Origin of the sequence: Ramlibacter sp., from assembly GCF_036383835.1 — a bacterium.
Classification (GTDB): Bacteria; Pseudomonadota; Gammaproteobacteria; order Burkholderiales; family Burkholderiaceae_C; genus Ramlibacter.
On record NZ_DASVNN010000104.1, the window covers coordinates 1 to 44,898 of the forward strand.

At 68.3% G+C, this 44,898-nt stretch carries 44 protein-coding genes; 22 read left to right on the forward strand and 22 right to left on the reverse strand.

Features of this window, described 5'->3' with window-relative positions; genetic code table 11:
- From VF522_RS16715 to ttcA, 5 genes are all read right to left on the reverse strand, one after another.
- Positions 1-1,745, reverse strand: a 1,745-nt coding sequence (locus VF522_RS16715; RefSeq protein WP_330909426.1) for a lysoplasmalogenase family protein, incomplete at its 3' end; no start/stop codon positions are given.
- Between the two features lie 19 nt (positions 1,746-1,764).
- Positions 1,765-2,943, reverse strand: coding sequence for a DSD1 family PLP-dependent enzyme (locus VF522_RS16720; RefSeq protein WP_330909427.1), 1,179 nt, complete (start codon positions 2,941-2,943; stop codon positions 1,765-1,767).
- Positions 2,927-3,568, reverse strand: a complete 642-nt coding sequence (locus tag VF522_RS16725) for a histidine phosphatase family protein (RefSeq protein WP_330909428.1) — start codon at positions 3,566-3,568, stop codon at positions 2,927-2,929. The genes VF522_RS16720 and VF522_RS16725 overlap by 17 nt, the downstream gene beginning before the upstream one ends.
- A gap of 63 nt (positions 3,569-3,631) precedes the next feature.
- Positions 3,632-4,234 (reverse strand): DUF4136 domain-containing protein, encoded by a 603-nt coding sequence (locus VF522_RS16730; protein ID WP_330909429.1) that lies wholly within the window; start codon positions 4,232-4,234, stop codon positions 3,632-3,634.
- A gap of 31 nt (positions 4,235-4,265) precedes the next feature.
- Entirely contained in the window at positions 4,266-5,189 is a 924-nt protein-coding gene (gene ttcA / locus VF522_RS16735; RefSeq protein WP_330909430.1) for a tRNA 2-thiocytidine(32) synthetase TtcA, read from the reverse strand.
- Between the two features lie 160 nt (positions 5,190-5,349).
- Between ttcA and VF522_RS16740 the strand changes: the two genes are divergently transcribed.
- The gene (locus VF522_RS16740; protein ID WP_330909431.1) at positions 5,350-6,330 is read left to right on the forward strand and encodes a hypothetical protein; all 981 of its coding nucleotides are present in this window, start codon (positions 5,350-5,352) and stop codon (positions 6,328-6,330) included.
- Between the two features lie 6 nt (positions 6,331-6,336).
- Here the strand turns inward: VF522_RS16740 and VF522_RS16745 are convergent, their stop codons facing one another.
- Together VF522_RS16745 and VF522_RS16750 are read right to left on the reverse strand one after the other, a co-directional pair.
- Positions 6,337-6,705 (reverse strand): dihydroneopterin aldolase, encoded by a 369-nt coding sequence (locus VF522_RS16745; protein ID WP_330909432.1) that lies wholly within the window; start codon positions 6,703-6,705, stop codon positions 6,337-6,339.
- Positions 6,702-7,466 (reverse strand): SDR family oxidoreductase, encoded by a 765-nt coding sequence (locus tag VF522_RS16750; protein WP_330909433.1) that lies wholly within the window; start codon positions 7,464-7,466, stop codon positions 6,702-6,704. The genes VF522_RS16745 and VF522_RS16750 overlap by 4 nt, the downstream gene beginning before the upstream one ends.
- A 17-nt stretch (positions 7,467-7,483) precedes the next feature.
- On the opposite strand from VF522_RS16750, the gene VF522_RS16755 reads away from it, so the two are divergent.
- From VF522_RS16755 to VF522_RS16765, 3 genes are read left to right on the forward strand one after another with little or no spacing between them, the layout of a single operon-like run.
- Positions 7,484-8,578 (forward strand): class I SAM-dependent methyltransferase, encoded by a 1,095-nt coding sequence (locus VF522_RS16755; protein WP_330909434.1) that lies wholly within the window; start codon positions 7,484-7,486, stop codon positions 8,576-8,578.
- 27 nt (positions 8,579-8,605) lie between these two features.
- Positions 8,606-8,800 carry a DUF2905 domain-containing protein gene (locus VF522_RS16760; RefSeq protein ID WP_330909435.1) on the forward strand — a complete coding sequence of 65 codons (195 nt, stop codon included), beginning with the start codon at positions 8,606-8,608 and terminating at the stop codon, positions 8,798-8,800.
- A gap of 4 nt (positions 8,801-8,804) precedes the next feature.
- Positions 8,805-9,731, forward strand: coding sequence for an ROK family protein (locus tag VF522_RS16765; RefSeq protein ID WP_330909436.1), 927 nt, complete (start codon positions 8,805-8,807; stop codon positions 9,729-9,731).
- A gap of 92 nt (positions 9,732-9,823) precedes the next feature.
- Here the strand turns inward: VF522_RS16765 and VF522_RS16770 are convergent, their stop codons facing one another.
- The 3 genes from VF522_RS16770 to VF522_RS16780 all read right to left on the reverse strand — a co-directional run bounded on the left by VF522_RS16770 (position 9,824) and on the right by VF522_RS16780 (position 13,976).
- Positions 9,824-11,062: a multifunctional CCA addition/repair protein gene (locus tag VF522_RS16770; RefSeq protein ID WP_330909437.1), complete on the reverse strand. Its 1,239-nt coding sequence runs from the start codon at positions 11,060-11,062 to the stop codon at positions 9,824-9,826.
- 114 nt (positions 11,063-11,176) lie between these two features.
- Complete coding sequence (locus VF522_RS16775) at positions 11,177-11,863, reverse strand: glutathione S-transferase family protein (protein ID WP_330909438.1); 687 nt, start codon at positions 11,861-11,863, stop codon at positions 11,177-11,179.
- 127 nt (positions 11,864-11,990) lie between these two features.
- Entirely contained in the window at positions 11,991-13,976 is a 1,986-nt protein-coding gene (locus VF522_RS16780) for a lytic transglycosylase domain-containing protein (protein WP_330909440.1), read from the reverse strand.
- A 9-nt stretch (positions 13,977-13,985) separates the two neighbouring features.
- On the opposite strand from VF522_RS16780, the gene VF522_RS16785 reads away from it, so the two are divergent.
- The gene (locus tag VF522_RS16785) at positions 13,986-14,585 is read left to right on the forward strand and encodes a 5-formyltetrahydrofolate cyclo-ligase (protein WP_330909441.1); all 600 of its coding nucleotides are present in this window, start codon (positions 13,986-13,988) and stop codon (positions 14,583-14,585) included.
- A gap of 81 nt (positions 14,586-14,666) precedes the next feature.
- Here VF522_RS16785 and VF522_RS16790 read toward each other — a convergent pair whose 3' ends face one another.
- Positions 14,667-15,650 (reverse strand): LysR substrate-binding domain-containing protein, encoded by a 984-nt coding sequence (locus VF522_RS16790; RefSeq protein ID WP_330909442.1) that lies wholly within the window; start codon positions 15,648-15,650, stop codon positions 14,667-14,669.
- 117 nt (positions 15,651-15,767) lie between these two features.
- Between VF522_RS16790 and VF522_RS16795 the strand changes: the two genes are divergently transcribed.
- The 4 genes from VF522_RS16795 (at position 15,768) to VF522_RS16810 (ending at position 18,353) form a co-directional block, all read left to right on the forward strand.
- Positions 15,768-16,259, forward strand: a complete 492-nt coding sequence (locus VF522_RS16795) for a DUF2917 domain-containing protein (RefSeq protein ID WP_330909443.1) — start codon at positions 15,768-15,770, stop codon at positions 16,257-16,259.
- A 40-nt stretch (positions 16,260-16,299) separates the two neighbouring features.
- Positions 16,300-16,830 carry a gluconokinase gene (locus VF522_RS16800; RefSeq protein WP_330909444.1) on the forward strand — a complete coding sequence of 177 codons (531 nt, stop codon included), beginning with the start codon at positions 16,300-16,302 and terminating at the stop codon, positions 16,828-16,830.
- Between the two features lie 31 nt (positions 16,831-16,861).
- Positions 16,862-17,851: an MBL fold metallo-hydrolase gene (locus VF522_RS16805; RefSeq protein ID WP_330909445.1), complete on the forward strand. Its 990-nt coding sequence runs from the start codon at positions 16,862-16,864 to the stop codon at positions 17,849-17,851.
- 202 nt (positions 17,852-18,053) lie between these two features.
- Positions 18,054-18,353 carry a hypothetical protein gene (locus VF522_RS16810; protein ID WP_330909446.1) on the forward strand — a complete coding sequence of 100 codons (300 nt, stop codon included), beginning with the start codon at positions 18,054-18,056 and terminating at the stop codon, positions 18,351-18,353.
- On the opposite strand, the gene VF522_RS16815 is transcribed toward VF522_RS16810, so the two are convergent.
- Together VF522_RS16815 and VF522_RS16820 are read right to left on the reverse strand one after the other, a co-directional pair.
- Complete coding sequence (locus VF522_RS16815) at positions 18,354-19,493, reverse strand: MFS transporter (RefSeq protein WP_330909447.1); 1,140 nt, start codon at positions 19,491-19,493, stop codon at positions 18,354-18,356.
- Positions 19,490-20,374, reverse strand: a complete 885-nt coding sequence (locus VF522_RS16820; RefSeq protein WP_330909448.1) for a DUF6279 family lipoprotein — start codon at positions 20,372-20,374, stop codon at positions 19,490-19,492. The genes VF522_RS16815 and VF522_RS16820 overlap by 4 nt, the downstream gene beginning before the upstream one ends.
- Positions 20,375-20,393: 19 nt before the next feature.
- Here VF522_RS16820 and glmU point away from each other — a divergent pair, with 19 nt between their 5' ends.
- Positions 20,394-21,791, forward strand: coding sequence for a bifunctional UDP-N-acetylglucosamine diphosphorylase/glucosamine-1-phosphate N-acetyltransferase GlmU (glmU, locus tag VF522_RS16825; RefSeq protein ID WP_330909449.1), 1,398 nt, complete (start codon positions 20,394-20,396; stop codon positions 21,789-21,791).
- Between the two features lie 100 nt (positions 21,792-21,891).
- Here the strand turns inward: glmU and VF522_RS16830 are convergent, their stop codons facing one another.
- The gene (locus tag VF522_RS16830) at positions 21,892-22,395 is read right to left on the reverse strand and encodes an Lrp/AsnC family transcriptional regulator (protein ID WP_414709548.1); all 504 of its coding nucleotides are present in this window, start codon (positions 22,393-22,395) and stop codon (positions 21,892-21,894) included.
- A gap of 123 nt (positions 22,396-22,518) precedes the next feature.
- Between VF522_RS16830 and glmS the strand changes: the two genes are divergently transcribed.
- Positions 22,519-24,363, forward strand: a complete 1,845-nt coding sequence (gene glmS, locus VF522_RS16835) for a glutamine--fructose-6-phosphate transaminase (isomerizing) (RefSeq protein WP_330909451.1) — start codon at positions 22,519-22,521, stop codon at positions 24,361-24,363.
- Positions 24,364-24,510: 147 nt separating this feature from the next.
- Here the strand turns inward: glmS and VF522_RS16840 are convergent, their stop codons facing one another.
- A complete protein-coding gene (locus VF522_RS16840) occupies positions 24,511-24,696 on the reverse strand; it encodes a hypothetical protein (RefSeq protein ID WP_330909452.1) in 186 nt (61 codons plus the stop codon).
- A gap of 176 nt (positions 24,697-24,872) precedes the next feature.
- Between VF522_RS16840 and VF522_RS16845 the strand changes: the two genes are divergently transcribed.
- The 5 genes from VF522_RS16845 (at position 24,873) to VF522_RS16865 (ending at position 33,690) form a co-directional block, all read left to right on the forward strand.
- Positions 24,873-27,278 carry a type I restriction-modification system subunit M gene (locus VF522_RS16845; RefSeq protein WP_330909453.1) on the forward strand — a complete coding sequence of 802 codons (2,406 nt, stop codon included), beginning with the start codon at positions 24,873-24,875 and terminating at the stop codon, positions 27,276-27,278.
- 197 nt (positions 27,279-27,475) lie between these two features.
- Positions 27,476-28,546 (forward strand): Fic family protein, encoded by a 1,071-nt coding sequence (locus tag VF522_RS16850; protein WP_330909454.1) that lies wholly within the window; start codon positions 27,476-27,478, stop codon positions 28,544-28,546.
- A gap of 32 nt (positions 28,547-28,578) precedes the next feature.
- The gene (locus tag VF522_RS16855; protein ID WP_330909470.1) at positions 28,579-29,799 is read left to right on the forward strand and encodes a restriction endonuclease subunit S; all 1,221 of its coding nucleotides are present in this window, start codon (positions 28,579-28,581) and stop codon (positions 29,797-29,799) included.
- On the forward strand, positions 29,796-32,972 hold the full coding sequence (locus VF522_RS16860; protein ID WP_330909455.1) for an HsdR family type I site-specific deoxyribonuclease: 3,177 nt from the start codon (positions 29,796-29,798) through the stop codon (positions 32,970-32,972). The genes VF522_RS16855 and VF522_RS16860 overlap by 4 nt, the downstream gene beginning before the upstream one ends.
- Before the next feature lie 10 nt (positions 32,973-32,982).
- Positions 32,983-33,690, forward strand: coding sequence for a SprT family zinc-dependent metalloprotease (locus VF522_RS16865; protein WP_330909456.1), 708 nt, complete (start codon positions 32,983-32,985; stop codon positions 33,688-33,690).
- A gap of 154 nt (positions 33,691-33,844) precedes the next feature.
- Here the strand turns inward: VF522_RS16865 and VF522_RS16870 are convergent, their stop codons facing one another.
- On the reverse strand, positions 33,845-34,843 hold the full coding sequence (locus tag VF522_RS16870; RefSeq protein ID WP_330909457.1) for a tripartite tricarboxylate transporter substrate binding protein: 999 nt from the start codon (positions 34,841-34,843) through the stop codon (positions 33,845-33,847).
- 242 nt (positions 34,844-35,085) lie between these two features.
- Between VF522_RS16870 and VF522_RS16875 the strand changes: the two genes are divergently transcribed.
- The 5 genes from VF522_RS16875 to VF522_RS16895 all read left to right on the forward strand — a co-directional run bounded on the left by VF522_RS16875 (position 35,086) and on the right by VF522_RS16895 (position 39,192).
- A complete protein-coding gene (locus VF522_RS16875; RefSeq protein WP_330909458.1) occupies positions 35,086-35,580 on the forward strand; it encodes a hemerythrin domain-containing protein in 495 nt (164 codons plus the stop codon).
- Positions 35,577-36,728 (forward strand): glutathione-independent formaldehyde dehydrogenase, encoded by a 1,152-nt coding sequence (locus VF522_RS16880; RefSeq protein ID WP_330909459.1) that lies wholly within the window; start codon positions 35,577-35,579, stop codon positions 36,726-36,728. The genes VF522_RS16875 and VF522_RS16880 overlap by 4 nt, the downstream gene beginning before the upstream one ends.
- A 120-nt stretch (positions 36,729-36,848) precedes the next feature.
- Entirely contained in the window at positions 36,849-37,400 is a 552-nt protein-coding gene (locus tag VF522_RS16885; protein ID WP_330909460.1) for an NADPH-dependent FMN reductase, read from the forward strand.
- A gap of 15 nt (positions 37,401-37,415) precedes the next feature.
- A complete protein-coding gene (locus VF522_RS16890) occupies positions 37,416-38,174 on the forward strand; it encodes an alpha/beta hydrolase family protein (protein ID WP_330909461.1) in 759 nt (252 codons plus the stop codon).
- A 142-nt stretch (positions 38,175-38,316) separates the two neighbouring features.
- The gene (locus VF522_RS16895; RefSeq protein ID WP_330909462.1) at positions 38,317-39,192 is read left to right on the forward strand and encodes a pirin family protein; all 876 of its coding nucleotides are present in this window, start codon (positions 38,317-38,319) and stop codon (positions 39,190-39,192) included.
- A 27-nt stretch (positions 39,193-39,219) separates the two neighbouring features.
- On the opposite strand, the gene arsC is transcribed toward VF522_RS16895, so the two are convergent.
- Genes arsC through VF522_RS16920 form a run of 5 tightly spaced genes read right to left on the reverse strand, consistent with a single transcriptional unit; the run spans position 39,220 to position 43,705 of the window.
- A complete protein-coding gene (arsC, locus tag VF522_RS16900; protein WP_330909463.1) occupies positions 39,220-39,645 on the reverse strand; it encodes an arsenate reductase (glutaredoxin) in 426 nt (141 codons plus the stop codon).
- 26 nt (positions 39,646-39,671) lie between these two features.
- Complete coding sequence (locus VF522_RS16905) at positions 39,672-40,640, reverse strand: PDR/VanB family oxidoreductase (RefSeq protein WP_330909464.1); 969 nt, start codon at positions 40,638-40,640, stop codon at positions 39,672-39,674.
- A gap of 8 nt (positions 40,641-40,648) precedes the next feature.
- Positions 40,649-41,428, reverse strand: coding sequence for an SDR family NAD(P)-dependent oxidoreductase (locus VF522_RS16910; RefSeq protein ID WP_330909465.1), 780 nt, complete (start codon positions 41,426-41,428; stop codon positions 40,649-40,651).
- Entirely contained in the window at positions 41,425-42,399 is a 975-nt protein-coding gene (locus VF522_RS16915; RefSeq protein WP_330909466.1) for a tripartite tricarboxylate transporter substrate binding protein, read from the reverse strand. The genes VF522_RS16910 and VF522_RS16915 overlap by 4 nt, the downstream gene beginning before the upstream one ends.
- 25 nt (positions 42,400-42,424) lie before the next feature.
- Positions 42,425-43,705, reverse strand: coding sequence for an aromatic ring-hydroxylating dioxygenase subunit alpha (locus VF522_RS16920; protein WP_330909467.1), 1,281 nt, complete (start codon positions 43,703-43,705; stop codon positions 42,425-42,427).
- A 149-nt stretch (positions 43,706-43,854) separates the two neighbouring features.
- On the opposite strand from VF522_RS16920, the gene VF522_RS16925 reads away from it, so the two are divergent.
- On the forward strand, positions 43,855-44,658 hold the full coding sequence (locus VF522_RS16925) for an IclR family transcriptional regulator (RefSeq protein ID WP_330909468.1): 804 nt from the start codon (positions 43,855-43,857) through the stop codon (positions 44,656-44,658).
- 15 nt (positions 44,659-44,673) lie between these two features.
- Here VF522_RS16925 and VF522_RS16930 read toward each other — a convergent pair.
- Positions 44,674-44,898, reverse strand: a 225-nt coding sequence (locus VF522_RS16930; RefSeq protein WP_330909469.1) for a helix-turn-helix transcriptional regulator, incomplete at its 5' end; no start/stop codon positions are given.

The window sequence follows — 44,898 nt, forward strand, 5'->3', positions numbered from 1 at the left end:
GGCGCACCCCGACCTACGAAAACCGCCGAGGATCCCGGCGCTTCCCGCGCATTGCAGACGATCAGCACCTGCGCCGCATAGTAGGTGGCGAGCACGAGGAACTGCGCCATCGGCAGCGGCTGCGCGAAGCGGTTGATCGCCAGCAGCGTGTCGCTCATCATGAAGAAGACGGATCCCACCGCGACGGCTACCGAGGTCGCATCGCGCAGCACCGTCGCCCGGCCGATCGCCTGGGCCGCCATCAGCGCGATCACCAGCGCATAGGCCGCCACCGCCACCTTGAGCACCGGTCCGACGAAGGGGAACAGCACCGCATACATCCCGGCCGCAGCGACCAGCGTGGCGGCCAGCGCGCGCCGGTCCGGGAACCACGCCACGCCCTGCCGGAACAGCAGGAGGTAGCACAGGTGCGCGGCGAGGAAACTCACCAGCCCCGGGATGAAGTAGCCCTCGAACATCAGGAAGACGTCGCCGGCAAGGCACAGCGCCAGCGCGGCGAGCAGCTTCAGTTCGAAGCCGCGGCCCGAACGCAGTCCGCCGCTGCGCGTCACGACGTACGCGATCGCCAGCGCCATCGCCAGCGGCTTGAACAGGCGGTGCAGTTCGATCCAGCCCTGCGCCGACGTCGCCGTGGCGAGCGCGCCTGCTTCGACCAGCAGCACCGTGATCATCCCGATGCGTCCCTGCATCGCGGCGCCGATCGCCCACAACATCGCCGCCAGCACCGCCAGCCAGACGACGGATTGCTGCAGCGGCATCGGGTCGGCATGCCACAGGAACAGCACCACGCCCACCAGCAGCAGCACGAACTGCACGCCGGAGAACCAGGCCAGCGCCTTCGCCATCGGCGGGTGATAGCGCCGCACCGCGTCCATGCGGAACGCCGGCTTGGGAAAGCGCTCGGCCACGTCCGCCGGCCGCCATCCCGGCGGCTTGAACCAGACGCGCACCTTGTCGGCCCAGGAGCGCGCATGCCAGCTGTCCTTCGCGAGCGTCCAGTACACCTCGAAGTTGGACCACAGCGGATCCCAGCTTTCCAGCGGTGCCCGCGTGCCGTAGACGCACTTCTCGCCTTCCTCGCGGAAGCTGCCGAACATCCGGTCCCACACGATCAGCACGCCGCCGTAGTTGCGATCCAGGTAGGTGTCGTTCACCGCGTGGTGCACGCGGTGGTTGGACGGCGAGCAGAACCAGCGGTCGAACCATCCCAGCTTGCCGACGTGCTCGGTGTGCACCCAGTACTGGTACAGCAGGTCGATGAGCGCCACGACGCCGAACACCAGCGGCGGCACGCCGGCGACCGCCATCGGGACGTAGAAGATCCATCCGAGCAGCGCGCCGGAACTGGTCTGGCGCAGCGCCGTGGACAGGTTGTAGTCCTGGCTCTGGTGATGCACCACGTGCGCCGCCCAGAACACCGCCACCTCGTGGCCCGCGCGGTGCAGCCAGTAGTAGCAGAAGTCGTAGAACACCAGCGCCAGCAGCCAGCCGGGGGGCGACGTCCAGAACGCGTCGCTGTGCCAGACGGAGACGAAGCCGTACACCGCGGTGTAGATGCCGATGCGGAACAGGCGCGTGAGCACCGCGCTCACCTGGCTCAGCATGCCCAGGCTGATGCTGTTGATCGCGTCGCTCAGGCGGTAGGTGTTGCGCCGCTTCCAGGCGCCATAGGCGTATTCCACGGCGATGAGGCCGAGGAAGACCGGTGTGGCGAGGACGATGACCTGGCTGGGGGACAGCTGCATCCCCTCATTCTCACGCGGCTCAGGTCAGCGCGCCCCGGGCATCGACCCGGATGATCTTGTCGACCCGGCCGTTCTGCAGACCGCCCACCACACCGATCAGCACGTTGTGCAGGTTGACCGTGGGATCGCAGTGGCCGGGGATCAGCCACACCGTCTCGTCCAGGCGGGGCAGGCGCTGGTTGCCGTTGGCGGGCTTCAGTACGCCGTGCTCGTCGCTGGCGCCGGCGAATTCCAGCGCGCCGGTCGGCTCCAGCGTGAGCACCTTCGGCAGGCCGGAGTCGATCGCGTGGCTCTTGTGGCCGGCATCGCACACGGCGTGCAGCAGGCCCGCGCTCATGACCTGCGACTTCACGAACAGCGCGTGCTCGAACTGCGGCTGCGCCGGGTCGCGCTCGTTGGCGGCGTAGTCGGCGTCCATGAACAGGAAGGAGCCGGCCTGCAGTTCGCCGTAGAGGCCGCTGGCCGCCTCGCAGACCATGCTGCCGGTGCCCGCGCCGGTGACCAGCCCCACGGTCACGCCTTCGTCCTCGATCAGTTGCCTGGTGAAGCGAACGTCGCGCACCACGGTGGCGATCGCCTCGCGCCGCTCGCGCGGGCTGCGCAGGTGCTGCGCCCGTCCGTGGTAGGCCTGCAGGCCGGCGAAGCGCAGCGGCGGATGCTTGCGGATCTCCAGCGCCAGGTCCACCGCCGACTGGCCCGGCGTCACGCCGCAGCGGCCCTGGCCGACGTCGAGCTCCACGAACACGTCGATCACCGCGCCGTGGCCGCCGCGCCGCCGTTCGTTCATCTCGTGGGCCAGGCGGCGCACGCCCTGCAGGCTGTCCACCGCGATCGCCAGCTGGCCGTGTTCGGCCGCGACCTGGTGGGCGAGTTCGGCCACGCGGGCGAGCTTGGCCGGCGCGATCACCTCGTTGCTGATGTAGACGTTGTAGACGCCGCCGGCGACCATCGCCTCCGCCTCGGACGTCTTCTGCACGCACACGCCCACCGCGCCGGCCTGCATCTGCAGCTTGGCGAGCGCCGAGCTCTTGTGCATCTTGGCGTGCGGCCGCCACTTGATCGCGTGCTTGCGGGAGAACTCCGCCATGCGGCTCAGGTTGCGCTGCATGGCGTCGAGGTCGACGACGAGGGCGGGGGTGTCGATCGCGGCCACCGGCTGGCCGACGAGTTTCTTCAGGTCCTCAAGCGGTGTTTTCATCGTAGGAGGGTTGGTCGAGATGCTGGGTGTCGGACCAGCCGACCAGGGTGAATCCCTCGGGCGTCCACAACAGCCGGTTGATGGCCCCGTTCGGCAGCTGCCAGGTGCGGGGAGAGTTGACTTCCTGGCCGGTGGCCACGCGGTACAGAGCGTCCAGCACGCCGCCGTGCGCCACCACCGCGATCAGCTGTCCGGTGTGGCGCGAGGCGAGGTCGCTCATGGTGCGGGTGACGCGTTCGCGCAGCTGCAGCAGGGACTCGCCGCCTTCGGGGGGCGTCCACTCGGGAATGCGCTTCTTCCAGTTCAGCGCATCCTCGGGCCAGGTCTCGTGGATCTCGTGGAAGGTCTTCCCCTCGAACAGGCCGAAGCGCCGCTCGCGCAGGCCGGAGTGGGCGACCACGGGGATGCCGGCGGCGTGGCTGATGGCGCGCGCCGTCTCGTGGGCGCGCCCGAGGTCGCTGGAGTAGATGGCCGCGAGCTGCTCACCCGAAAGTGCCTCGCCCACGCGGCGGGCTTGCCATCGCCCGGTGTCGTTCAGCTGGATGTCGAGCTGGCCCTGGATCCGCGCGTCCACGTTCCAGGAAGTCTCGCCATGCCGCACGGCAATGATGCGCGTGGCTTCCATACCGGCGCATTGTATGAAGCGGTTCGCGCTGCGCCGAGGAAAACTTTTGGCTGAGCCTGACGCCTAGGAACTGCGGCCGACCTGGATGTCGACCCGCCGGGGGCCGGCGGGCGGGTTGGGGAAGCCCTGCATGGCCGCCTCGAACATCGCCGGCAGCACCGAGCGGTTGTCCAGCCAGGGGCCGTCGTTCACGGCATGGGTTTCGTAGACCACCCGGTTGCTCGCCAGCTCGCGCACGACGACGCTGACTTCCCGATGGAACCAGTAGCTGTCGGTGCGCGGCCACGGACCGCCGAAGCCCAGGCCCCAGTGCCGGCTGCCGAAGCCCAGGCCCCAGCCGCCGCCCCACCGATCCCACGGGTCGCCATAAGGCGACAGGCGCCGCTCGGTGCGCGCCGCGACCTGCACGCTGTAGCGGGGCTGGGCATCGTCGCGGCGCAGGCCGGCCTTGTGCAAGGCGGGATCGGCCAGCGCCTCCAGCGCCTGCTGCGCCGGATCGACCTGCTGCGACAGCGAACGCTCGAAGCGGTAACCGGTTTGCGCCGGCACGCCCTGGAGCTGCGAGAAGGACTGGACCTGGTTGTCCAGAAGGTAAGTGCTCGCGCAGCCGGAAAGCAGCGCCAGCACTGAAGCGGCTGCGAACAGCAGACGGACGGATCGCACCATGAGACCTCCCGACGCGAGGCGCCGGGCGCCTCTAGAGCTTGATGACCTGCAGGGCGGGCAGCGCGCCGGGGACAGGGAGCTCCTCGTGATCGAAGGCCTTGTCGCCGTCTTCGCTGGGCACGCCCGTGGCTTTCAGACCCTTGTAATCGTAGAGCGTTCCGTCGGCCAGGTGGGACGGCACCACGTTCTGCAGTGCGTGCAGCATGTTGTCCAGGCGGCCGGGGTGCTTCCTTTCCCACTCGCGCAGCATCTCGCCCACCTGCTTGCGCTGCAGGTTCTCCTGGCTGCCGCACAGGGTGCAGGGGATGATGGGAAACGCCTGCACTTCGGCCCAGCGCACCAGGTCCTTCTCGGCGACGTAGGCGAGTGGCCGGATCACCATGTGGCGGCCGTCGTCGCTCACCAGCTTGGGCGGCATGCCCTTCAGCTTGCCGCCGAAGAACATGTTGAGGAACAGCGTCTGCAGCATGTCGTCGCGGTGGTGGCCCAGCGCGATCTTGGTCGCCCCCAGTTCGTCGGCCACGCGATAGAGGATGCCGCGGCGCAGCCGGCTGCACAGGCTGCACATCGTCTTGCCCTCGGGGATCTTGTCCTTGACGATGGAGTAGGTGTCCTGCTCCTCGATGTGGAAGGGCACGCCCAGGGACTTCAGGTACCCGGGCAGCACGTGCTCGGGGAAGCCGGGCTGCTTCTGGTCCAGGTTCACCGCCACCAGCTCGAACTCCACCGGCGCGCGCTTCTGCAGCTTCATCAGGACGTCGAGCATGGCGTAGCTGTCCTTGCCGCCCGACAGGCAGACCATCACCTTGTCGCCCGCCTCGATCATGTTGTAGTCGACGATCGCCTGGCCGGCGAGGCGGCACAGCCGCTTCTCGAGCTTGTGGTTCTCGCGCTCGATGCGGCGGTCCGCGGGCGAGGCGGGGACGGGTTCCTGATCGATCCAGACAGCGCTCATGGGCGGCATTTTCGCATTGCGGGAGAGCACCCGCCCAGCGCGGGCGCGGAGTCCCCACGACGCCGCGATGTGGCGCGGCCGCGACGTCAGCCACGCCCAAGGCCGGGATGGGTGCTCGGCAGTACACAATGCGCTTCAGAACGAAAGTACTCCCTCGAGGATGGAACTCCCTGTTTTCAATCTGGGGCTGGTCGGTTTCGGCGTGGCCGAAGAGCGGCAGATCCGCGAACGCGCGGCGCGCTACAAGCAGGCGCACTGGCGCTGCGGGCGGGCCGAAGGCGCCGACGCCTGGTTGATCAACGGCGCGCGGGTCGCCCGCATGACCGATTCGCGCGCGCGGATCATCGGCACCGACGACACCGGCAGCGGCGCGGCGCAGCTGCTCGACGTGGCCACGCGCCCCACCGCCGTGGCCATGCCCGCGCCCCAGCTCCTGCAGCAGATGGTGGGGATCTCGTTCGACTTGCGCCAGCCGGACACCGTGGCCGCCTGCCTGGCAGCCCTCGACGGCAGCCTCGCGCCGGTGCGCAGGCTGTTCGGGGTCGCCGCATTGCTGGTGAAGGGCAGCGCCACGGTCGGCAATGCCGTCTACGAGCTGCGTGCCGGCGCGCAGTTGCTCGCCGTTGCGGACATGAAGGGCCGGGTCTACGTCTCTCCCGACGTCGGCGACGAGCAGCTGCGGCGGGCGGCCTGGAAGCACCGCGCGCGCAACATGGTCGAATTGCCGACGGACTTCGCGGAGCATGGGCTGTCCGAGCTGCTCTGGAGCTACACGACGCGCACCCGCCTCGACCTGCTGCCCGAACGCTACCTGGAATGCCGGATCTTCCTGCGCCGGCCGCCGCGCGTGCGGCCCGAGCTGCTGGACGACCAGCACCTGCGGGTCATCCGCGAGCTGGCGGTCGCGCCGGCCGACTTCACGGAGCTGCTGGATCGCATCGGGATGGATCCGAAGACCCTGCGTCGCGCGCTGGCCGCCCTGTACCGCGTGGGCTCGATCACGTCCAACCCCGACCGCGTGTGGACCACGTCGCTGGAAGGCACCATGTGGTCCACGCGCGCCGCGCTGCTGGACGACGAAGGCGAGACGAACTTCAGCCGGCCGGCGGACGGCCATCCTTCGACGGCGCCGCTGGCGTAGCCTTCCTCACCACTGCCCGGTCTCGGCCCGGATCGCGACCTCGCAGTCGTCGAAGATCTCCAGCTTCACGATCTTCACCCGCACGCCCAGCACGCCCGGCAGCTGCATCAGCCGGTGCGCCAGCTTGCCGATCAGCGACTCCAGCAGGTTCACGTGCTCCGCGGTGCATTCCTCGATGATGATGCGGCGCACCTTGCGGTAGTCCAGCACGTGCGTGATGTCGTCGTCGCGCGGCAAGAGGGGCTGCGTGCCGAGATTCAGTTCGGCGTCGACCTGGATCGGCTGCGGCGCGACCTTCTCGTGGTCGAGGATGCCCAGGTTCGCGTCGAAGCGCAGCCCGGTCAGCGTCAGGATCTGGGTACCGGCTTTGCTCATGGCATCAGGGAGAAGTCGCGGTCGAATTTCATCAGATGCTGGCCGCCGTCGACCAGCAGCGTGGTGCCGGTCAGCGAACGGTTCTCCAGCGCGAAGCGCACCGCGTGCGCCACGTCGTCCGGCGTCGAGGAACGCCCGAGCGGCGACAGCTTGTGCAGCTGCTCGAACTTCTCCTGCGACAGCATGTGGCTGGTGAGCGTGAGCCCGGGCGCGACGCCGACCACGCGCAACTGGGGCGCCATTGCCTGCGCGAGCAGGGTGGTCGCGGCTTCGAGGGCCGCCTTCGACAGCGTGTAGCTGAAGAAGTCCGGATTCGGGTTCCACAGCTTCTGGTCCAGCAGGTTGACCACCACGCCTTCGCCGCCGCGCGCCTTCACGTGTTCGTGCAGCGACTGGGCCAGCACGATGGGCGCGGCGGTGTTCGTGGCGAGGTGGCTGCGCAGCGCCTTGTAGCCGAAGTTGTCGGGGCTGTCGTGCTCGAACACGGAGGCGTTGTTCACCACCGCATCGACGCGGCCGAAGTGCGCGACGACCGAGGGCAGCAGCGACCGCGCTTCCGTCTCGCTCGACAGGTCGGCGCCGAAGACCTCGGCCTTCGCATGCCGCCCGCAGTCGGCGGCGGTCTGCACGGCCTCGGCGCGCGAGCCGCGGTAGTGCACGGCCACCTGCCATCCGGCCGCGGCAAGCTCGAGCGCGATGCTGCGCCCCAGCCGCCGGGCGGCGCCGGTGACCAGCACGGTGCGGACCTGCACAGAGCTCATTCGCGGACAATGCGCCGGTGGAAGAACATGGAACGAGTGTAACGACCGCCGTGCACCGGCTGGTCGCCGAGCAGGTCGCCCGCGCGGGCGGCTGGTTGCCCTTCGATCGCTTCATGGCCCTGGCGCTGTACGCGCCCGGCCTGGGCTACTACGCGAACCTGTCGCGCAAGTTCGGCACCCATCCGGGCACCGGCAGCGATTTCGTGACGGCGCCGGAGATGAGCCCGCTGTTCGGGCGGGCGCTGGCGGCGCAGGTGCGCGAGGCGCTGGACCGCACCGAAACCGACGAAGTCTGGGAGTTCGGCGCCGGCTCCGGCGCGCTCGCTGGCGAGCTGCTGCTGGAACTGGGCAGCCGCGTGCGCCGCTTCACCATCGTCGAACTTTCGGCCAGCCTGCGGGAGCGGCAGCAGGAAGCGCTGGGTCCCTTCGCCGAGCGCGTGCAGTGGGTGAACGAACTGCCGGAGAGCATGCGCGGCGTGGTGATCGGCAACGAGGTGCTCGATGCGATGCCCGTGAAGCTGCTGGCGCGCACGAACTACGTTTGGCACGAGCGCGGCGTGAGCGTCGCCGATGGCCGCCTGGCATGGAAGGACGTGCTGACGCACCTGCGCCCGCCGGTGGAGCCCGCGGGCCAGCACGACTACGTGACCGAGATCCATCACCAGGCCGAAGCCTTCATCCGCACGATCGCCGATCGGCTGAAGGCGGGCGCCGCCTTCTTCATCGACTACGGCTTCCCGGAAGCCGAGTACTACCACGAGCAGCGCAGCACCGGCACGCTGATGTGCCATCACGGGCACATGGCCGACCCGGATCCGCTGGCCGCGCCGGGGCAGAAGGACATCACCTCGCACGTCAATTTCACGAGCATCGCGGTGGCGGCGCAGGAAGCCGGCCTGGCGACGCTGGGCTATGCGACGCAGGGCCGCTTCCTCGTCAACTGCGGCATCGGCCCGTTGATGGAGGCGTCGGGCCTGAAGGAGCAGATCGCCGCGCAGCGCCTCGTCGCCGAACACGAGATGGGCGAACTGTTCAAGGTGATCGCCTTCCACCACGGCCCGTTCTGGGACGCCGTCGGTTTCCGCGAAGGCGACCGCACCTACACCCTCTGAGCCGCGCACGCGGCACACTAGGACGCCATGATCCGCTGGATGATCGTCATCTTCCTCGCGCTGCTGCTGATCAGCTGGTTCTCGCCGGTGCTGCAGAAGCTGGGGTTCGGCCGCCTGCCGGGGGACCTGCGCTTCCGGCTGTTCGGGCGCGACATCTTCCTGCCCTTCACGTCCACGATCCTGCTGAGCCTCGCCGCCGCGGGCATCGCGAAATTCCTCTGACCGCATGAAAGCCTGCATCGACATCGGCGGCACCAAGGTCGCCGTCAGCCTGAACACCGGAGCGGGGCTGGACCTCGTGGGCAAGCGCAGCGAGCCCACCGCCAAGTCGGGGACGAGCGACGCGCTCGCGCAGCAGGTGGTCCGGATGGTCGACGAGGCCGCGCGCGACGCCGGGGTGGAGCCCTCCACGGTGCAGCGCGCCGGCGTGTCCTCGGCAGGGCCTTTCGTGATGAATGCCGGCCTGGTCGAACTGGCCAGCCCGAACATCTGCGGCGGGCTGGCGGGGCCGGCGCGCGGATTGCCCAACGACTGGAAGACGGCGCCGCTGGAGGCGCCGCTGCGCCGCCGCTTCACGCAGGGCGTGCGCGTGGAGAACGACGCCGTGTCCGCCCTGGAGGCGGAGCGGCGGTGGGGCGCGCTGCAGGGCTTCGATCATTGCGCCTACGTGACCTGGAGCACCGGCGTGGGCACGGGCCTGTGCGTCGACGGCCGGGTGCTGCGCGGCAAGAACGGCAATGCCGGCCACGGCGGCCACATGTTCGTGAGCGACAACGACGACGCGCTGTGCGGCTGCGGCAACATCGGCGACCTGGAAGCGCTGGTGGCCGGCAACGCGGTGGCGCGGCGCTTCGGCGCCGATGCGGCCACGCTGCTGCAGCGCGCGCGCGCCGGCGACGCGGCTTCGGTGCAGGTGGTCGACGAGCTGTGCCGCGTGATGGGCCGCGCCCTGTACAACATGACCGTGATCCTGGACCTGCAGCGCATCAGCCTCGGGGGCAGCGTGTTCACCAACAACAAGGAGTACCTGTTGCCGCGGCTGCAGGCGCAGGTGAAAGGCAAGCTGCCGGCGCTGACGGATGGCTGCGAGCTGGTGGCGGCGGGGCTCGGGGATCGCGTGGGGGATTACGCGGCGCTGGCGCTGGTGGTTTGAACCTTCGTGATTCGTAGGGTGGGCAAGCTCTGCTTGCCCACCATGTCCTGCGCGGTGAATGGTGGGCAAGCAAGCTTGCCCACCCTACGGACTTACGGGTCGACGTGCCCACCTGAATGCGCTGCCACCGCCTCCGTCCTCGCCTTCTGGATCTGCGCGCCGATCTGGTCGCCCGCCAGCCCGCGTTCGCGCGCCTGCTCCGCGATCGCCGCGGTGTCCACCGAGCGTGCCGCTCCCAGCGCCGCCAGCAGCCGGTCCTTCTGCGGATAGGGCCGCTCCTCCAGGCCGAGCCGCCCGCGCGCATCGCATTCGCAGGCGAGCAGCACCAGCTCGAAGCGCTGCGGCTTGCGGAAGGCGTCGCAGCGTTCCAGCAGCCGCACCAGCGCGCCGGCGCCGAATTCCTCGCTGCGATGGATGTTGCCGTGCTCGCGCGCGACGACGTCGGCCAGTTCGCGGCATTCGTTGGGCACGCGCAGCCGGTTGCTCACCGTCTTCAGCAGGGCGGCGCTGCGCTGTTCGTGGCCGATGTGTTTCGGCAGGATGTCTTCCGGCGTCGTGCCCTTGCCGAGATCGTGCGTGAGGCAGGCGAAGCGCACCGGCAGCGGCGCCTGCAGGCGCGCGCTCATGTCCAGCACCATCATGTTGTGCACGCCGGTGTCCACCTCGGGGTGGTACTCGGCGCGCTGCGGCACGCCCCAGAGGCGCTCGACCTCCGGCAGGATGCGCTCGAGCGCTCCGCAGGCGCGCAGCATCTCGAACATGCGCGAGGGCTTGTGCTCCATCAAGCCGCGCGCGAGTTCCTGCCAGACGCGTTCCGGCACGAGGTGGTCCGCCTCGCCTTCCTTCACCATCGCGCGCATCAGCTCCAGCGTCTCCGGCGCGAGCGAGAAGTCGCTGAAGCGCGCCGCGAAGCGGGCGACGCGCAGGATGCGCACCGGGTCTTCGCGGAAGGCTTCGGTGACGTGGCGCAGCACCTTCGCCCTCAGGTCCTGCTGGCCGCCGTGGGGATCGATCAGCGCGCCGTCCTCGGCCTGCGCGATGGCGTTGATGGTGAGGTCGCGCCGCGCGAGGTCCTGGTCCAGCGTGACGTCCGGCGCCGCGTGGAAGGCGAAGCCGTGGTAGCCGCGGCCGGTCTTGCGCTCGGTGCGCGCCAGCGCGTATTCCTCGCGCGTGTCGGGATGCAGGAAGACCGGGAAGTCCTTGCCCACCGGCAGGTAGCCGGCATCGATCATCTCGTCGGGCGTCGCGCCCACCACCACCCAGTCCTCGTCGTGGACCGGCAGGCCCAGCAGGGCATCGCGCACGGCGCCGCCGACACGGAAGGTTCGCATGGGGAAAGTGTAATGGGGCGGGCAGACCCTCACCCCAGCCCTCTCCCGCAAGCGGGAGAGGGAGCCGTTCCGTTTTTCTCCCTCTCCCCTTTGGGGAGAGGGTTGGGGTGAGGGCTAGCGGCCTAGCCGGTAAGGCTCCTCGAAATCCAGGAAGTCCCGCTCCTCCAGCGACGCATCCATCCAGGCCTTCACGCCCGGCAGGGCGCAGACGCGGCGGATGTAGTCGGTGACGTGGCCCGGCACCGGCAGCTGGTAGGAGCGGATGCGCATGCACACGGGCGCGTAGTAAGCATCGGCGATGCTGAACTCGCCGAACAGCATGGGGCCCTTGTGCTGGGCGAGCAGGTCGCTCCACATGCCGGCGATGCGCTGCACGTCGCCGCGCACCGCGGGCTGGTCGCGCCAGACCAGCGCGCCGGCCTGCGGCAAGGAGGCTTCGATGTTCATGGGGCAGTGCGTGCGCAGCGCGCCGAAGCCCGAATGCATCTCCGCGCAGATGCTGCGCGCGCGGGCGCGGGCCTGCGGGTCGCGCGGCCACAAGGCCTTGTCCGCGAACTTCTCGGCCAGGTATTCGGCGATCGCGAGGGTGTCCCACACGGCGAAGCCCTCGTCCACCAGCACCGGCACGCGGCCGGCGGGATTGACCTTCAGCACCGCCTTCTTGAAGTCCGAATCCGGATCGTCCATGGGATCGAAGCGGATCTTGCGTTCCTCGAAGGGGATGCCCGCCTGCTTCAGGAGCACCCAGGGGCGCATGGACCAGGACGAGTAGTTCTTGTTGCCGATGTAGAGCGTGAGCATCGCAGTCTCCGGTGGCGGGATGCCGCCGATGCTAGCGGGGCCGTGACGCGGCATTGATGCAAAAACCGGCGCCGATTGATGCTCAGGTGTCCCGGATGGCTGGGAAGACGGCCATCCGGAACATCCATCAGGGAAGGTCGGTGTTCGCGGCGGGCTGCGCGGTGTCGCGCGGGCCGATCATGCCCAGGCGCGCCTTCAGCGACTGCGGCTGGCCGGTGAGCATGGCCGCATAGAAGGTGGTGTTGGACAGCACCTTCTTGACGTAGTCGCGCGTCTCCTGGAAGGGCACGTTCTCCGCCCAGGCCGCGCCCTCGAGCGTCGGGCCGTTGCGCCAGGCGCGCGGCCGGCTCGGGCCGGCGTTGTACGCCGCCGCGGCCATCGGCATCGAGCCGCCGAGGTCGTCCAGCACCAGCTTCAGGTAGCCGGTGCCGATCGCGATGTTGGTGTCCCGTTCGTTCAGCTGGCCGACGTTGAAGCCCTCCATCCCGAGCTTGCGGGCCGTCCAGCGCGCGGTGGCGGGCATCACCTGCATCAGGCCGGAGGCGCCCACGCTGGAGCGCGCATCGGTGACGAAGCGGCTCTCCTGCCGGATCAGGCCGTAGACGTAGGCCGGGTCGAGGTTGATCTCGCGGCTGCGGCGCACCACCGCCTCGCGGAAGGGCGTCGGGAAGCGCTGGTCGACGTCGAATTCGGCGCGGGTGCGCTCGCTGGTGTTGATGCAGCGGTCCCACACCTCGCGGTCGCAGGCGTATTGGGCGGCGGCGAGCAGCTCGCGGTCGTGCATGCCGCCGCGCTGGTGCAGGCTGGTGGTGTAGTTCCACTCGCGCGTGCCTTCCGAACGCAGGCCGATGGCGATCGCGTACAGCGCGCGGTTCAGGCCGGGGTTCTGGCGGGCGGCCTGCTTCTCGGCGTCGGTGAGCGGCACCGGCTTGCCCGGCACGGTGATCTTCTGGCCCAGCTCCTCCAGTGCGAGCTGCTCGTAGAAGCCGCGCGGCGAGGCGATCGCCTGCAGCAGCTTCGCCGCCTCGGCACGCTGCGCCTCGGAGGGGTTGGCGCCGAGCAGGGCGCGCGCCTTCCAATACACCCAGGCGGGGTCGGCCTGGCCTTCCTCGCTCATGCCGTCCACCGCTTCGCGCACGTTGCGCCAGTCGGCGCCCTTGGGCGCGCGCAGCGCCGCGCGCACCTTCCAGCCCAGCAGTTCGTCGCTCAGGTGCTTGTCGCGGTCGACCTTGGCGAAATAGGCGTTGGCCTCGGGCAGCAGGCGCTGCGCGGCCTGCCGGCCGATCACCCCCCAGACCCAGTCGCGCTCCTCGGGGTGCAGCTGCGGCCCCCACTTGTTCTCCAGTTGGGCGGCGGCCTGGTCGAGGTCGGTGGTGGCGAGCTTGATCAGCGCCAGGCCGACCATCTCGCGGCGCGTCTTCGAGGCGGCGAACACCTTGCTGGTGAGGAAGCGCGAGGGGCTGGCATTCAGCTCGTTGAGCAGGGGCAGGGCCTCGGGCTTGACCATCTCCAGCGCGTTGGCGGCGGCGCGCACGCGGTTGGTTTCCACCGACTGGCGCGCCTTGCGCCAGGCGTCCGCCTGCGTCACGCCGCGGGCATCGCCCTTGCCGAGCAGGGCTTCGGCCGCCAGCGTGCAGCCGTCGTCGGCGTCGCGCTGGCCCAGCCACAGCTTGCGCACCTCTTCCGACGCCCCCGCGATGCCGTTCGGCTCGCGCTGCGACTGCACCAGCAGCGCGTAGCAGCGCACCTCGCGGTCGTCGCGCATGCGGTACTTGGGGAATTCCTGGGCGAAGGTGTCCCAGTCCCTGCGCTGGCCCAGCAGTTGCAGCCAGTCGTTGCGCAGGCGGTCTTCCTGGTAGGTGCCGGCGTATTTCGCGAGGAATTGCTGGATCTCGGCCGGCGGCGCCGTGTCGAGGCGCGCGCGCAGTTCCCAGTACGCCGCCCAGGGCTCCAGTACGTGGCCCTGCGCCTGCGGCAGCATCTGGGCGAGCTTGGCCTTGTCGCCGCGACGGAATGCCTCCTGCATCTGCAGCAGCACGTCGTCCTTCGGTTGCGCCTGGGCACATCCCAGCAGAGCGACAGCGAGGGATGCCAGAATCGTTCTCAACTTCATCGGGAAATTATGGACAGGTCGGAAGAAAAAAGGTCTTTGCGCAAGAGGCTGATCGAGCAACGCCTGAACATGCCGGATCGACTACACCGCGCCGAACTTCTCCAGCGCGTGATGCGCATCTGGCTGGTGGGTCGTCCCGATACCGTGATCGGCGCCTACTGGCCGATCAAGGGCGAGTTCGATCCGCTGCCCGCGCTGCACCGGTGGAAGGAAGACGGCGAACTGCTGGACGAACCGCAGCTGCGCCGCATCGGCCTGCCCGTGGTCGACAAGCTCCATCAGACGCTGAAATTCCACGCATGGTTCCCCGGTTGCCCGATGGAGGAAGATGCGTACGGAATCCCGAAACCCAAGGACACCGAGATCGTGGTGCCCACGCTGCTGTTCGTTCCGTGCGTCGGTTACGGCGCGGGCGGCTACCGGCTGGGCTACGGCGGCGGTTTCTACGATCGCACGCTGGCTCAGCTGCAGCCGAAGCCGTCCACGGTCGGACTCGGCTTCGCGCACGGCTTCCTGCCCAACCTGGAGCCGGAGGCGCACGACGTGGCGCTCGATGCGGTGCTGAACGAGCTGGGGGTGGTGTGGCCGCTGCCGGCGGAGGAGGAATGATTCCGTCATTCCCGCGAAGGCGGGAACCCAGGGCTCCCGCTTTCCGAATGCCCTGGATCCCCGCCTGCGCGGGGATGACGACTAATCGAGGTCGTCCACCGTATCCGGATCCGGCACTTCCCCGATCGTCTGCCGCGTCACCTTGCTCTGCCCCAGCAGCCAGGCGCAGAACGCCTTGATCTCCGCCCGTTGCGCGCTGCGGGGACCCACGATCAGCCAGTAGGCCATCGGTGAATCCATGCGCAGCCTGGGCAGCGGCTCGATCAGGTCGCCGTTGGCCAGGTGTTCGGCCACCAGCGGCAGGCGCGCCAGCACCACGCCCTGGCCGGTGAGCGCGGCCTGCACCATCTGGTAGGCGTAGTTGAAATAGAGCCAGCGCTTGGGCTGCAGCTTCTGCAGGCCGTGCTCGTCGAACCAGCGCCGCCACGTGAGCCACTCCAGGTGCGTCTGGTGCGCGTCGCCGGCCTCGATCAGCGCGAACTGCGCCAGGTCCGCCGGCTTCAGCGGGGTGCTGTTCGATTTGAGCAGCCAGGGACTCGCCACCGGTGTGAGCTGCTCGCCGAACAGGCGCACGGCCTGGGGCGGCATGGTGTTCATCGGGCCGTAGCGCAACGCGAGATCGACGTCGGCGATCTCCAGGTCCAGCCGCGCGTCGCTGGCGTCGATGCGGATGTCGATGTCCGGGTGGTCGCGCTGGAACTGCTCCAGCCGCGGGATCAGCCACATCGACGCGAACGAAGCGAAGGTGGTGAGCGCCACGGCGCGGCGGCCGGCGCTCTGGCGGATCTGCCGCACCGCGTTGTCGATGCGCGGCAGCGACTGCGACACCGCCATCAGCAGCTGCGCGCCGGCGCTCGTGAGTTCCACCGCGCGCGTGTGCCGCAGGAACAGGCTCACCCCGACCTCTTCCTCCAGCGACTGGATCTGCCGCGACACGGCCGACTGCGTGAGCGCCATCTCCTCGGCCGCGGCTCGGAAATTGAGGTGGCGGGCCACGGCCTCGAAGGCACGCAGGTGGCCGGCGGAGATCGGGCGGGTGCGCAGGTGGGTCTGCGAATGCAGCATGGCGCTTAGGGCATTGATGCGGTTCGGGAATCAATAGCGTAGCCGGATTTCATTGGACCGCCAAGGGTGCGTGAACGATCATTCCATTCCGAAAAGCCATCACCCAGGAGAACCGCCATGACCGCCCGCTCCGTCGCCCAGCTGCTCCAGTCCGCGCCTGCCACGGCCCTGCCCGGCACGTGGAAACTGGTGCGCGGCCGCGCGATCACGCTGCGGCCGACGAATGACGGCATCCTGCGCGTGGCCCACGGCCGCGTCTGGGCCACCATCGAAGGACCGCACGGCGTCACGCCTTCCGATTCCGGCGACCACGTCCTGGAAGTGGGCCGTTCCATGTATCTGCACGCCGGCCAGTCGGTCGTGATCGAGGCCTGGAACCAGCGCGGCGCTTCCTACTTCGCCTGGGACCCGGTGTTCGTCACCCAGCCCGTGCGGCCGCGCGTCACGGCGACGGCCGTGCTGCAGCCGATGGCGGACCTGCGGGCCGCGCTCGCACTGGCGCTGCGTGCCGCGGGCCAGCTCGCCACCGGACTGACGCGCCTCGCGTGGGACCGCCTTCGCGGCGGCCAGGCTGGCGTGAGCCGCTGCCCGGACGGCGCACTGGGCTGAACCGCCCCGCGCTCGCATGGCGGCGACCATAATCGCCGCCATGCCGTCCGACGATTCGCCCGAGACTCCGCCGCTCCACGTCGTCGTCATGGGCGTGGCCGGCTGCGGCAAGTCGATCGCGGGCGCGGAGCTGGCCTCCCGGCTGGCGCTGCCCCTCATCGAGGGCGACAACTTCCACCCGGACGGCAACATCCGCAAGATGCGCGAGGGCACGCCGCTCACCGACGCCGACCGCGCCGGCTGGCTGCAGCAGCTCGCCGGCGAACTGCGGCTGCAGCCGGGCGGCGCCGTCCTCACCTGCTCGGCGCTGAAGCGGTCGTACCGCGACACGCTGCGCGGTGCCGTGCCGACGCTGCACTTCCTGCATCTCTCGCTCACGCCGCACCAGGCGATGGAGCGGGTCGCCGCGCGCACCGACCATTTCTATCCGCCCAGCCTCGTGGCCAGCCAGTTCGAGACGCTGGAGGACCCGCGCGGCGAGCCGCACGTGCTGGTGGTCGACGCCACGCGCCACGTGGACCGGCTGGTGGAGGACGCCGCCCGCTGGCTCGCGGGTCCGTCCGCTGCCTAGAATCGCGCGGAACCCTCCGCAGGAATCCCCCATGAGCAAAGCCTTCGCGAGCCAGGCCGACCTGGCCGACAAGAAGATCACCTTCGAGCAGCTGTCGCCGCACTGCTGGGCCTACACCGCCGAGGGCGACCCGAACTCCGGCGTGATCATCGGCGAGCAGTTCATCATGGTGAGCGACGCCACCGCCACGCCGGCGATGGCGCGCGACCTGATCGCGCGCATCCGCGCCATCAGCGACAAGCCGATCAAGTACGTGCTGCTCACGCACTACCACGCGGTGCGCGTGCTGGGCGCGAGCGCCTATTTCGGCGAGGGCGCCACCGAGGTGATCGCCAGCCAGGGCACCTACGAGCTGATCGTCGAGCGCGGCCAGCAGGACATGCAGTCGGAGATGGAGCGCTTCCCGCGCCTGTTCCGCAACGCCGAAAGCGTGCCCGGCCTCACCTGGCCGACGATGGTGATCGGCGGCGGCGATCCCACCAAGGGCGAAGTCCCCGGCAAGCTCACGCTGGATCTCGGCGGCGTGAAGGTGCAGGTCTGGTCGCCGGGCTGGGGCCACACTCGCGGCGACACCATCGCCTGGGTGGAGCAGGAAAAGGTGCTGTTCTCCGGCGACCTGGTCGAATTCAATGCCGGCGTCTACACCGGCGATGCGCACCTGGAGGAATGGCCGGCGACGCTGGAGGCGCTGCGCGCGCTCGGCGCGCAGGCACTGGTGCCGGGACGCGGCGAGGCGATGCAGGGCGCGGGCCAGGTGAACCTCGCGCTCGATTACACCAAGCGCTGGGTGGAGACGCTGTTCCGATGCGGCAAGGAAGCGGCGGCCGCCAACATGGACCTCAAGGCCGCAATGGCGCATACGCGCAAGGCGATGGACCCGATGTTCGGGCAGGTGTTCATCTACGAGCATTGCCTGCCCTTCGACGTGAGCCGCGCGTTCGACGAGGCGCGCGGGGTGAAGAATCCGCGCATCTGGACGGCGGAGCGGGACAAGGAGATGTGGGCGGCGCTGCAGGATTGATTGTGGTGGCGCGTGCTGGGGTTCCACCCCAGCCTACGATCGGCCGCGGCGGCCCCTGTAGGCTGGGGTGCAACCCCAGCAAATCTGTAGGCGTCGGCCGACACCCCCGCCCCTCCGCTGACTACAACCCTCCCCCTCGCTCCTTCCTAAGCTGATCCGGCGGTCCCTCCACCGCCGCAGTTCATCCACAGGAGAGCACTTCATGCCAGACGACAAGCCCGTGCCGCGCATCCTGCAGCAGCAGCCGCCACGCGACAGCGATCCGCAGCAGCAGCGCGCCGGCGCCACCGACTTCCAGTCCCGCCCGGAGGGGCAGGGCCAGGTGGAAGGCGAGGGCAGCTATACCGCCACCCGCGAGTACCAGAAGAACCTCAAGGACTACCTGGACAAGGCCGACGTCGAGAAGGATGCCGAGGCTTCGCGTCCGCGCTCGGACGACGAAGCGCGCGACATGGAACAGGCCGAGCGCGAAGGCAAGGCGCATTCGCGCGGCGAGCACTGATCACGCCGGCTGCAAGCGCCGCGCCGCGGTGAGCGCCAGCACGGCGAGCGCGCCCAGCAGCAGCGCCAGGCCCGCCAGGCCCGCGCCCTCCAGCGCCGATCCGCTTGCGACGGGACCGATCGTCCCGCCCCAGGTGTACCCCGAGATCATCGCGGCCGCGCCGCCCGCCGTTGCGCGGCCCGCGAAGGCGTGCGCCACCTGCACCATCGACAGGGTGTAGAGCGCGCCGCCGACGCCGCCCCACACCAGGCCGCATACCCACAGCAGCCACGGCGCGCGATCCGCGAAGGCGATCGCGCTGCTGGTTGCGAGCAGCGCGACGGCGGCGCCGGTGAACACGCGGCGCGTGGAGAAGCGGTCCGCGGCCCAGCCGGCGGGATACTGCAGCAGGAAGCTGCCGACGCCGATCGCACCCGCCACGCTGGCCGCGGCGCGCAGGCTCATGCCGGTGGCCGACGCATGCGCCGCGCCGACCGCGCCCAGTCCCGCCTCGAATACGCCGCCCGCGAAGGCGAGCACCGCCAGCCATGGCACGGTGCGTAGCGCTTCCAGCGTGCCGGTGTGCGCCTGCCTGCGTTCATGCGGTTCGTGCGCCGGCGCGGTGAGCGCGAGCAACAGGCAGCCGGCCACGAGCAGCACCGCGAGCCACAGCACCGGCCGCGCATCCACGCGCAGCAATCCGGGCAGGAACGGGCCGAGGGCGAGGGCGGCGCCGAGCGCGGTCTGGTACAGGCCCATCACGCGGCCGCGCATGTCCGCCGGCGCCTCTTCCGCCAGCAGCGCTTCGGTGGTGTTCCACAGGATCGCGGCGCCGGTGCCGGCGACGATCGAACCGAGCGCCCACCAGGCGACGTGGTCCGCCAGCGCGAAGGAGCCGATGCCGGCGAGTTGCAGCACTGCGCCCGTGCGGTAGCTGCGCAGCGTGCCCCAGCGCGCGATCAGCCGCGGCATCACCGGGATCAGCAGGCCCACCATCAGGAAAGGCAGCATCGAGAAGGCGCCGATGAAGGCCGTGCCGTGGCCGGAGCGCTGCAGCAGCACGGCGAGCACCGGCGCCGTCATGGAGAAGGCCATGACGATCAGCGTGGTGGCCGCGCCCAGGCGCCACACCAGGGCCAGGCCGGGACGGCCGCCGGTCACGGCTGCGCGAGCACCAGGTCCCGCAGGTCGCGCTGGTAGGCGCGCAGGCGCTTGGCCGCTTGCTCGCGCTGCGCCGGCGTGGTGCTGTGGTGCACCAGCGAGAAGGTCATGCAGCCTTCCTGCAGCAGCACCTGCTGGTAGGCGCGGTAGCCCGGGTCGGCCGCTTTCTCGATGCCGTCGTACCAGGCGCGCAGCAGGCCGCGCGCCTCGGCGTCCGAGGTCCCGTGCTGGGCGACGCGGCGCAGCATCTTCAGCAGTTCCTCCTGCCGGCGCTGCCATTCGGCGTGGCTGCGTGCCGCGTCGAAGGCGGATAGCTGGATGCGCTGGCGCAGCACGGCGCGCTGCGGCTCGTCGAGCCGGCCGTAGATGGTCTCCAGCCGTTCCAGCATCTGGTCGAAGCGCTTCTCGTTGCGTTCGGCCGGCGAGAGGTCCAGCCATTCCTTCTGGGAGCGCTCGTTGTTGCGGCGGAACTTGCGCTGCATGTGGCGCAGCTCGCGCGGCGTCATGGACGTGGAGATGGCCGCGATGCGCGGCTCGCCTTCGACGGCCACGGCGCGCATTCGGCCCTGCACTTCGGCGACGATGCTGCAGGCCTGCTGCGGGTTCACCTCGCCCGGCGCGAGCTGCTCCATGCGCGCCAGCAGGTCGACGATCTTCGGCAACTCCTTCTGCCGGTGCCAGGCGTGCAACTGCGCGATGTGCTCGCGCACCACGGGCGCCTGTTCCTCGCTGAAATCGGCATAGCCGTCCAGCCACCAGTAGGCCAGGCCGGGCAGGTTGCTGTAGCCCAGCTTCACGGCGCTGCAGGCGGAGAGCGCCAGCCCGAGGGCGAGCGCAAGGATAATGCCGCCCATACGGGTGGAGTCCAGCGACTTCATCATGAGCATGAAGGGTACGCGAATGAAAGCAGTCGATGTGGTGGTGATGGCGGCCGGCAAGGGCACGCGCATGAAAAGCCGCACGCCCAAGGTCCTCCACCGGCTGGGCGGCCGTCCCCTGATCCAGCACGTGATGGACACGGCGCATGCCTTGCAGGCACGCCGGGTGATCGTCATCACCGGCCATGGGGCGCCGGACGTCGAAGCCTGGGTGGCCGAGGCCGCCCGGTCCGCCGGCGAGACCGCGCCGGATTTCGTGCGCCAGGAGCCGCAACTGGGCACCGGCCACGCGGTGCAGCAGGCCGTGCCGGTGCTGCCCGACGACGGCATCGCGCTGATCCTCAACGGCGACGTGCCGCTGATCCGGCCGGAAACCCTGAAGGCGCTGGTCGACAAGTGCGGCGGCGAGCGGCTGGCGCTGCTCACCATCGAGATGGCCAACCCCACCGGCTACGGACGCATCGTGCGCCAGGGTGACGCCGTGCAGGCGATCGTCGAGCACAAGGACGCGAGCGAGACGCAGCGCGCCATCCGCGAGGTCTACACCGGCTTCATGGCCGTGCCGTCCTCGAAGCTGAAGGGCTGGCTGGCGCGCCTCACCAACGACAACGCCCAGGGTGAGTACTACCTCACCGACATCGTGAAGCTGGCCGTGCAGGACGGCAACGAAGTGGTGGCCTCGCCGGCGCTGGAGCAGGTCGAGGTGGACGGCGTCAACAGCCCGCTGCAGCTCGCCGAACTCGAGCGCGCCTACCAGCTGCGGCAGGCGCGCGCGCTGATGGAAGCCGGCGTGCGCCTGGCCGATCCGGCGCGCTTCGACGTGCGCGGTCGCCTCGCCTGCGGGCAGGACGTCGAGATCGACGTCAACTGCGTGTTCGAAGGCGAAGTGAGCCTGGGCGACAACGTGCGCATCGGCCCGAACTGCGTGATCGCCAACGCCAGGATCGCGTCCGGCGTGGTGATCCAGGCCTATACGCACATCGAAGGCGAGACCGCCGGCGTGCAGATCGGCGAGGGCGCGCTGATCGGTCCGTTCGCGCGGCTGCGTCCGGGCGCGCAACTGGGCCCGGAGGTGCACATCGGCAACTTCGTCGAGGTGAAGAACTCCACGCTGGCGCGCGGCGCCAAGGCCAATCACCTCGCCTACCTGGGCGACGCGGCGGTGGGCGAGCGCGTCAACTACGGCGCGGGCAGCATCACCGCCAACTACGATGGCGCCAACAAGCACAAGACGGTGATCGAGGCCGACGTGCACGTGGGCAGCAACTGCGTGCTGGTGGCGCCGGTGACGGTGGCCAGGGGCGGCACCGTGGGCGCGGGCTCTGTGGTGAACAAGAGCACGGCACCGGGGGCGCTGACGGTGGCGCGGGCGCGGCAGGCGAGCATCGCGAACTGGCAGCGGCCGCAAAAGAAGAAATGACGTCATCCCCGCGGAGGCGGGGAACCAGAGCGTCCAGGGGGCGCGCGCTGCGCGCGTTTCAATGCCCTGGGTCCCCGCCTGCGCGGGGATGACGGGGTGATCAGCCGCGCCGCGGCAACCCGATCCTCGGCCGGAACTTCGCCCGCTTCACCGAGAAGAACGCCTTCACGTTGCGCACGTTCGCATCGCTCGTGAACAGCCGCTGCGCGAGCGCCAGGTAATCCTGCATGTCGCGCGCGAACACGATGAGGATGAAGTCGGGGCCCGGCGACACGCGATAGCACTGCTGCACCGCCTCGTCGGCGATCACGCGCTGTTCGAAGGCTTCCTGCTCCTCGCTGCCCTGCCGGTCCAGCGAGACCTCCACCACCGCTTCCAGTCCGTGTCCCACCGCCGTGGCCAGCCGTCCGGGGCTCAGGATCGCGATCTCCCGCTCGATCAGCCCGGCGTCCCACAGGCGCTTCACGCGGCGCAGGCAGGTGGCGGGCGAGATGTGAACGCGGGCGGCGAGGTCCTGGTTGCTCAGGGAGCTGTCGTCCTGGAGCTGCTCCAGCAGCGCGAGGTCGGTCCCGTCCAAGGTTGAAGATTCCAAAATCGCAGCCATCATGCAATGATATTGCGGCGCAACCATGTGATGCAACTAAATTCCATAGCAAGTCGAATTTAGATGGCATATTGCGCGACCGCGCACCTAAAGTCCTGCCATCCAGTCAGAAAAGGTGCGTCCATGTGCGGCATCGTCGGCGCGGTCTCCAAGCGCAATATCGTCCCCATCCTCGTCCAGGGCCTGCAGCGGCTCGAATACCGCGGCTATGACTCCTGCGGCGTCGCCGTCTACGCGGACGGCCTGAAGCGCGCGCGCAGCACAGCGCGCGTCGCCGAACTGATCGAGCAGGTCGCGGCCGAACACATCGAAGGCGGCACCGGGATTGCGCACACGCGCTGGGCCACGCATGGCGCGCCCGCCGTGCACAACGCGCACCCGCATTTCAGCCACGGCCCCGGCGAGAACGCCGCCAACGGCCCGGGCCGCATCGCGCTGGTGCACAACGGCATCATCGAGAACCACGACGAACTGCGTGCCGCGCTCAAGGCCAAGGGCTACCGCTTCACCAGCCAGACCGACACCGAGGTGATCGCGCACCTGGTGGACAGCCTCTATGAAGGCGACCTGTTCGAGGCCGTGAAGACCGCCATCGCGCAACTGCACGGCGCCTATGCGATCGCGGTGTTCTGCAAGGACGAACCGCACCGCGTCGTCGGCGCGCGCGCCGGCTCGCCGCTGGTGCTGGGCGTGGGCAAGGACGAAAACTTCCTCGCCAGCGACGCGATGGCGCTCGCCGGCGTGACCGACCAGATCGTCTACCTGGAAGAGGGCGACCTCGTGGACCTGCAACTGGGTCGCTACTGGGTGGTCGACAGGAACCACAAGTCCGCCAACCGTCCGGTGAAGACCGTGCAGGCGCACAGCGGGGCCGCGGAGCTGGGCCCGTACCGCCACTACATGCAGAAGGAGATCTTCGAGCAGCCGCGCGCGATCGGCGACACGCTGCAGGGCGTGGAGAGCGTGACGCCGGAACTGTTCGGCGACGGCGCCTTCCGCGTGTTCAAGGAAGTCGACTCGGTGCTGATCCTCGCCTGCGGCACCAGCTACTACAGCGGCTGCACCGCCAAGTACTGGCTGGAAAGCATCGCGAAGATCCCGACGCAGGTCGAGATCGCGAGCGAATACCGCTATCGCGAAAGCGTTCCGAATCCGCGCACGCTGGTGGTCACCATCAGCCAGTCCGGCGAGACCGCCGACACGCTGGCGGCGCTGAAGCACGCGCGCTCGCTGGGCATGGAGCACACGCTGACGGTGTGCAACGTGTCGACCTCGGCGATGGTGCGCGAGTGCAAGCTGGCCTACATCACGCGCGCCGGCGTGGAGATCGGCGTGGCCTCGACCAAGGCCTTCACCACGCAGCTCGCCGGCCTGTTCCTGCTGACGCTTGCGCTGGCGCAGGTGCGCGGCAATCTCGCGGAGGCGGACGAAGCGCAGCACCTGCGCGACATGCGCCACCTGCCCACCGCGCTGCAGGCGGTGCTGGCGCTGGAGCCGCAGGTGATCAGCTGGGCCGAGGACTTCGCCGCCAAGGAGAACGCCCTGTTCCTGGGCCGCGGCATGCACTACCCGATCGCGCTGGAAGGTGCGCTGAAACTCAAGGAGATCAGCTATATCCACGCCGAGGCCTATCCGGCCGGCGAGCTGAAGCACGGGCCGCTCGCGCTGGTGACCAGCGAGATGCCGGTGGTGACGGTGGCGCCGAACGACGCGCTGCTGGAAAAGCTGAAGTCCAACATGCAGGAAGTGCGCGCGCGGGGCGGCGTGCTGTACGTGCTGGCGGATGCGGACTCGAAGATCGAGAGCAGCGAAGGCGTGCACGTGATCCGGATGCCGGAGCACTATGGGAATCTCAGCCCGTTATTGCATGTGGTGCCCTTGCAGTTGCTGGCGTATCACACGGCGTTGGCGCGGGGGACGGATGTGGACAAGCCGCGGAATCTCGCCAAGAGCGTGACGGTGGAGTGAGCTGGGGCTAGGGGCCCACTTTTATGCGCAGGAAGCAGAGCTGCCTATCGAAACGAAGTCGGTAACTGCGCAATACACTTGCACTGGAGTGCGGCAGACATTGAAGCTTCACTGGCGGCGCGAGGCGAACCAACGCCTCGCCCGGGTTCAGGATCCGCCTTCCTTGTCCGACTTCTCACTCGCTGCCGGGGGCTGGTTTCCTTGGCGTGATTGGTCGTACGCGACGTGGTCGGGGTTGAGCTGGTCGCGCCGGTTTTCGACGCTCGCCTGGTGACCTGGGTTGTTCGGATTGCGGTCGTTCGCACTTTGATCTTGCGACTGCTTGCTGGTCATGAAGCGCTCCTTGCTGGTATCGAGACCTCCAGTTTCTGCGTGTCCCGCGCTCTTGGGTCGTCGGGGAAACAGGCTGTTGCCCCGGCCGTTTCTGACGGGTGGCCTCTGATACTGCCGAATCCCGTGTCGGTCCGTCCCGCTACCATCCTTCCTTTTCGTTCCAGCCGTCGCCGTCCATGGCCCTGAAGAAGTCCGAACTCTATTCCTCCCTCTGGAAATCCTGCGACGAGCTGCGCGGCGGCATGGACGCCAGCCAGTACAAGGACTACGTCCTCGTGCTGCTGTTCGTCAAGTACGTCTCGGACAAGTACGCCGGCCACCCTGACGCGCTGCTCGTGGTGCCTCCGGACGGCAGCTTCGCCGACATGGTGAAGCTGAAGAACGACAAGGAGATCGGCGACAAGATCAACAAGCTGATCGGCCGGCTTGCGGACGCCAACGAGAGCCTGAAAGGCGCGATCAACGTCGCCGACTTCAACGACGAGGAGAAGCTGGGCAAGGGCAAGGAGATGGTGGACCGGCTGACCAGGCTGGTGGGCATCTTCGAAGGCCTGGACTTCGGCGGCAACCGTGCCGGCGGCGACGACCTGCTGGGGGACGCCTACGAATACCTGATGCGGCACTTCGCCACGGAGTCGGGCAAGAGCAAGGGGCAGTTCTATACGCCGGCCGAGGTCTCCCGCACGATGGCGCTGGTGCTGGAGATGGGCAAGGCGAGCAACGCGGGCCAGAGCATCTACGACCCGACCTGCGGCTCCGGCTCGCTGCTGCTCAAGGCGCACGACGAAGCGAAGCACCGCACCGGCCTCGACCTGGCCATCTACGGCCAGGAGATGGACAACGCCACGTCCGCGCTGGCGCGCATGAACATGGTGCTGCACGACTGCCCGACGGCGGAGATCTGGCAGGCGAACACGCTGGCCAGTCCGCACTTCACGAACAAGGAGGGTGGGCTGCGCACCTTCGACTTCGTGCTCGCGAACCCGCCGTTCTCGAACAAGGCCTGGACCAGCGGCCTGAATCCGGCGGAGGATTCCTACGGGCGTTTCGAATACGGCATCCCGCCGGCAAAGAACGGCGACTACGCCTTCCTGCTGCACATCCTCAAGAGCCTGAAGAGCACCGGCCGCGCCGCGGTGATCCTGCCGCACGGCGTGCTGTTCCGCGGCGGCGCCGAAGCCGCGATCCGCACGCGGCTGGTGAAGCAGGGGTACCTCAAGGGAATCGTCGGCCTGCCGGCCAACTTGTTCTACGGCACCGGCATCCCGGCCTGCATCATCGTCATGGACAAGGCCGGCGCCGCGGGGCGCAAGGGCATCTTCATGATTGATGCCAGCAAGGTCTTCATCAAGGACGGCAACAAGAACCGGCTGCGCGCGCAGGACATCCACCGCATCGTGGACACCTTCGTGCGGCAGCAGGAGGTGCCCAAGTACGCGCGCATGGTGCCCCTGGCCGAAATCGAGGGCAACGATTTCAATTTGAACTTGCCGCGCTACATCGACGGCAGCGAGCCCGAGGACCTCCAGGACATCGAGGCCCACCTGCTGGGAGGCATTCCCGAGGCCGACGTCGATGGACTGGCGCCCTACTGGCAGGTGCTGCCGGGCGTGCGCGCGGAACTCTTCGCGGCGGCGAACCGGGTCGGCTACTGGCAGACCAGGGTGGACGCCGCGCAGGTGAAGCCGGCGATCTTCGGTCACGCGGAGTTCAGGGCCTTTCAGGCGAGCGTGACGGCGCTGTTCGACCACTGGCGGGAATGGGCCGCACCGGTGCTGACCGGCCTGCAGCAGGGGCTGCATCCGAACGCCCTGATCGAAGACCTGTCGGAGCGGCTGCTGGCAACCTTCCGCTCCGACGCAGCCGTGGCTTCCCTCGTGGATCCCTACGGTGTTTACCAGTACCTCATGGACTACTGGGACGAGACGCTGCACGACGACGCCTGGATGATCTCCGCCGACGGCTGGCAGGCGCTGCAGGACGGCAAGCCGAACGTGGACCTGATTCCGCCGGACCTCGTGGTGGCGCGCTACTTCGCGGCCGACCGCAAGGCCATCGACGAACTGGAGGCGCAGCGCGAAGCGCTCGCGCGCCAGCTGGAGGAACTTGAAGAGGAGCACGGTGGCGAGGGCGGCCTGCTGTTCGAGGCGCAGACGGACAAGGGCAAGCTGACCCGCGGCAGCGTCAAGGCCAGGCTGGCGGCGACGCAGGAGGGCGGCGCCGATGTGGCCGTGCCCGGCGAGATCGACATGCTGCGGCAGTACCTCGAGCTGATCGAGCAGGAAGCTGCGGCGGCACGCAAGGTGAAAGACGCCGGCAAGGCGCTGGACGCCAGGGTGGCGGCGCGCTACAAGCAGCTGGCGCCCGCGGACATCCAGCAACTCGTGGTCCACGACAAGTGGCTCGCCGCGCTGCGTACGCGGGTGGACGGCGAGCTGGATCGCGTGAGCCAGGCGCTGGCGGGGCGCGTGAAGCAACTGGCCGAGCGCTACGCCAGGCCGTTGCCGCAGCTGGCGGAAGAGGTTGCGGCGCTCTCGGCCAAGGTCGACGAGCACCTGCGCAAGATGGGATTCGCCTGGTAGGCCGTCAGCCGTTGAGTCAGGCGGCTTATTAAAGTAAAGTCAGCCTGTGTTGAATAGCTTCTTTTCTTATTCAAGCCTCGCCGGCACCGTCCCCCATGCGCCGTGAGGCCTCGGGTCGCCACGCCAGCAGCGTGGTCGGCGGTGAAACCGTCCGGGCCTTCGTGCCCTTTCCGCTGCCGCCCGCGCCGCCGCTGCAAATGACTGGTGAGCGTCAGGGCCTGCTGGAGCGGGCCACGCTGGCCCTCGGCCGGTTGGACAGCATCGCGCTGCTGCTGCCGGATCCGCAGCTGTTCCTGTACGCCTACGTGCGGCGTGAGGCCGTGCTGTCGTCGCAGATCGAGGGCACCCAATCGTCGCTGTCGGACCTGCTGCTGTTCGAGTTGGACGAGCAGCCCGGCGTGCCCTTCGACGACGTGGTGGAAGTCTCCAACTATGTCGCGGCGCTGGAGCACGGCATGGCGCGGCTGCGCGAGGGCTTTCCTCTGTGCAACCGGCTGCTGCGCGAGATGCACGCCCGCCTGATGGAGCGTGGCCGCGGCAGCGACAAGCTGCCGGGCGAGTTCCGCCGCAGCCAGAACTGGATCGGCGGCACGCGGCCGGGCAACGCGCACTTCGTGCCGCCGCCGCCGGGCGAGGCGGAAGCCTGCATGGCGGCCTTGGAAGGCTTTATCCACGGAGGCCAGGACGGTGGCGCGCTGCCCGTGCTGCTGAAGGCGGCGCTGGCGCACGTCCAGTTCGAGACGATCCACCCTTTTCTCGACGGCAACGGCCGCCTCGGGCGCCTGCTGATCTCGCTGCTGCTGCATGACGGCGGCGTGCTGCGGCAGCCGCTGCTCTATCTGAGTCTCTACTTCAAGCAGCACCGCGCGGTGTACTACGAGCGGCTGGACGGGGTGCGCGCCAGCGGCGACTGGGAGGCGTGGGTCGACTTCTTCCTGGAAGGCGTGGAGCAGACGGCGCAGGGCGCGGTGGAAACGGCGCGGCGGCTGGTGGCCCTGTTCCAGGCCGACACGCAGCGGGTGCAGGAGGCGGGTGGCCGCAATGCGGCGAACGTGTTGCGCGTGCTGGATGCGCTGCGGCACCGGCCGATGTGCAGCTTGCGGCAGATCGGCGCTAGCACGGGGATCACGTTCCCGACTGCGAGCAAGGCGATGCTGGCGCTGGTGGATATCGGGATTGCGCGGGAGTTGACGGGGCAGAGGAGGAATAGGGTGTTTGTGTATGACGCGTATTTGCAGGTGTTGAACGAAGGTGGGGAGGCGGTGTGAACCCAGCGGCCGTCGAGCACGGAGAGAAGAGCGTGCGATGTGAGAACCGGCAAGTCCGAAAGCTCGGTGAGCTCGCCTCATTTCGCACCGGGCCCTTCGGAAGCGCACTTCATAAGTCGGATTACATCATCGACGGTGTGCCTGTGATCAATCCGATGCACATAGTCGACGGCCGTCTTGTTCCAACGCCCGACATGACCGTCACCGATTCAGCGGCCAGAAGTCTTCAGGACTTCAGGTTAGCGGCAGGCGACGTGGTCATCGGGCGGCGAGGTGACATGGGGCGATGCGCTTTAGTACGACAGCAGCACGCTGGCTGGTTATGCGGAACTGGTTCGATGATCGTGCGGCCACAACGCGGCCTCGAATCAGCGTACTGTCAGTTAGTTCTTTCTAGTCCAGTTGTCGTTGCGGCTATCGAGAATTCCTCTGTCGGATCGACGATGATCAATCTGAATCAGAGGACGCTGGCTGGCCTGTGTATTGATCTTCCACCTCCTGCAGAGCAACATGCAATTGCCGCGACGTTGTCAGACGTTGACGAACTGCTTGATGGCCTCGGAGCGCTTATCACCAAGAAGCGCGACCTCAAACAGGCCGCCACGCAGCAACTCCTCACCGGGCGAGTGCGGCTGGCGGGGCATGGGCGTGAATGGAAGCAGGTAAGCCTTGGCGAGCTTTTTACATTCAAAAATGGCTTGAACAAGGCGAAGCAGTTTTTCGGCTTCGGTACGCCCATCGTGAACTACATGGACGTGTACAACGGACCCAAGATCCGAGCCTCGCGCGTCCAAGGACGCGTTTCGCTCTCCATCGACGAGATCAAAAATTTCGATGTGCGAAGGGGTGATGTTCTGTTCACTCGAACATCCGAAACACCAGAGGAGGTAGGCTTGGCCGCCGTCATGCTGGATGAGCCAAGCCAAACAGTGTTCAGTGGGTTCGTTCTGCGTGCCCGCCCCCGGAATGACGAACTCTGTGACGAGTTCAAGGCCTATTGCTTCAGATCTTCATTCGTCCGAGGTCAAATCATCTCGAAGTCAACCTATACCACGCGGGCACTGACAAACGGACGGCAGCTTTCGGCCGTGACGCTGCCCATCCCGCCCAAAAGCGAACAGGCGGCGATCGCTGCTGTACTTTCCAGTATGGACGATGAACTGGCCGCGCTCGAATTCCGTCGCCAGAAGACGGTCGCCCTCAAGCAAGCCATGATGCAGCAACTCCTCACCGGCAGGATTCGCCTGACATGACCTCCGTCGGCCAGATCGAGAAGAAGACCCAGGCCCGGCTGGTCGCGCTGCTGCGCGATCGCTTGAACTACGAATACCTGGGCAACTGGATCGATCGCGCCGACAACCGCAACATCGAAAGCGGCTACCTGCTCCCCTGGCTGTTGAAGCGCGGGGTTCCGGAAAACCTCGCCAACCGCGCCATCCACGAACTGGAGAAGACCGCCGGCGATACCAGCCAGAGCCTCTACGACCGCAATGCCGCCGTCTACCGCCTCCTGCGCTACGGAGTGAAGCTGCGGCCCGAGATCGGCGAGAACACGGTCACGGTCTGGCTGGTCGACTGGGCGGACTGGAAGGCCAACCATTTCGCCTTCGCCGAGGAGGTGGCGGTGCAGGGCGCAAGCGCGAAGGCCTCCGCGAAGCGTCCCGACATCGTGCTGTACGTGAATGGCATCGCGCTGGGCGTGCTGGAGTTGAAGCGCTCCACCGTGTCGGTCAGCGAAGGCATCCGCCAGAACCTGGACAACCAGAAGAAGGAGTTCATCCAGCCCTTCTTCTCCACCCTGCAGTGGGTGATGGCCGGCAACGACACCGAGGGCCTGCGCTACGCCACCATCGAGACGCCCGAGAAGTACTACCTGCGATGGGTGGAGGAGACCGGTCCCTTTGCCGATGAACCCAACCTGCTGGATCGCCACACCCTGCAGGTGTGCCAGCCGGCGCGCCTTCTGGAATTGATCCACGACCTCGTGGTGTTCGACGCCGGCACCAAGAAGCTGTGCCGCCAGAACCAGTACTTCGGCGTGAAGGCCGCGCAGGACTTCATCCGCCGCCGCGAGGGCGGCATCCTCTGGCACACGCAGGGCAGTGGCAAGAGCCTCACGATGGTGTGGCTGGCCAAGTGGATCCTCGGCAACCGCACCGGTGCCCGCGTGCTGATCATCACAGACCGGACGGAGCTGGACGAACAGATCGAGAAGGTGTTCACCGGCGTCGAGGAGAAGATCTACCGTACAAAGAGTGGCGCCGACCTGATCGAGAAGCTGAACGCATCCGATCAGTCGCTGATCTGCTCGCTAGTCCACAAGTTCGGCGGCAAGGAGTCGGAGGAGGATGCGGCGGCCGAGGGCGCCAAGGAGTTCATCGAATCGCTCAAGCGCCTGCCGCGCGACTTCCGCGCCAAGGGCGACATCCACGTGTTCGTAGACGAGTGCCACCGCACGCAGACCGGCGACCTGCATGACGCGATGAAGGCGATCCTGCCCAACGCGCTGTTCATCGGTTTCACCGGCACGCCCCTGCTCAAGGCGGACAAGCGCAAGAGCATCGAGGTGTTCGGCCGCTACATCCACACCTACAAGTTCGACCAGGCGGTGCGCGAGGGCGTGGTGCTGGACCTGCGCTACGAAGCGCGCGACGTCGACCAGGCGATCACCTCGCAGAAGAAGATCGACGACTGGTTCGAGACCAAGACCAAGGGGCTCAACGACCTCGCGAAGGCGCAGCTGAAGAAGAAGTGGGGAACGATGCAGCGGGTGCTTTCCAGCAAGTCGCGGCTGCAGAAGATCGTAGAAGACGTCCTGATGGACATGAACATCCGGCCGCGGCTGGCGGACGGGCACGGAAACGCGATGCTGGTGGCCGGCAGCATCTATGAGGCCTGCAAGTACTACGAGCTGTTCGAGCAGACCGAGCTCAAGGGCAAGTGCGCGGTGGTCAGCAGCTACGTGCCGAAAGTGGCGGACGCGAAGGGCGAATCCACCGGCGAGGGCGAGACCGACACGCTGGTCAAGTACGAGATCTACCGCCGAATGCTGGCCGAGTGGTTCGACGAGCCGGAGGAAGCGGCGATCCACAAGGCGGAGAAGTTCGAGCTGGCCGTGAAGAAGAAGTTCGTCGACGAGCCGGGCCAGATGAAGCTGCTGATCGTGGTCGACAAGCTGCTCACCGGGTTTGATGCGCCCTCGGCCACGTACCTGTACATCGACAAGCAGATGCACGACCACGGGCTGTTCCAGGCGATCTGCCGCGTGAACCGTCTCGACGGGGAAGACAAGGACTACGGCTACATCGTCGACTACAAGGACCTGTTCAAGAGCCTGGAAGGCGCCGTGAAGGACTACACCAGTGGCGCGCTGGATGGCTACGACAAGGAAGACGTGCAGGGGCTGCTGAAGGACCGGCTGGGGAAGGCGCGCGAGGACCTCGAGGATGCGCGGGAGGCCGTGAAGGCCTTGTGCGAGCCCGTGCGTCCACCGCGCGACCAGCTCGAATACTTCCACTACTTCTGCGCCGAGAACTCGGGTGACGCATCGCAGCTGAAGGACAACGAGCCGAAGCGGCTGAAGCTATACACACTGGTGGCGAAGCTCCTTCGGGCCTACGCCGCCATTGCGAACGAGATGCCCCAGGCCGGTTACTCGCCGGCGGAGATTGCGGAGGTCCAGGGCGAGGTCGATCACTACGCCAAGGTGCGCGACGAGGTGAAGCTGGCCAGCCAGGACTACATCGACCTGAAGGCCTACGAGCCGGCGATGCGGTACCTGATCGACACCTATATCCGCGCCGACGACAGCGAGAAGATCTCCGCCTTCGACGACCTCAGCCTGATCCAGCTGATCGTCGAGCGCGGACCGTCCGCCGTCGACGCGCTCCCCGAGCGCATTCGCAAGAACGAGAAGGCCGTGGCGGAGACGATCGACAACAACGTCCGGCGCCTGATCATCAACGAGTCTCCGGTGGACCCGGCGTACTACGAGAAGCTGTCGAAACTCCTGGATGCCCTCATCGAACAACGACGCAAGGGCGTGCTCGATTACAAGCAGTACCTGGAGCAGATCGCTGCGCTCACCGCCCAGGCGAAGAAGCCCGGCGGCTCGGCCGGTGCTTACCCGGACGGGATCGGGACAGTTGCGCAGCGGGCCTTGTACAACAACCTGGGCAAGAAGGCACCGGATCTCGCGCTCGCCGTGGACGCTGCGGTGAAGGCGAGCCTGATGGACGGCTGGCGTGAAAGCGTGATCAAGACGCGGAAAGTGCGGCTCGCCATTCGCCACGTCCTCGGAACGGAGCATCCGGCCGATCAGCATCAGCACGCGCAGCAGCCGGGCGCGGCGGGCAGCGTGCCCCCCGACCTTGAGGCCGAGACGGACAGGATCCTCGCGCTGGTGAAGAACCAGGATGACTACTAGCGCACGCCGCATGACGGTCGGCGGCCTGGCCGTCGAGGTGGTGCGCAAGGACATCAAGAACCTGCATCTGGGCGTCTATCCGCCTAATGGGCGCGTCCGCATCGCCGCTCCTGTTGCCATGGGAGATGAATCCATCCGCCTCGCCGTGGTCGACAAGCTCGCATGGATCAAGCGCCAGCGCGCCGCGTTCGCGCAGCAGCCGCGGCAATCGACCCGCGAAATGGTGAGCGGCGAAAGTCACTATTTCCTGGGCCGGAGATACAGGTTGCGGCTCCACGAGGAGGACGCCCCTCCGCGCGTGGCGATTCGCGGCCTGCGCGTACTGGACCTGTTCGTGCGGCCGGGGACCAGCACGGAGCGGCGGCTCGCGATTCTCGAGGGGTGGTATCGCGATCAGCTCAAGGAGATCGTTCCACCCCTGATGGACAAGTGGCAACGCGCTCTTCGCGTCCGCGCGTCCGCTTGGGCGATCAAGAAGATGAAAACGCGATGGGGAACCTGTACGGTTGAGGCCCGGCGCGTCTGGCTCAATCTGGAGCTGGCCAAGAAGCCGCTGCGCAGCATCGAGTACGTGCTGGTCCACGAGCTGGCGCACCTGCGCGTCCCGTCCCACAGCGAGGAGTTCACGAAGCTGCTGGACGCCCACCTCCCAGACTGGCGCGAGCGCAGGAAGGAACTTCAACAATCGACTCTGGGGGCGGAGGAATGGTCCTGGTGAGGCGATCCTTTGATACAGGCTCCGACAGATCTTCTTCCGCGAGGGACATTCTGGAGCGCGAAAGGCCGCAGTCCGACGGGCATTCAGGACGTTTTCCGCAATCAATGCGCTGCCCTGAAGCGCGCGACAGACCTTATTCCCACCGATCACCTCCTCAGTCGGCCTTGATCCGCGCGCGCACCACCACGTCCTTCCAAAGCGCCTGCTGCTGCCGGATGAACGCGGCAAACTCCGCCGCGGGTCCGCCGCCGGTGACTGCGTCCTCGCTGGCAAAGCGTTCGGCGATGGCGGGACTGCGCAGCGCACGGGCGCATTCTTCCTGGATGCGGCGCACGAGCTCCGGCGGCGTGCCGCCGGGCGCCATGACGCCGTACCACTGCACCGACTCGAACCCCTTGTAGCCGGACTCCGCCACCGTGGGCAGGTCGGGCAGCGAGGGCAGCCGCTGCGGCGTGCCGGTGGCGATGGCGCGCAGCTTGCCGCTGCGGATGTGAGGCAGCAGGGCCGGCGTGCCGGCGGAGAAAGCCTGAGTGCGGCCGGCCAGCAGATCGGTGAGGGCAGGGCCGGTGCCGCGGTACGGGATGTGCGTCATGAACATGCCCGTGGCGAGCTTCAGGTACTCCATCGCGAGGTGGCCGGCGCTCGCGTTGCCCGCCGACCCGTAGTTGAGCCGCCCCGGGTTGGCGCGCACGTACGCGACGAACTCCTTCAGGTTGCGCGCCGGCACGTCCGGATGGATCACGAACAGGCTGGGCACCTTGGCCAGCAGGGTGACCGGCGCGAAGTCGCGGTTCACGTCGTAGCCGGCGTTGGTGAAGATGATGGGGTTCACGGCCATCGAACCCACGTGCCCCAGGATCAGCGTGTGGCCGTCCGCGGCCGCACGAGCGACCTCTTGCATGGCGGGCACGCCGCCGCCGCCCGCCTTGTTGTCGATCACCACGGGGTGGGGCAGCAGGCGGGAGAGTTCCTGCGCCGTGGTCCGCGCCACGATGTCGGAAGTGCCGCCCGGCACGAAAGGCACCACGAAGCGGACCGGCCGGGACGGCCATGCCGCCTGGGCGCGCGCGGTGGACCAGCCCGCGAGGCCGAGAGCCGCGGCCGCGCCGCTGCCAAGCACATGGCGGCGCGAGGAGAGGAAGTGGTTGTTCATGCGGGGACGGGAGTGGCGAGCCCGAAGGCGATGGGCCCGATTGTGGCCAGCCGCGGCCGCGGCTGCGACAGCCTCGGCTCGATATCAGCTATAGCCGGCTTGCATTGCTGCCCGGAGGGCGGCACGGGGGTGTCGAGCAAGCTCGCCCACTGGGCTTCATGCCGGCCTACGCCCCCTGTACGCCGAAACCTACCTGGCACGCCGCGCCCGCCGTCAACCATGCATGTTCTTGAAGGAAGAACATGCCGCCGCCCACTCCTTACGAAAACGCCATCGACCTGCTCGACGCCGACCACAAGGCCGTCAAGCAGCTCTTCATCCAGTACGACGCCCTGTGCGAGGACGGCGCGCCGGCCGAGGACAAACAGCAGCTCGCGGAGAAGATCTGCAACGAGATCGCGATCCACGCGCAGATCGAGGAGGAGATCTTCTATCCCGAGGTGCGCAAGGCCACCGGCGACGACGCGTTGATCGATGAGGCGCAGCAGGAGCACGCCGCGGCCAAGGAGGCCGTCGCAGCGATCCAGGGCATGAGCGCCGGCGGCGAGGGATACGACGAAGCCGTCCAGGGCCTGGCCAGGCTCATCGACCAGCACGTGCTGGAGGAGCGCGAGCAGATCTTCCTGCAGGCGCAGTACGCGGCCCTGGACCTGCGCGGTCTCGCCGAACCTCTCGCCAGGCGCAAGGCGCAGTTGAAGAAGAAGTCCGCGCCGAAGAAGGCGAAGGAGGCCGCATGAGAGCGCTCGTCTACAAGGGCCCCCGCGACGTCGCGGTGATGGACATGCCGGACGCGAAGATCGAGCGTGCCACCGACGTGCTGGTCCGGATCACCACCACCAACATCTGCGGGTCCGACCTGCACATGTACGAGGGCCGCACGTCCATGCCGCCGGGCCGCATCCTCGGCCACGAGAACCTGGGGGAAGTGATCGAAGTGGGGAACGCCGTCGACCGCGTCAAGGTCGGCGACCGCGTCTGCATCCCCTTCAACGTGGGTTGCGGCTTCTGCGAGAACTGCGAGCGCGGGCTGAGCGGCTTCTGCCTCACGTGCAATCCCGGCAATGCCGGCGCGGCCTATGGTTTCGCGGAGATGGGACCGTACGCCGGCGGCCAGGCCGAGTACCTGCGGGTGCCCTACGGCGACTTCAACTGCCTGGTGCTACCGCGCGATGCGGTCGAGAAGGAGAACGACTACGTGATGCTGGCGGACATCTTCCCCACCGGCTACCACGCCACCGAACTCGCGGGGGTCAAGCCCGGCGAAACGGTCGTGATCTACGGCGCCGGGCCGGTGGGATTGATGGCGGCCTACTCGGCGATGATCAAGGGCGCGAGCCTGGTGATGGTCGTGGATTCGCACAAGGACAGACTGGCGCTGGCCGAGAGCATGGGCGCCGTGACCATCGACGACACCGAGGATGCGGGCGTCGAGAAGATCCTCGAACTCACCGGCGGCAAGGGCGCCGACCGCGGGTGCGAGTGCGTCGGCTACCAGTGCTGCGGCATGCACCGCGAGGAGGTTCCGAACCTCACCATGAACAACCTGGTGAAGACCGTCAAGGCCACGGGCGGCATCGGCGTCGTCGGCGTGTTCGTGCCGGAGGACCCCGGTGCCGAGGACAAGCTCGAGAAGCGGGGCGCCATGGCCTTCGACTTCGGCTCCTTCTGGTTCAAGGGGCAATCGCTGGGCACGGGGCAGGCCAACGTCAAGGCCTACAACCGTTTCCTGAGCCGGCTGATCGAACGCGACAAAGCCAAGCCCTCGTTGCTCGTGTCGCATGAACTTCCGCTGGAGCAGGCGCCGGAAGGCTACAGGAACTTCGACGAGCGCAAGAAGGGCTGGACCAAGGTCGTGCTCAAGCCCGGGAAGTCCAGTCCCGGCTGACGCGCACCGCGACGGGAAGGTCCGAAGCCGGGCGACCTCCGGCGGAGCGACCGTTTCCCTGCGCAGCGCGCGGTGCTAAGGTCGTGACCTCGCGTCGCGGCGCCCACCGATGGAATCGCCATGCCCACTGTCCTTGGCCTGTCCGGCAGCCTGAGGGCCGCCTCGTTCAACACCGCGCTGCTGCGCGCGGCAACGCAACTGATGCCTGCCGGGGCCACGCTGGAAGTGGCCACCCTGCACGGCATCCCGCTGTATGACGGCGACGCCGAGGCGCGCGATGGCATCCCGGCCGCGGTCCAGGCGCTGAAGGAGCGCATCGTCGCCTGCGACGGCCTCCTGCTGGCCACGCCCGAGTACAACAACGGCGTGCCCGGCGTGCTGAAGAACGGCATCGACTGGCTCAGCCGGCCCCCCGCCGACATCGCCCGCATCTTCGGCGACCGGCCGGTCGCGGTGATGGGCGCTTCGCCCGGCGGCTTTGGCACGGTCCTCGCGCAGAATGCCTGGCTCCCGGTGCTGCGCACCCTCGGCACGCGGCCGTGGTTCGGCGGACGCCTGCTGGTCTCGCGCGCCGGCCAGGTGTTCGACGAAGCCGGCGCCATGGTCGACGAGAAGATGAAGGCCCAGCTGCAGCAGTTCCTGGCAGGCTTCGTCGCCTCGCTCGCCCGCTAGCAACCGCCTGCAGTCATGCTCACGCACAAGGCGTCCTTTCCCGGTGCCCATGGGACCCCGCTGGCGGCGCGGCTGGACGCGCCGGACGGCCCGGTCCGGGCGCATGCGCTGTTCGCCCATTGCTTCACCTGCAGCAAGGACATCTTCGCAGCCACGTGCATCGCGCAGGCGCTGGTGGCGCACGGGATCGCCGTGCTGCGGTTCGATTTCACGGGCCTGGGCCACAGCGAGGGTGAGTTCGCCAATACCGATTTCTCCTCCAACGTGGCCGACCTCGTGGCGGCGGCGGACTGGCTGCGCCGCGAGCATACCGCGCCGCTCCTGCTGGTCGGCCACAGCCTGGGCGGTGCGGCCGTCGTCGCGGCGGCGGCGAAGGTGCCCGAAGCGCGGGCGGTGGCGACCCTGGGCGCGCCCAGCGATCCCGGCCACGTGGCCGGCCTGTTCCGGGAACACGTGCCGGAGATCGAGGCGCGCGGCGAGGCGCTCGTGCAGCTGGCCGGGCGGCCGTTCCGCATCCGGCGCGAGTTCCTCGCCGACGCGGCGGAGCAGAACCTGCGCGACAAGGTCGCCCACCTCGGACGCGCCTTGCTGGTCCTGCACTCGCCCGTCGACGAGACGGTGGCCATCGGCAATGCCACCGGCATCTTCGTCAACGCGCGGCACCCCAAGAGCTTCATCGCGCTGGACAACGCCGACCACCTGCTGCGCCGGCGCAGCGACGCGACCTATGCGGCCAACATGATCGCCGCCTGGAGCGAACCTTACCTGGCGTGAGTGCGGCTGACACCGCAGGCGCCATTCCTGTCGATCGTGGAACGCTGTGTTCCCGGCGCGGGCACTTTTGGCCGCGCTCCGCGCCCCCAGATGGGAACCTTGGCGAGCGCTTCCCGCGTTCTCCTCCCCCAGGAGCCTTTCCATGAAGACCATCGTTTCCACGCGCTCGGCCCCGGCCCGTCACTGGGTGGGCGACGGCTTTCCCGTGCATGGCATGTTCGGCTACCAGGCCGGCGCGGAGGAACGCAGTCCCTTCCTGATGCTGGACTATGCGGCGCCCACGCGCTTCGAGCCGACCAGCGCGCGGCGCGGCGTGGGCCAGCATCCGCACCGCGGCTTCGAGACGGTGACCATCGTCTATGCGGGTGAAGTCGAGCATCGCGACTCGACCGGCCAGGGTGGCGTGATCGGCGCGGGGGACGTGCAGTGGATGACGGCCGGCGCCGGCATCCTGCACGAGGAGTTCCACTCGACCGAATACGCGCGGACCGGCGGGCCGTTCGAGATGGTGCAGCTGTGGGTCAACCTGCCGGCGAAGGACAAGGCGACGGCGCCCGGCTACCAGGCCATCGCCAATGCCGACATCCCCTCGGTGCCGCTGGCCGATACGGCTGGAGCGCCCGCCGGGCAACTGCGCGTGATCGCGGGCGCGTTCGGCGAGAGCCGCGGGCCGGCCCATACGCACACGCCGATGAACGTGTGGGACGTGCGGGTCGACGCCGGTCGCACGGTGTCGCTGGCGCAACCCGAGGGCTGGACCAGCCTGCTGGTGGTGCTGGACGGGACCGTGCGCGTCAACGGCGACACCGTGCTGGGCGCCGCGCAGTTGGCCACGCTGTCCAGGGAAGGCAGCGAGATCCGCATCGAGGCCGACGCGGATGCGAAGCTGCTGCTGCTGGCCGGCGAGCCGATCGACGAGCCCATCGTCGGCTACGGCCCGTTCGTGATGAACAGCAAGGACGAGATCGTGCAGGCGATCGAGGACTTCAACGGCGGCAGGTTCGGCCGGATGCAGTGAGCCGTGGCGGGGTGGGCCGTTCCGCGTTCACCCCGCGCGACGCTGCCCCGGGTCGACGACCCTCTCGCCATCCTCCTTCGCGAACGGTGCAATCTTGGGCACCGGCAGGATCTCCAGCACCTCCTCGGAAGGGCGGCACAGCTTCGCTCCCAGGGGCGTCACCACCACGGGGCGGTTCATCAGGATCGGGTGCTTTCCGATGAGGTCCAGCAGCTGGTCGTCGCTCCACTTGGGATCCGCGAGGCCGAGTTCGCCGTAGGGCGTGCCTTTCTCGCGCAGCAGGTCGCGCACCGCAATCCCCATCGCGCCCAGCAGGCTGCGCAGCTCTTCCTTCGAAGGCGGGGTCTTGAGGTACTCGACCACCCTTGGCTCGATGCCGGCATGGCGCAGGAGGGCCAGCGTGTTCCGGGACGTGCCGCACGCGGGGTTGTGATAGATCGTGACGTCGGTCATGCCGCAAGTCTACGCAAACGCCCGCGTCAGAGATCCAGCACCAGCGTCCCCGTCCGGCCCCGCGACACGCAGATCATCATCGACTTGTTCGCTGCCTGCTCCTGCTTCGTCAGGATGCTGTCGCGGTGTTCGACGTCGCCGCACAGCACCCGGGTTTCGCAGGCGCCGCACATGCCTTCGTGGCAGCTGTGGTCGGCGCGGACGCCAGCGGCGAGCACGGCGTCGAGGATGCTCACATCGGGCTTCACCTCGATGACGCGGGCCGAGCGCCGCAGTTCCACCCTGCAGGTGCCGGTCGACGTCGCCGGCGCCTGTTCGACGGGCGAAAAGCGTTCGATGTGCGCGTTCGGCTGGCCGAGCGCCGCGCAGGCCTCCTCGAAGGCCGCCAGCATGGGCGTCGGGCCGCAGCAGTAGAAGTGCGAGCCCGGCGGCTTGCCGGCGAGCAGCATGCGCAGGTCGGGGGGGCCGCCGTGCGTGGCATCGAAATGATGGCGCAGCTCCACCTCCGGGTGCGCCGCGACGATCGCTTCGACCTCTTCGAGGAAAGCGGCGTCGGCGCGGCTGCGCGCGCAGTGGATGAACTCCACGCTGCGGCCCAGCCCGGCGAGGCGCCGCAGCATCGCCAGCAGCGGCGTCACGCCGATGCCGCCGGCCACCAGCACGCTGTGCTGGGCGTCCTCCACCAGGCGGAAGTTGTTGCGCGGGGCGGAGATCAGGAGCTCGGCGCCGAGCTTCAGCTGCTCGTGCACGTGGCGCGAACCGCCGCGGCTGTCGCGTGCCTTCAGCACGCCGATCACGTAGCGGCGGTCGTTGGCGCCATTGAGCAGCGAGTAGCTGCGCACCAGGCCCTCGGCCAGGTGCAGGTCGATGTGCGAGCCGGGCTCGAAGGCCGGCAGCTTCGCGCCGGACTCGGCCGGCTGCAGTTCGACGCTGATCACGTCGCGCGCCTCGAGGCGCAGCGCGTGCACGCGTGCCTTCAGGAGAGCTTCGCCCATGGGGACCCTCACATGATGGACAGCCCGCCGTCGACCATGAGGGTCGCGCCGGTGATGAAGGAGGCTTCGTCGGAGGCGAGCCACAGGATCGGCAGCGCGATCTCTTCCGGCGCGGCCCAGCGGCCGACCAGCGAGGTGGTGGACCGCTCGGTCTTGAGCTGTTCGACGTCCTTGCCCTTGGCCTGCGCGCGGCCGATGTGGAAATCGGTGAGCGTCGAGCCCGGGCACACTGCGTTGGCGCGCACGCCGTGCGGCGCTTCCTCGAAGGCGAGCGTGCGCGTCAGCGCCAGCTGGCCGGCCTTGGTGGCGTCGTAGATCGGCATGCCCTTGCGGCCGGTGACTGCGTAGCACGAAGACACGTTGACGATGCTGCCGCGGCCCGACTTGCGCAGCGCGGGCAAGGCGGCGCGGCAGTAGTTGGCCGTGCCGACCAGGTTCACGTTGACGACCGCCTGCCACTCCTGCGCGCTGGCATCGGCGACCGAGCTGTAGCTGCGCGCGGCGGCGTTGTTCACCAGCACGTCGAGTGCGCCGAAGGTTTCCAGCGCGTGTGCCACGGCGAGCGTCGCCAGCGATTCGTTCGCCACGTCGGCGGCGACGTAGGTGACGCGCGCGCCCACGACTTCGGTGCGGATGCGGTCGGCGGTCGCGCGCAGCGCGGCCTCGTCGCGGTCCACCAGCGTCACCGCCGCGCCTTCGCGGCAGAAGATGTGCGCGGCCGCCGCGCCGATGCCGGCACCACCGCCGGTGATCATGGCGGCCTTGCCTTCGAGGCGGAGCGCGCTCATTCGACCTTGGCTCCGGTGGATTTGATCACCCGGCCCCATTTCGGGATCTCGCTGCCGATCCAGCCGGCGAACTGCTCGGGCGAGCCGGCGACCACCTCGAACTCCATCTCGTGCAGCTTGGCCTGGATGTCGGGCGACTTCAGGATCTTCACGATCTCGCGGTTGTAGCGGTCGATGATGTTGCGCGGCGTGCCGCCTGCGGCCAGGAAGCCGATCCACGACGTGGCCTCGAAGTTCGGGTAGCCGGACTCGGCGAGCGTCGGCACGTCGGGCGTGCTCGCGAAGCGCTTCGTGCCCGTGGAGGCGATCAGCTTCACGCGGCCGTCCTTGGCGAAGCCCTGCACGTTGCCGGGAACGAAGAAGCCCATGTGGATCTGGCCCGCGATCATGTCGGTGAGGGCCGGACCCGCGCCCTTGTACGGCACGTGCGTGACGTTGATGCCGGCCGCTTCCTTGAACATCTCCATGGTCAGGTGCGACGCGCTGCCGATCGCGATCGAGCCATAGGAGTACTTGTTCGGATCGGCCTTCGCCTTGGCGACCAGGTCCTTGAGGCTGTTGATGCCCAGCTTGGGATTGACCACCAGGTACTGCGCGGACTTCACGGCCAGGGTGATGGGCGCGAGGTCCTTCACCGGGTCGTAGGGCATCTTGTCGAACAGCGACGGGTTGATCGCCAGCGGGCCGTTGTAGCCCACCAGCAGCGTCTGTCCGTCGGCCGGCTGCTTGGCGACGTAGTCGGCGCCGATGTTGCCGCCGGCCCCCGGCTTGTTCTCCACGACGACCGGCTGGCCGAGGGCGTCACCCAGCCTGGACGCGACCAGGCGCGCCAGCACGTCGTTGGTGGTGCCCTGCACCGGCACGATGATGCGCACGGGCTTCGAAGGGGCCCATTCCTGCGCGAGCGCGCCCTGGCTCACGGCTGCGGCGCCGATGAGGCCGAGCACTTCCCGGCGATTCAAAGCGATCATGTTGTCTCCTTCGGTGGTGTGGTTCTCAGATCGATTGCACGGGGCTGGACAGGTCGTCGGCGAGGTGGTCCTTCGCCCAGTCCACCGGGTCGGTGTCCTTCGGCAGCAGCACGCCGGCGGCGCGCACGTGCTGCGACGAGGCGTTCAGTGCCGGCGGCTCGGCGCCTTGCGTCAGGCCGACCGCGGCGTCCACCAGCATGCGGCGCGCCATCACGATCGCCTTGTCGGTCGGCAGCAGGTTCTCCGCCGCGTGGTCCTGGATCGGGCCCATGCTTTCCTGCAGCGAGTAGTCCTGCGCGGCGAAGCCGAACACGCCGGAGTAGCTGCGCTCTTCCTTCTGCGCGCGGCGGTCGATCAGGTAGTCGTTGTCGCGGTTGGCCACGGGGATGAAGCTGCCGGGGCGGCTTTCGTCGTAGGGCACGTGAATGCCCTGGCCGGCGCGCAGGGCCGCGAGTTCCTCTTCGTCGAGCGGACGGTCCGGGCGGAAGTTGATGCTCCAGGCCCAGCAGTTCTCGTCGTCGACCGGCACCCAGACGTGGCCGGCCAGCGAGTGGTCGCCGAATGGCGGGATCAGCGTGAACCAGGGGAACAGGTACTGCGTGACGCGCCAGTAGTACGAGTCCGGCTCGCCGTTGCGGCGGCCGAAGAGGGTCATGCCGAAGTCCTGCTTCTCGATCGTGAAGATCACGTTGCCGTCGGCCTTGATGTAGTCGAGCGCCTTGCAGTCCTTGTGGAACGGGTCGTTGTCGACCTCGTGGCGGTGCACGAAGGACACGTGGCTGGTGTCGATGCCGCCTTCCATGGCCTGCAGGTAGTTGGAGAACTGCAGGCGCTTGGACACGAACACGTGGCTCTCGGGCAGCAGGCACCACTCGAGTTCCGGCGGCGCGGGCTTCTGGTCCTCCGGGCCCATGTAGGCCCAGACGATGCCCGCGCGTTCCACGGTCGGATAGGCCTTGATGTGCATGCGCGCGCAGGACTGCGGCGAGGAGGGCACGTCGACGCACTTGCCGTTGCGGTCGAACTTGACGCCGTGATAGGCGCAGCGGATGCCGTTCGCCTCGTTGCGGCCGAAGTAGAGCGACACGCCGCGGTGCGAGCAGAACTCGGAGATGAGGCCGACCTTGCCCTCGGAGTCGCGGAAGGCCAGGAGCTTTTCGCCCAGGAGCTGCACGCGCACCTGCGGGCCGTCCGCCTCGGCGATCTCGCTGGACAGCAGCGCCGGCACCCAGTAGCGGCGCATCAGGTTGCCCATGGGCGTTCCGGCGCCCGTGCGGGTCAGCAGTTCAGAGGTTTCCTTGTTCATCGCAACTCCTGGGATGGTGGCGGGGAGGAGAAATGTCCGCCTGGTGGTCAGTCCGGCTCATTATACGGACACATTGACCTGCGTCAAACACCTTGTCCGCCGGTCGGACATAATGGAGCCGGGCGTTTGTCGGCCAGAATCAGAGGGAAATGGAAGAAAAAATGGCGCAGGGGCTGGAGAAGCAGGCTGATGGTGTCCGTGCAGTGGACAGGGCGCTGGACATCCTCATCGCCTTCACGGCGGAGGACACGCAGCTCAGCGCCGGTGAGCTTTCACGCCGCACCGGCCTCAGCCGCCCGACGCTCTATCGCCTGATGCACACGCTGCAGCAGAAGGGCTTCGTGCTGGCCGAAGGCGAGCCGCAACGCTTCCGGCTCGGGCCTGCCGTCGGCCAGCTGGCCCACGTGTGGAGCGCCGGCATCGACCTCACCGCGGTGGCGCACGAAGGCATGAAGCGCATCCAGGAGTCCACCGGCGAAACCGTGGCGCTCTACACGCGCGTCGGTGGCGAGCGCGTCTGCGTCGCCGAACTACCGAGCCGCCATCCCCTGAGTTTCCGCCGCGGCGTCGGCTACCGCGAGCGCATCGCGCTGGGTGCCAGCGGCCGCGTGATCCTGGCCCACGTCGACGATGCGACCGTGGAAGCCGCGGTACAGGCCGGCCCGCTGCCGGTGCCGCGCGAGCGCTTCGATGCGGACCTCGCGCAGATCCGCGCGCGCGGCTGGGGCGTCAGCCGCGACGAGCTGATCGACGGCGCCGTGGCGATCGCCGCCCCGTTCTTCCGCGCCGGCGGCGCAGTGGGTGGTTCGCTCGCCGTGTTCGGCCCCGCGGTGCGCATCGACGCCGCGCGCGCCGACGCATTCGGCCAGTTGCTCGCGCGCGAGGCGCAGCTGCTGTCGGCCACGCTCGGCTGGAAGCCGGCGGCCACGGAGGGCCGCGTCACCGCCGGATGACGGCCGCGGCAGCGTTCATTGCCGCAGCACCAGGAGCGGCGCGAGCAGGGCCACGTTGTTGATCTGCATCTTGGTGAAGATCGCCTTCACCTGGCTGCGGATGGTTTCGGGGGAGCGGCCCACCTGCGTGGCGATCTGCTTTTGCGTCATGCCGCCGGCCAGCAGTTCGGCGACGAGGAATTCGCGCGGGCTCAGGCTGTCCACGCCCTGGCGCCGCCGCGCCCGCAGGAAGAAAAGGCC

What these genes read in the sequence shown, in the direction of transcription:
- VF522_RS16865 (WP_330909456.1), top strand. Translation starts at nt 32,983, where the DNA reads ATGACGGTCGGCGGCCTGGCCGTCGAGGTGGTGCGCAAGGACATCAAG.
- VF522_RS16800 (WP_330909444.1), top strand. Translation starts at nt 16,300, where the DNA reads ATGCCGTCCGACGATTCGCCCGAGACTCCGCCGCTCCACGTCGTCGTC.
- VF522_RS16810 (WP_330909446.1), top strand. Translation starts at nt 18,054, where the DNA reads ATGCCAGACGACAAGCCCGTGCCGCGCATCCTGCAGCAGCAGCCGCCA.
- VF522_RS16805 (WP_330909445.1), top strand. Translation starts at nt 16,862, where the DNA reads ATGAGCAAAGCCTTCGCGAGCCAGGCCGACCTGGCCGACAAGAAGATC.
- VF522_RS16820 (WP_330909448.1), bottom strand. Translation starts at nt 20,374, where the DNA reads ATGATGAAGTCGCTGGACTCCACCCGTATGGGCGGCATTATCCTTGCG.
- VF522_RS16880 (WP_330909459.1), top strand. Translation starts at nt 35,577, where the DNA reads ATGAGAGCGCTCGTCTACAAGGGCCCCCGCGACGTCGCGGTGATGGAC.
- VF522_RS16750 (WP_330909433.1), bottom strand. Translation starts at nt 7,466, where the DNA reads ATGAGCTCTGTGCAGGTCCGCACCGTGCTGGTCACCGGCGCCGCCCGG.
- VF522_RS16860 (WP_330909455.1), top strand. Translation starts at nt 29,796, where the DNA reads ATGACCTCCGTCGGCCAGATCGAGAAGAAGACCCAGGCCCGGCTGGTC.
- VF522_RS16925 (WP_330909468.1), top strand. Translation starts at nt 43,855, where the DNA reads ATGGAAGAAAAAATGGCGCAGGGGCTGGAGAAGCAGGCTGATGGTGTC.
- VF522_RS16785 (WP_330909441.1), top strand. Translation starts at nt 13,986, where the DNA reads ATGGACAGGTCGGAAGAAAAAAGGTCTTTGCGCAAGAGGCTGATCGAG.
- VF522_RS16775 (WP_330909438.1), bottom strand. Translation starts at nt 11,863, where the DNA reads ATGCTCACGCTCTACATCGGCAACAAGAACTACTCGTCCTGGTCCATG.
- VF522_RS16850 (WP_330909454.1), top strand. Translation starts at nt 27,476, where the DNA reads ATGACTGGTGAGCGTCAGGGCCTGCTGGAGCGGGCCACGCTGGCCCTC.
- VF522_RS16875 (WP_330909458.1), top strand. Translation starts at nt 35,086, where the DNA reads ATGCCGCCGCCCACTCCTTACGAAAACGCCATCGACCTGCTCGACGCC.
- VF522_RS16720 (WP_330909427.1), bottom strand. Translation starts at nt 2,943, where the DNA reads ATGAAAACACCGCTTGAGGACCTGAAGAAACTCGTCGGCCAGCCGGTG.
- VF522_RS16830 (WP_414709548.1), bottom strand. Translation starts at nt 22,395, where the DNA reads ATGGCTGCGATTTTGGAATCTTCAACCTTGGACGGGACCGACCTCGCG.
- VF522_RS16885 (WP_330909460.1), top strand. Translation starts at nt 36,849, where the DNA reads ATGCCCACTGTCCTTGGCCTGTCCGGCAGCCTGAGGGCCGCCTCGTTC.
- VF522_RS16920 (WP_330909467.1), bottom strand. Translation starts at nt 43,705, where the DNA reads ATGAACAAGGAAACCTCTGAACTGCTGACCCGCACGGGCGCCGGAACG.
- ttcA (WP_330909430.1), bottom strand. Translation starts at nt 5,189, where the DNA reads ATGAGCGCTGTCTGGATCGATCAGGAACCCGTCCCCGCCTCGCCCGCG.
- VF522_RS16870 (WP_330909457.1), bottom strand. Translation starts at nt 34,843, where the DNA reads ATGAACAACCACTTCCTCTCCTCGCGCCGCCATGTGCTTGGCAGCGGC.
- VF522_RS16905 (WP_330909464.1), bottom strand. Translation starts at nt 40,640, where the DNA reads ATGGGCGAAGCTCTCCTGAAGGCACGCGTGCACGCGCTGCGCCTCGAG.
- VF522_RS16890 (WP_330909461.1), top strand. Translation starts at nt 37,416, where the DNA reads ATGCTCACGCACAAGGCGTCCTTTCCCGGTGCCCATGGGACCCCGCTG.
- VF522_RS16845 (WP_330909453.1), top strand. Translation starts at nt 24,873, where the DNA reads ATGGCCCTGAAGAAGTCCGAACTCTATTCCTCCCTCTGGAAATCCTGC.
- VF522_RS16740 (WP_330909431.1), top strand. Translation starts at nt 5,350, where the DNA reads ATGGAACTCCCTGTTTTCAATCTGGGGCTGGTCGGTTTCGGCGTGGCC.
- VF522_RS16725 (WP_330909428.1), bottom strand. Translation starts at nt 3,568, where the DNA reads ATGGAAGCCACGCGCATCATTGCCGTGCGGCATGGCGAGACTTCCTGG.
- VF522_RS16760 (WP_330909435.1), top strand. Translation starts at nt 8,606, where the DNA reads ATGATCCGCTGGATGATCGTCATCTTCCTCGCGCTGCTGCTGATCAGC.
- arsC (WP_330909463.1), bottom strand. Translation starts at nt 39,645, where the DNA reads ATGACCGACGTCACGATCTATCACAACCCCGCGTGCGGCACGTCCCGG.
- glmS (WP_330909451.1), top strand. Translation starts at nt 22,519, where the DNA reads ATGTGCGGCATCGTCGGCGCGGTCTCCAAGCGCAATATCGTCCCCATC.
- VF522_RS16910 (WP_330909465.1), bottom strand. Translation starts at nt 41,428, where the DNA reads ATGAGCGCGCTCCGCCTCGAAGGCAAGGCCGCCATGATCACCGGCGGT.
- VF522_RS16780 (WP_330909440.1), bottom strand. Translation starts at nt 13,976, where the DNA reads ATGAAGTTGAGAACGATTCTGGCATCCCTCGCTGTCGCTCTGCTGGGA.
- VF522_RS16895 (WP_330909462.1), top strand. Translation starts at nt 38,317, where the DNA reads ATGAAGACCATCGTTTCCACGCGCTCGGCCCCGGCCCGTCACTGGGTG.
- VF522_RS16765 (WP_330909436.1), top strand. Translation starts at nt 8,805, where the DNA reads ATGAAAGCCTGCATCGACATCGGCGGCACCAAGGTCGCCGTCAGCCTG.
- VF522_RS16745 (WP_330909432.1), bottom strand. Translation starts at nt 6,705, where the DNA reads ATGAGCAAAGCCGGTACCCAGATCCTGACGCTGACCGGGCTGCGCTTC.
- VF522_RS16915 (WP_330909466.1), bottom strand. Translation starts at nt 42,399, where the DNA reads ATGATCGCTTTGAATCGCCGGGAAGTGCTCGGCCTCATCGGCGCCGCA.
- VF522_RS16790 (WP_330909442.1), bottom strand. Translation starts at nt 15,650, where the DNA reads ATGCTGCATTCGCAGACCCACCTGCGCACCCGCCCGATCTCCGCCGGC.
- glmU (WP_330909449.1), top strand. Translation starts at nt 20,394, where the DNA reads ATGAAAGCAGTCGATGTGGTGGTGATGGCGGCCGGCAAGGGCACGCGC.
- VF522_RS16770 (WP_330909437.1), bottom strand. Translation starts at nt 11,062, where the DNA reads ATGCGAACCTTCCGTGTCGGCGGCGCCGTGCGCGATGCCCTGCTGGGC.
- VF522_RS16795 (WP_330909443.1), top strand. Translation starts at nt 15,768, where the DNA reads ATGACCGCCCGCTCCGTCGCCCAGCTGCTCCAGTCCGCGCCTGCCACG.
- VF522_RS16730 (WP_330909429.1), bottom strand. Translation starts at nt 4,234, where the DNA reads ATGGTGCGATCCGTCCGTCTGCTGTTCGCAGCCGCTTCAGTGCTGGCG.
- VF522_RS16840 (WP_330909452.1), bottom strand. Translation starts at nt 24,696, where the DNA reads ATGACCAGCAAGCAGTCGCAAGATCAAAGTGCGAACGACCGCAATCCG.